Source organism: Gallibacterium genomosp. 1 (assembly GCF_001678575.1).
GTDB lineage: Bacteria > Pseudomonadota > Gammaproteobacteria > Enterobacterales > Pasteurellaceae > Gallibacterium.
Map to the genome: position 1 here is coordinate 1 of NZ_JTJP01000051.1, position 57,671 is coordinate 57,671.

Annotated in this window: 41 protein-coding genes and 5 pseudogenes (1 of these 46 running past the window's edge); 25 read left to right on the forward strand and 21 right to left on the reverse strand. The window is 40.4% G+C overall.

Annotation, left to right across the window (positions count from 1 at the left end; genetic code table 11):
- Positions 1 to 378: 378 nt before the first annotated feature.
- The gene (locus QV04_RS09255; protein WP_065231281.1) at positions 379 to 1,383 is read left to right on the forward strand and encodes a virulence RhuM family protein; all 1,005 of its coding nucleotides are present in this window, start codon (positions 379 to 381) and stop codon (positions 1,381 to 1,383) included.
- A gap of 229 nt (positions 1,384 to 1,612) precedes the next feature.
- Here the strand turns inward: QV04_RS09255 and QV04_RS11830 are convergent.
- From QV04_RS11830 to QV04_RS09270, 3 genes and pseudogenes are all read right to left on the reverse strand, one after another.
- Positions 1,613 to 2,148 (reverse strand): annotated as a pseudogene (locus QV04_RS11830) (carboxylesterase family protein); the annotation flags it as partial.
- 149 nt (positions 2,149 to 2,297) lie between these two features.
- A pseudogene (locus tag QV04_RS09265) lies at positions 2,298 to 3,359 on the reverse strand (carboxylesterase family protein); the annotation flags it as partial.
- Positions 3,360 to 3,442: 83 nt separating this feature from the next.
- Complete coding sequence (locus QV04_RS09270) at positions 3,443 to 4,540, reverse strand: alpha/beta hydrolase (RefSeq protein ID WP_065233408.1); 1,098 nt, start codon at positions 4,538 to 4,540, stop codon at positions 3,443 to 3,445.
- Positions 4,541 to 4,840: 300 nt separating this feature from the next.
- On the opposite strand from QV04_RS09270, the gene QV04_RS09275 reads away from it, so the two are divergent.
- The 6 genes from QV04_RS09275 (at position 4,841) to QV04_RS09295 (ending at position 13,701) form a co-directional block, all read left to right on the forward strand.
- Complete coding sequence (locus QV04_RS09275; protein WP_065233409.1) at positions 4,841 to 7,684, forward strand: DEAD/DEAH box helicase family protein; 2,844 nt, start codon at positions 4,841 to 4,843, stop codon at positions 7,682 to 7,684.
- Between the two features lie 180 nt (positions 7,685 to 7,864).
- Positions 7,865 to 8,317, forward strand: a complete 453-nt coding sequence (locus tag QV04_RS11835) for a Fic/DOC family N-terminal domain-containing protein (RefSeq protein WP_231924869.1) — start codon at positions 7,865 to 7,867, stop codon at positions 8,315 to 8,317.
- A 49-nt stretch (positions 8,318 to 8,366) separates the two neighbouring features.
- Positions 8,367 to 8,993, forward strand: coding sequence for a Fic family protein (locus QV04_RS11840; protein ID WP_328585938.1), 627 nt, complete (start codon positions 8,367 to 8,369; stop codon positions 8,991 to 8,993).
- Positions 8,994 to 9,008: 15 nt separating this feature from the next.
- A complete protein-coding gene (locus QV04_RS09285; RefSeq protein ID WP_052121772.1) occupies positions 9,009 to 10,376 on the forward strand; it encodes a restriction endonuclease subunit S in 1,368 nt (455 codons plus the stop codon).
- Between the two features lie 317 nt (positions 10,377 to 10,693).
- Positions 10,694 to 12,151, forward strand: a complete 1,458-nt coding sequence (locus QV04_RS09290; RefSeq protein WP_039133665.1) for an ATP-binding protein — start codon at positions 10,694 to 10,696, stop codon at positions 12,149 to 12,151.
- Positions 12,152 to 12,210: 59 nt separating this feature from the next.
- Complete coding sequence (locus QV04_RS09295; RefSeq protein ID WP_039133668.1) at positions 12,211 to 13,701, forward strand: HsdM family class I SAM-dependent methyltransferase; 1,491 nt, start codon at positions 12,211 to 12,213, stop codon at positions 13,699 to 13,701.
- Positions 13,702 to 13,900: 199 nt separating this feature from the next.
- Here QV04_RS09295 and QV04_RS09300 read toward each other — a convergent pair whose 3' ends face one another.
- The 4 genes and pseudogenes from QV04_RS09300 to QV04_RS09315 form a co-directional block, all read right to left on the reverse strand.
- The gene (locus QV04_RS09300) at positions 13,901 to 15,625 is read right to left on the reverse strand and encodes an ATP-binding protein (protein WP_065233410.1); all 1,725 of its coding nucleotides are present in this window, start codon (positions 15,623 to 15,625) and stop codon (positions 13,901 to 13,903) included.
- Positions 15,622 to 16,857: an SIR2 family protein gene (locus QV04_RS09305; RefSeq protein WP_065233411.1), complete on the reverse strand. Its 1,236-nt coding sequence runs from the start codon at positions 16,855 to 16,857 to the stop codon at positions 15,622 to 15,624. The genes QV04_RS09300 and QV04_RS09305 overlap by 4 nt, the downstream gene beginning before the upstream one ends.
- 298 nt (positions 16,858 to 17,155) lie before the next feature.
- The gene (locus QV04_RS09310) at positions 17,156 to 17,551 is read right to left on the reverse strand and encodes an agmatine deiminase family protein (protein ID WP_039133676.1); all 396 of its coding nucleotides are present in this window, start codon (positions 17,549 to 17,551) and stop codon (positions 17,156 to 17,158) included.
- A 281-nt stretch (positions 17,552 to 17,832) separates the two neighbouring features.
- Positions 17,833 to 18,675 (reverse strand): annotated as a pseudogene (locus QV04_RS09315) (aldo/keto reductase).
- Between the two features lie 115 nt (positions 18,676 to 18,790).
- Here QV04_RS09315 and QV04_RS09320 point away from each other — a divergent pair.
- The gene (locus QV04_RS09320) at positions 18,791 to 19,678 is read left to right on the forward strand and encodes a LysR family transcriptional regulator (RefSeq protein WP_065233412.1); all 888 of its coding nucleotides are present in this window, start codon (positions 18,791 to 18,793) and stop codon (positions 19,676 to 19,678) included.
- 95 nt (positions 19,679 to 19,773) lie between these two features.
- On the opposite strand, the gene ssb is transcribed toward QV04_RS09320, so the two are convergent.
- A complete protein-coding gene (gene ssb / locus QV04_RS09325) occupies positions 19,774 to 20,286 on the reverse strand; it encodes a single-stranded DNA-binding protein (protein ID WP_039133681.1) in 513 nt (170 codons plus the stop codon).
- A gap of 141 nt (positions 20,287 to 20,427) precedes the next feature.
- On the opposite strand from ssb, the gene uvrA reads away from it, so the two are divergent.
- Both uvrA and QV04_RS09335 read left to right on the forward strand, forming a co-directional pair.
- Positions 20,428 to 23,262: an excinuclease ABC subunit UvrA gene (uvrA, locus tag QV04_RS09330; protein WP_065233413.1), complete on the forward strand. Its 2,835-nt coding sequence runs from the start codon at positions 20,428 to 20,430 to the stop codon at positions 23,260 to 23,262.
- 180 nt (positions 23,263 to 23,442) lie between these two features.
- Positions 23,443 to 24,021, forward strand: a complete 579-nt coding sequence (locus QV04_RS09335) for a hypothetical protein (protein WP_052119453.1) — start codon at positions 23,443 to 23,445, stop codon at positions 24,019 to 24,021.
- Between the two features lie 165 nt (positions 24,022 to 24,186).
- Here QV04_RS09335 and zapB read toward each other — a convergent pair whose 3' ends face one another.
- A complete protein-coding gene (zapB, locus tag QV04_RS09340) occupies positions 24,187 to 24,426 on the reverse strand; it encodes a cell division protein ZapB (protein ID WP_039172829.1) in 240 nt (79 codons plus the stop codon).
- 167 nt (positions 24,427 to 24,593) lie between these two features.
- Here zapB and glpX point away from each other — a divergent pair, with 167 nt between their 5' ends.
- Positions 24,594 to 25,610 (forward strand): class II fructose-bisphosphatase, encoded by a 1,017-nt coding sequence (gene glpX, locus QV04_RS09345; protein WP_065231279.1) that lies wholly within the window; start codon positions 24,594 to 24,596, stop codon positions 25,608 to 25,610.
- Between the two features lie 165 nt (positions 25,611 to 25,775).
- Here the strand turns inward: glpX and rpoC are convergent, their stop codons facing one another.
- The 10 genes from rpoC to QV04_RS09395 form a co-directional block, all read right to left on the reverse strand.
- On the reverse strand, positions 25,776 to 30,002 hold the full coding sequence (rpoC, locus tag QV04_RS09350) for a DNA-directed RNA polymerase subunit beta' (RefSeq protein ID WP_065231278.1): 4,227 nt from the start codon (positions 30,000 to 30,002) through the stop codon (positions 25,776 to 25,778).
- Between the two features lie 73 nt (positions 30,003 to 30,075).
- Positions 30,076 to 34,113: a DNA-directed RNA polymerase subunit beta gene (rpoB, locus tag QV04_RS09355; protein WP_039172822.1), complete on the reverse strand. Its 4,038-nt coding sequence runs from the start codon at positions 34,111 to 34,113 to the stop codon at positions 30,076 to 30,078.
- A 248-nt stretch (positions 34,114 to 34,361) separates the two neighbouring features.
- Positions 34,362 to 34,733 carry a 50S ribosomal protein L7/L12 gene (rplL, locus tag QV04_RS09360; RefSeq protein ID WP_065231277.1) on the reverse strand — a complete coding sequence of 124 codons (372 nt, stop codon included), beginning with the start codon at positions 34,731 to 34,733 and terminating at the stop codon, positions 34,362 to 34,364.
- 52 nt (positions 34,734 to 34,785) lie between these two features.
- The gene (gene rplJ / locus QV04_RS09365) at positions 34,786 to 35,283 is read right to left on the reverse strand and encodes a 50S ribosomal protein L10 (RefSeq protein ID WP_013746164.1); all 498 of its coding nucleotides are present in this window, start codon (positions 35,281 to 35,283) and stop codon (positions 34,786 to 34,788) included.
- A gap of 258 nt (positions 35,284 to 35,541) precedes the next feature.
- A complete protein-coding gene (rplA, locus tag QV04_RS09370) occupies positions 35,542 to 36,231 on the reverse strand; it encodes a 50S ribosomal protein L1 (RefSeq protein ID WP_013746163.1) in 690 nt (229 codons plus the stop codon).
- Positions 36,232 to 36,234: 3 nt separating this feature from the next.
- Positions 36,235 to 36,663 carry a 50S ribosomal protein L11 gene (rplK, locus tag QV04_RS09375; protein WP_039133696.1) on the reverse strand — a complete coding sequence of 143 codons (429 nt, stop codon included), beginning with the start codon at positions 36,661 to 36,663 and terminating at the stop codon, positions 36,235 to 36,237.
- Positions 36,664 to 36,770: 107 nt separating this feature from the next.
- The gene (gene nusG, locus QV04_RS09380) at positions 36,771 to 37,322 is read right to left on the reverse strand and encodes a transcription termination/antitermination protein NusG (protein WP_039133699.1); all 552 of its coding nucleotides are present in this window, start codon (positions 37,320 to 37,322) and stop codon (positions 36,771 to 36,773) included.
- Between the two features lie 2 nt (positions 37,323 to 37,324).
- Positions 37,325 to 37,741 carry a preprotein translocase subunit SecE gene (secE, locus tag QV04_RS09385; protein ID WP_039133702.1) on the reverse strand — a complete coding sequence of 139 codons (417 nt, stop codon included), beginning with the start codon at positions 37,739 to 37,741 and terminating at the stop codon, positions 37,325 to 37,327.
- A 143-nt stretch (positions 37,742 to 37,884) separates the two neighbouring features.
- Positions 37,885 to 38,352, reverse strand: a complete 468-nt coding sequence (locus QV04_RS09390; RefSeq protein WP_039133705.1) for a threonine/serine exporter family protein — start codon at positions 38,350 to 38,352, stop codon at positions 37,885 to 37,887.
- A gap of 1 nt (position 38,353) precedes the next feature.
- Positions 38,354 to 39,130, reverse strand: a complete 777-nt coding sequence (locus tag QV04_RS09395) for a threonine/serine ThrE exporter family protein (RefSeq protein WP_039133707.1) — start codon at positions 39,128 to 39,130, stop codon at positions 38,354 to 38,356.
- A gap of 199 nt (positions 39,131 to 39,329) precedes the next feature.
- Here QV04_RS09395 and QV04_RS09400 point away from each other — a divergent pair, with 199 nt between their 5' ends.
- From QV04_RS09400 to proA, 3 genes are all read left to right on the forward strand, one after another.
- The gene (locus tag QV04_RS09400; RefSeq protein WP_065231276.1) at positions 39,330 to 40,526 is read left to right on the forward strand and encodes a sugar transporter; all 1,197 of its coding nucleotides are present in this window, start codon (positions 39,330 to 39,332) and stop codon (positions 40,524 to 40,526) included.
- Positions 40,527 to 40,631: 105 nt separating this feature from the next.
- Positions 40,632 to 41,726 (forward strand): glutamate 5-kinase, encoded by a 1,095-nt coding sequence (gene proB / locus QV04_RS09405; protein ID WP_065231275.1) that lies wholly within the window; start codon positions 40,632 to 40,634, stop codon positions 41,724 to 41,726.
- Between the two features lie 9 nt (positions 41,727 to 41,735).
- A complete protein-coding gene (gene proA, locus QV04_RS09410) occupies positions 41,736 to 42,995 on the forward strand; it encodes a glutamate-5-semialdehyde dehydrogenase (RefSeq protein WP_065231274.1) in 1,260 nt (419 codons plus the stop codon).
- Positions 42,996 to 43,142: 147 nt separating this feature from the next.
- Here the strand turns inward: proA and rho are convergent, their stop codons facing one another.
- Complete coding sequence (gene rho / locus QV04_RS09415) at positions 43,143 to 44,405, reverse strand: transcription termination factor Rho (RefSeq protein ID WP_013746151.1); 1,263 nt, start codon at positions 44,403 to 44,405, stop codon at positions 43,143 to 43,145.
- 165 nt (positions 44,406 to 44,570) lie between these two features.
- On the opposite strand from rho, the pseudogene rhlB reads away from it, so the two are divergent.
- The 11 genes and pseudogenes from rhlB to QV04_RS09470 form a co-directional block, all read left to right on the forward strand.
- A pseudogene (gene rhlB / locus QV04_RS09420) lies at positions 44,571 to 45,740 on the forward strand (ATP-dependent RNA helicase RhlB); the annotation flags it as partial.
- A gap of 90 nt (positions 45,741 to 45,830) precedes the next feature.
- Positions 45,831 to 46,133: a ribosome silencing factor gene (rsfS, locus tag QV04_RS09425; protein WP_018346346.1), complete on the forward strand. Its 303-nt coding sequence runs from the start codon at positions 45,831 to 45,833 to the stop codon at positions 46,131 to 46,133.
- 2 nt (positions 46,134 to 46,135) lie between these two features.
- Positions 46,136 to 46,606, forward strand: a complete 471-nt coding sequence (gene rlmH / locus QV04_RS09430) for a 23S rRNA (pseudouridine(1915)-N(3))-methyltransferase RlmH (protein ID WP_013746148.1) — start codon at positions 46,136 to 46,138, stop codon at positions 46,604 to 46,606.
- Between the two features lie 5 nt (positions 46,607 to 46,611).
- Positions 46,612 to 48,522, forward strand: a complete 1,911-nt coding sequence (gene mrdA / locus QV04_RS09435) for a penicillin-binding protein 2 (RefSeq protein WP_039172813.1) — start codon at positions 46,612 to 46,614, stop codon at positions 48,520 to 48,522.
- Complete coding sequence (gene rodA, locus QV04_RS09440; protein ID WP_065231272.1) at positions 48,519 to 49,631, forward strand: rod shape-determining protein RodA; 1,113 nt, start codon at positions 48,519 to 48,521, stop codon at positions 49,629 to 49,631. Before mrdA ends, rodA begins: the two co-directional genes overlap by 4 nt.
- Before the next feature lie 43 nt (positions 49,632 to 49,674).
- The gene (locus tag QV04_RS09445; protein WP_039133729.1) at positions 49,675 to 50,511 is read left to right on the forward strand and encodes a septal ring lytic transglycosylase RlpA family protein; all 837 of its coding nucleotides are present in this window, start codon (positions 49,675 to 49,677) and stop codon (positions 50,509 to 50,511) included.
- 22 nt (positions 50,512 to 50,533) lie between these two features.
- Positions 50,534 to 51,718 (forward strand): serine hydrolase, encoded by a 1,185-nt coding sequence (locus QV04_RS09450; protein WP_065231271.1) that lies wholly within the window; start codon positions 50,534 to 50,536, stop codon positions 51,716 to 51,718.
- Positions 51,719 to 51,934: 216 nt separating this feature from the next.
- Positions 51,935 to 52,210: a DUF493 family protein YbeD gene (gene ybeD, locus QV04_RS09455; RefSeq protein ID WP_026211015.1), complete on the forward strand. Its 276-nt coding sequence runs from the start codon at positions 51,935 to 51,937 to the stop codon at positions 52,208 to 52,210.
- 13 nt (positions 52,211 to 52,223) lie between these two features.
- Positions 52,224 to 52,934 (forward strand): lipoyl(octanoyl) transferase LipB, encoded by a 711-nt coding sequence (lipB, locus tag QV04_RS09460; RefSeq protein WP_065231270.1) that lies wholly within the window; start codon positions 52,224 to 52,226, stop codon positions 52,932 to 52,934.
- A 9-nt stretch (positions 52,935 to 52,943) separates the two neighbouring features.
- Complete coding sequence (lipA, locus tag QV04_RS09465; protein WP_065231269.1) at positions 52,944 to 53,906, forward strand: lipoyl synthase; 963 nt, start codon at positions 52,944 to 52,946, stop codon at positions 53,904 to 53,906.
- A gap of 144 nt (positions 53,907 to 54,050) precedes the next feature.
- Positions 54,051 to 55,589, forward strand: a complete 1,539-nt coding sequence (locus QV04_RS09470) for a YifB family Mg chelatase-like AAA ATPase (protein WP_065231268.1) — start codon at positions 54,051 to 54,053, stop codon at positions 55,587 to 55,589.
- Between the two features lie 185 nt (positions 55,590 to 55,774).
- Here QV04_RS09470 and QV04_RS11675 read toward each other — a convergent pair.
- Positions 55,775 to 57,671: pseudogene (locus QV04_RS11675) on the reverse strand (hypothetical protein) (its annotated part continues 562 nt past the right edge of the window); the annotation flags it as partial.

The window sequence follows — 57,671 nt, forward strand, 5'->3', positions numbered from 1 at the left end:
ACCACTACAGTGGTGGTGGATTGCTTACGCCTAACGAATGGGTGAAGCACGGAATAAATGGTTTCTTCGCATTGTTTTTTTTAAATACGCTTCGTCTATTCGAGCCTATTACGGGTGGGCGTGTCGGGTTATCCTTTCCGTGAGGGCGACAGCAATCGGTTGTGGGTGATGATTTCACCAGCGTTTAGGGAATGAAAGCAAGTTCACGCCAGCGGTTAAAATAGACCTCGCTTGTTAAGAGAACGCAAAACACACCACGATCAAAGTGCGGTCGGATTTTCACAATTTTTTGCGATCTGCATCGAAAAAATGCCCATTTCCCCTTGCCAGCCTTGCAAATGGCATTAGACTAAACAGAATTTCAGTTAAGGAGTTTGTATGAGCAAATCGGAAATTGTTTCTTCAGTGGCGGAATATCTCACCTTTATGACCGCTACAGGCGAGAGCCAAGTTAATGCCATTTATGCAGACGAAAATGTTTGGTTGAGCCAAAAAACGATGGCACAGCTTTATGATGTTGATGTAAGAACAATCAGCTATCATCTCAAAAAAATCTTTAATGACAATGAGTTATCGGAAAATTCAGTTATCCAAAATTTTTGGATAACTGCCGATGACGGTAAAAATTACCAAACCAAACACTATAATCTCTCAGCGATTATTGCCGTCGGCTATAAAGTCAATTCCGAGCGAGCGGTGCAGTTTCGCAAATGGGCGACTGAGATTATTCAAACCTACACCATCAAAGGTTTTGCGATGGACGATGAGCGGTTGAAAAATGACGGCACCTGTTTAGGCAAAAAGTATTTTGAAGAACAACTTGCCCGTATCCGAGAAATTCGCCTGTCAGAACGCAAGTTTTACCAAAAAATCACCGATATTTATGCGACTTCCATTGATTACGACCGCACCTCCACAGCGACTAAACGCTTTTTTGCCACCGTGCAAAACAAGTTGCATTGGGCAATTCACGGTCATACTGCCGCAGAATTGATTGTAGAGCGAGCAAACGCCAGCAAGCCGAATATGGGCTTGACCACTTGGAAAGATGCACCACAGGGCAAAATTTATCCTTTTGATGTGGTGGTGGCGAAAAATTATTTATCCGACAATGAATTAGCTCAACTGCAACGGCTGGTGTCCGCTTATTTAGATATGGCGGAAGATATGGCATTACGCCAAATTCCGATGACAATGCAAGATTGGGAAACAAGGCTCAATCGCTTTTTAGACGCCACCGACCGAGCCGTGTTGCAAGACGCCGGCAAAGTTACCGCCGAAATCGCCAGCGCCCACGCTTTAAGCGAGTTTGAAAAATATCGTGTTATTCAAGACCAGCATTTTGAAAGCGATTTTGACCGTTTGTTGAAAGGAGGAGAGTGAAAGAGCGGTGGGATTTTTGGGGGATTTTGCGATTGCAGCAATTCAGAAACCCCTACTGCTTTCTTTTTATTCCCCCACTCAAAACAAGCCTTAAATTGGCTAAACTGCTCAAAAATGAGTAACTTTAAGGACTTTTATAAAAGTGAAATCAATTTAGTGATAAAAACACGCCCCAATCTCACCGCACTTTACGCTATTCCCTTTTTCCCAAACAGCAATAACCATTCGGTTAATACTTCATATTCGGGGCGAGTAGGTGCATTAGGGCTTTGTCGTGATGTTGTTTGACTTCGGGTTGGTTGTCGAAAATCATCACGTTGCCGTTTTCGCGGGTGTAGGGCTGCCATTGGGGTAAGCCTGCGGCGTTGGGGTTGCCTGTTTTGGCGAAGTTTGTCCACGCACGGCTCATTTTGGCGGCTAGGGCGTGGGCGGCTGCTCCGCCGCCTGTGGCTTGTTTTATTCGATCTATGTTATTGAAAAAAAGGAAATTTCAGCGGTGTGGTAGCTCATTGGCACGCTGTTAAACACGGGTGTGTCCCAAGTGAAGAGGTATTGATACACAGGCGCACCGCCTTGGTCGGCTTTGAGGCTGGCGGTTTTTAGGGCTGGGGCGCGTAAGAAGCTGTCCACATACAGCGCGTCGGCGAGGCGGCGTTGTGGGTAGGCTTGTTTGAAGGCGGCGATCACGGCGGCGGTTTTGTCGCCATATTTGGCATTCAGCCGTTGTTGCACTTCTGCTTCGCTCCAAGTAAAGCGATTGCTTTTTTCGCTTTCCGCAAGGTTCAGTTGCTAGGGGAAGCTTTACTCAATTATAGTCGTTTAAGTTCAAAATAAGACAAGGCAACGAGCCGCAGACAGTACAAATAGTACGGCAAGGCGAAGTAACGCAGTATTATTTTGAAATCAAACGACTATAAATTTGAGCCGATGAGGAGTGGAATATCTTTGGCGATGTCGGGGTATCTTTCACCCACAGGTTGCGTTGGGATATAGTCGCTGTCCATTGTTGGCGACCAAGAAAGCCCATAGCCGTTGCCACGAATGGCTGGGATTTTGCGTTGCTCGGCGATTTTTTTCATCGCTTGGCTGGCAGCTTGGTTGATTTGTTCTGGGCTAAATTGTTGCAGTTTGCTCAGATCGTTTTGGTTTACGCCCAAAATAGCGAGGGTTTCCGCTGCCACTTGCTGACCGATTTGCGGATCGGTGAGGGTCATACCCATTCGTTCCACCGCTCCGCTTTCCACAATGGCTTTTGGGAACAAGCCTTTCGCCGCAGGGGTTGCCATTAGGGAGAGGACTTTCGCCCCGCCGCCGCTTTCGCCAAAAATGGTGATGTTGTCAGGATCTCCGCCGAACTGGGCGATGTTTTGTTTCACCCATTGCAAGGCGGCGACTAAATCTTGAATGCCGAGATTGGCAGAGTGTTTATAGGCTTCGCCGTAAGCGGAGAGATCCAAATGCCCCATTGCGTTGAGGCGGTGATTGACTGAAACCACAACCACATCGCCTGTGCGTGCGAGGTTTTCGCCGTCATAGCTATCTAAATCGTTGGACGCACCCGATTGAAAACCGCCGCCGTGAATCCACACCATCACCGCTCGTTTATTGCCGTCTGAAAGCGAGGGTGTCCAAATATTGAGGTTTTGGCATTGCTCGCTTTCGTGCATTTCGGGGCCGGTGAAGAAGAACGAACGTCCGCCCATCGGCACTTGTGGGCAGACATCGCCATAGGTGAGGGCGAGTTTTGTGCCTTGCCAAGTAACGGCGTGCGGCGGCATAAAGCGTTCAGCACGGGCGTAAGGCACGCCTTTGTAAGTGTAAATGCCGTCTTGCACATAGCCTTGCAACTCGCCCGCTTGGGTCTGCACCACCGCAATGCCAGCCCCTGCTTGCACAGGATCGGCAGCGTAGCTAAATGACGCAGTGCTGAATAACACCGCTGAAAGTAAAGTAAGGGGGAAGCCTGTTGGTTTCATTTAAATACTCCTTAAATTGTTAAAAATTTCTTTTTGTTATGATGGGTAAAAAAGTGCGGTCGTTTTTCACCGCACTTTTCACCTTAGCGATCTAAGCCTTTCGTTTTCAGCCATTGTGCGGCGAGGTCGGCGAGTTGTTGGTTGTTTTTTTCGCCCATTAGGAAATGGGAGTTGCCTTTAATGCCGATGCTTGGCAAGTGTACCAGCGTGGCATCGCCGCCGTGGCGGTTGATGGTATCGACAAATTGTTGTGCCATTGCCATTTCTGTGCCCCATTTGTCTTCGCCCACGTTGTTTGAGCCGAGTTTGATGTAATCGCCGTAATACAGCACGATGGGGATTTGGGTGAGTTTTAAAAAGTCGCGCATTGGTACGCCCATTGCGGTGGCGGATAAGTGTTCAAAGCGGGCTTGGGTGTGCTTGGGCATTTCCGTTTCGGGGAAGATAAACGGCGTGCCGCCTGGTTCATAGGCGATAATGGCTTTGACTTTGTCGCTGCGAATGGCGGCACGCCAGCCGATTGTGCCGCCCATTGAGTGGGTTACCAACACTGCGCCATCGGTTTGATTGACGAGTTTGGCGAGAACATCGGCGTTTAAATCATTATCTAAAGGCCCTGAGCCGACCGACCAGCTTTGTTGGAAAGCCTGATAGTTGGCTTCGCCCTCTGGAAACTGGGCATTTGGCACGGGCTTGCCTTGTGCGTCAAAATGTCCAATGCGGGAGAGGATATAAAAGGTTTTGTCGCCATACATCGGGTTGCTCGCCCAAGGGGTGGCAGGGTCGAGGGCTTGGGTGGAGAGGTTGGCTTCGCCACTGCGTGGTTGATCCAGCAAATACACCGAATAGCCTTTGCGTAAAAACAAAGTGTTGAAGCCCTCTCGACCGTCTACCGTGCTTTCCCAAGTGCGTTTGGATTGTGCACCGCCGTGCTGGAAAATCAGCGGATATTTTTTCGCATTCACGGGAATTTGATAGTTCACATAGGCAAAATCGCCATAGGCGCGCTGCCCGTTGGGAGAGAGAAAATCCCGTTGGCTAAACTGCCCCTCGTGGGTAACATAACGCCCACCCACCGTAAAACTGCCTTGCTTTTCAATGCTGATCGGGCTGGCAACGGCATGGGTAGCGAATGTCAACACGGCGGAAAGAATGAGTGTGTGTTTAAATGTCGATTTCATTATTTTTTCCTGATAAATCAATAGGCTTGAGGCGGTTAGTATAAGGTTTTTGCACAGCGATGATTAGTGGGGTTTTATTGGATAAGGTTGTGAATAAAATTCAATAATTTGGGGAGAATGGCATAAAAAAGTGAGGTGGTTTTTCATCCTTTTTTAATCATCAAATTCACAAAGGCTTTATTATGATTATTTGGCGTGAGGGATTAAAGAATTGCATCGCATCACGGGATTAAATATAATTCAAAGGTTCATCTAATGGTTTTTTATAAATAAATTCAAAAGATTATCTGGGAAAGACGGATGGCAGAACAAGCAAAGCACAACCAACACCCCGAACAGCAAGCCCGTGATTTGATTGACCAAAAATTACAACAAGCAGGCTGGGCGGTGCAATCGGTACAACAATTCAACCCCAATAGCAGCTTAGGCGTGGCGGTGCGTGAGTACCCAACCGATACGGGGCCGGTGGATTATTTGCTGTTTGTAGATAGAGAGCCTGTTGCCATTATTGAAGCCAAAGAAGAACAGTTTGGGCATAAACTCAACACGGTGGAAGAACAAACCGCACGCTATGCCCATAGCCAGCTCAAACACATTCCCCAAGCGGAAATTGCGTTTTTATACGAAAGCACGGGCGTGATTACCCGTTTTACCAACCGCAATGACCCTCAACCGCGAGCCAGAGAAGTTTTTCACTTTCACTGCCCCGAAACCTTGCAAAAATGGGCAAGTGAGGGCAAAAACACCCTGCGTGCCAAGCTCAAAGCCATACCGCCGCTCAACCCCGAGCATTTGCCCGCTGCTGAATTGGGCTTGCGTGATTGTCAGCTCACAGCTATTGAAAATATGCAAGCCTCATTGGCAAAAGATTTACCCCGCGCCTTAATTCAAATGGCAACAGGGGCGGGCAAAACCTACACCGCCATTAGCATTATGTATCGCCTGCTCAAATACACGGGCAAACGGCGGATTTTGTTTTTGGTGGACACCGTTAATCTAGGCGAGCAAGCCGAGCAAGAAATGCTGGTATTCACACCGCCTGACGACAACCGCAAATTCACCGAACTCTATCACACCCAAGTAATCAAATCGCCGCACATTCCAAAAGGCGTGGAAATTTGTATTTGCACCATTCAGCGAATGTATTCCTTGCTCAAAGGCGAAGAACTCAACATTCCCGAAGACAGCACCGATCTGGAAGAATGGGAACACCGTTTAAAAGAACCCTTGCCCGTAGCCTATCAAGCCGATTTACCACCTGAATTTTTTGATTTTATCTTTATTGATGAATGCCACCGCTCCATTTATAACCTATGGCGGCAAGTGTTGGACTATTTCGATGCCTATCTCATTGGCTTAACAGCCACGCCCGATAACCGAACCTTTGGCTTTTTCAATCAAAATGTGGTGAGTGAATACAGCCATGAGCAAGCCGTTGCCGATGGTGTCAACGTGGGTAATGAAGTGTATTTGATTAATACCAAAATCAGCACCGAAGGCGGCAAATTCAAAGCAGAAGAATTGGTGGAACACCGTGAACGCACCACACGCCGCAAACGCTGGCAACAGCAAGACAGCGATGAGGCTTATAGTGCCAAACAGCTGGATCGGGATATTGTTAACCCTAGCCAAATCCGCACCATTATCCGCACCTTTCGCGACCATTTACCGGTGATGTTCCCCAACCGTCAAGAAGTGCCAAAAACCCTGATTTTCGCCAAAAACGACAGCCACGCGGATGACATCATCAAAATGGTGCGAGAAGAATTTGGGCAAGGGAACGAGTTTTGCAAAAAAATCACTTATCGCGCCAAAGAGGATACCTTAGACGAACAAGGCAACATCATTGAAAAAGGCGAAGAGCCAAAAACGATTTTGTCCAATTTTCGCTACAGCCCCAACCCACGCATTGCCGTTACCGTCGATATGATCGCCACTGGTACAGACGTTCGCCCCTTGGAATGCCTGCTATTTATGCGAGATGTGAAAAGCCGCAATTATTTTGAGCAAATGAAAGGACGAGGCACACGCACGCTGGATAAAGAAGGCTTACAAAAAGTCAGCCCTTCCGCTCCTTCAGCCAAAACCCATTATGTGATTGTTGATGCCATTGGTGTCACCAAATCGCTGAAAACCGCCAGCCAACCATTCGACACCAAACGCACGGTGAGTTTTGCTGATTTAGGAAGAGCGGTAGTTTTTGGCGGTGCATTTGACAGCGATAGCATTAGCTCACTGGCCGCACGCCTTGCTCGAATCAATAAACAACTTGACGAAGAACAACAGCAACAGATCAGCAAAATCACAAACGGCGTGCCATTATCGCAACTGGTGAAAGACCTCTTTCACGCCATTAATGCCGATGAAATTCATCAGGCAGCCTGTGAACAAGAAGGCATTTCTGCTGACGGCACGCCGTCTGAAAAAACCATTTTGCATATCCAAAAACAACGGGTAAAAACCGCCACCCAACCGCTTTCAATGGAACTCATCACCGCCTTAGATGAAATCCGCAAGCAAAACGAACAAAAAATAGACCACGAACTCGATGAAATCACCCACGTTGGCTGGGCGGAAAACGACCAAGCCCTCACCCAGCATTTTGCCGACTGGATTGCCGAACACAAAGACGAAATCACCGCATTGCAAATTTTTTACAGCCAGCCTTATCAACGCCAAGCCTTAAGCCTCGCGATGATCAAAGAGCTGGCAAACACCATTAAACAAGCCAAGCCCCGCCTTGCCGTTAGCCACATTTGGCAAGCCTATGCCCGCTTGGACAAAGTGAACGACCAGCCTGAAAACGAACTCACCGCCTTAGTGAGCCTGATTCGCCGTGTGGTAGGCATTGATGAAATCATTACGCCATTTGCCAAAACCGTACGCAAAAACTTCCAAAAATGGACATTTGAACACAACCGCCGAGCTGGTAAACCACTCACTGAAGAACAAATGCAATGGCTGACGATGATACGAGATCACCTCATCACCTCCTTTGCCATCGCAGAAAACGACTTTGAACTCACCCCTTTTAACCAACACGGCGGCTTAGGGCAAGTCTATGATGTATTAAGCGAAATCGCTGCCAACGACCAAGATTTTTACGCCCTGCTCAATGAGATTAACCAACAATGGATCGCTTAATTATTTTGTAAATCAAAAAGTACTCAAAATGAGTAACAAGCAGTTTTGTTATTCATCCGTGATGAATAAGGTTTTTTGTTAATCAAAATTATCAAAATATGGTTGGCAAACTTGCTTGTTACGCATAAATGAGTGATAATAGACTTTATTAATCATTTTCACCTATTTTTGAGTAACAAAATGCTCAACACCTTGGATTTTTCAAAAGCAGTGGATTATCACTATGATCGATTTCCACCCCAGACCTTGGACTATAACCGCCTAATGGCAAGCCTGCTCAGTGCTACCGATGCACTGGCTCGCTACGACCAAATGCTCAAAAATCTGCACAACAGTGAGATTTTGCTTGCCCCCTTGCGTAATCAAGAAGCCATTATTTCATCGCGAATGGAAGGAACGATCAGTACACTGGATGAGATTTTGCAGTATGAGGCGGATTTTGCCGAAAATGAAATGCCCAGCGAAGTGCGTTCTGACATCATCGAAACCGTGCTGTATCAACGCGCCTTAAAAAATGCCCAACGTGCGATGAAAGAGGGCTACCCTTTAAGTAAATCGCTCATCAAAACCTTGCACCAACAATTGCTTTCTTCGGGGCGGGGGGGGGGCAACCAAATCCCCAGGGCAGTTTAAAAATGAACAAAACTACCTTGCCGACCGCAACCAGAGAACCATTTTATTTATCCCCATAAGCCCCGAAAAATTGGAGCAAGGCTTAGATAATCTGTTTGAATACATCAATCACAATCCAACGCCGATTTTGCCCAAAACCGCCATTACCCATTTGGAATTTGAGGCCTTGCACCCCTTTCAAGACGGCAACGGACGCATTGGGCGAATGCTGATTACATTAATGTTATGGCAGGCAGGGGCAATTAGCGAACCGCATTTTTATATCAGCGGTTATTTTGAAGAACATAAAGAAAACTATTTAGCCTTAATGCGACAAGTGTCTGAAAATGGCGACTGGATAGCGTGGTGTGAGTTTTTTTTGCAGGCGATTGCCAATCAAGCCCATCACAATTTAACCATTGCTCAAAGTATCAGCGATTTATACGAAAAGATGAAACCCATTTTTAGCGAAACACTATCCTCAAAATGGGCGATGACGGTGCTGGATTTTGTCTTTACTTATCCTGTATTTCGTGGCAACCAATTAAGCGAAAAAACCGAGATTTCCCCAGCTTCTGCTAATCGCTTTGTCCGCACCTTGCACGATAAGGGACTTTTGATGCTAAAAGAAGAAAGTGCAGGCAGAAAATCGGCTCTGTATTCTTTTGAACCGATGATGAATTTGGTACGAGTTTAATTTTAGGGTAAGACGATGACAAATAAAACAATACCAGTGCCGAAAGGGTGGGAAATAAATTTATTAAAGTGTTTGTGTAGTATCAAAACTGGCGATAAAGATGTTAATCAAGGTAATGAAAATGGAATATACCCTTTTTTTACCTGTGCTCAAGAAATCTCAAACTCCGACACTTTTAGCTTTGAAGGAGAAGCGATTTTAATCGCAGGCAATGGTAACTTTAATGTTAAATTTTATAGTGGTAAATTTGAAGCATATCAACGTACTTATGTGTTACAGTCATTTAAAAATGTTAATGGCAAATATCTCTTTTATTTTATAAAAAATAAACTTAATGATATTACAAAAGGCAATCGTGGTAGTACGATTAAATACATTCGTTTAGGTGATATTGCTGATTACCCTATTATTTATCCAACTAATAAAGCCACCCAACAAGCCATCGTCAATAAAATCGAAAGCCTATTTGCCGAAATTGACGCAGGCATAGGGCATCTGAAAATCGCAGAGCAACAGCTCAAACAATACCGCCAAGCCTTGCTGAAAAACGCCTTTAACGGCGAACTCACCAAACAATGGCGAACTGAACACGCCGAAAGCTTGCCCACCGCAACGGAATTACTCGAACACATTCAGACGGCACGCGAACAGCACCACGCCCAACAGCTTGTCGATTGGCAAAGTGCGGTGAAAAATTGGGAAGAAAACGGCAAACAGGGCAAAAAACCGAGTAAGCCGAAAACCTTGAGAAAAATTACTGCTGATATAGCCGATGATGAATTAACAATACCTAAAGAAAATTGGGTTATAGGATTATTCGGTGATTTGGTTGAAATTAAAAGTAATCTTGTTCAACCTGAACAATATTTAGATTTTCCGCATATAGCACCCGATAATATAGAGAAAGAAACTGGGAAATTATTGCCTTTTAAGACTATTCGAGATGATGGTGTGATAAGTCCTAAACACTATTTTTATGCTGGACAAATCATTTATTCAAAAATTCGCCCTAATCTATCCAAACTAACATTAGTGGATTTTGATGGTTTATGTAGTGCTGATATGTACCCATTAGAAAGTGATGTATTTGACCATCATTTTTTAAAACATATGATGCTATCAAGATATTTTGTAAAAAGAGCATCTACGGCTGGTTCTCGTTCAGTATTGCCTAAAATTAATCAATCTGAACTAAGTATGATTCCGTTGCCACTTTGCTCACTTGCCGAACAAGCCCAAATCGTTGCCATTTTAGAAAGCAAACTCACCGCCTGCGACCAGCTTGCCAACGAGATTACAGCCCAACTCAAACAAGCCGAATTGCTCAAACAAGCAGTGCTAAAAGCCGCATTTTCAGGCAAACTACTGGAGCCATCGGAATGAAGCAACAAAAAAGCTGGAAAAGTTTCCAAGAGTAACTGGAAAGGTTACAAAAGAAAGTCCCCAACCTTGTGGATCCAACCACTTAGGTTGGCAAAGTAGGGGGAGTTATTGAGGCGGATTGTAAGCAGATTGAACTGTTAGGTCAAGCCAAATCATCTATTTAAAAAGAAGCGATTTGTTTAACCGTTGCTTAACCGAGAGCTGTTTTTTTAACCAAAAATAAAGCGTGATTTAAATAAAATCAATAAGTTACAAAATAAATTTTGTTTAACCGTTGTTTAACCAGCAGGTCATTTTTTATACCAAAGAGAATGTAAATGAACCATAAAGATATACACCAATTACAATATTTAACTGATGAATTGGTTAAATTACCTAAAGAAAATGAATGGGTTGAGTTTAAAATCAATAACGATGATCCCAAAATGATAGGCCCAGCTATTTCTGCCCTCGCTAATAGTGCTGCGTTGTTAGGCAAACTCTCTGCTTATATGATTTGGGGTGTGGAAGATGTCAACCATAAAATCGTAGGCTCAACATTTCAACCATCAACAGCCAAACATAATCAACAAGAATTAGAAAGCTGGTTATTACAAAAACTTGAACCAAAAATTGATTTTCATTTTTGGGAGTTTGAATATCAAGGTTTTGCTTTAGTCATTCTTGAAATTCAAGCGGCTATCCACAAACCAGTAAGATTTGATGGTACAGAATACATTCGTATTGGATCTTATACTAAAAAACTGCGTGATTTTTCAGAAAAAGAGCGAGAATTATGGCGTATTTTGGATCGTGTTCCCTTTGAAAGACAAATAGCTCTAAAATCTGTAAGTAGTGAAAGAGTGCTTCAATTACTTGAATTTACTAAATATTTTGATATGACCAAGCAACCGTTACCTGATACTTTATCGGGTATTTTGGCTAAATTGCAAGACGATCAATTGATTATTGAAAATGCTGGAATGTGGGACATTACCAATTTGGGGGCGATTTTATTTGCCAAACGTCTTTCTGATTTTGACCACTTAGCTAAAAAAGCGGTACGAATTATTCGCTATCAGGGCAATAATAAATTTACCACAGAAAAAGAAATCAACAGTTTATCAGGCTATGCGGTTGGTTTTGAGCAGATTATGCAAAGTATAAAATCACTGCTCCCCTCTTATGAGGAAATTGGATTAACTTTTCGTAGAGAGATAAATGCTTACCCTGAGATTGCATTACGTGAATTGGTGGCTAATGCTCTTATTCATCAAGATTTCAATATTTCTGGCACATCACCAATGATTGAAATTTTCTCACATCGTTTGGAAATTACGAATACAGGCTCACCACTCATAGAAGTTGATCGCTTTATGGATAAGCCACCTTGTAGCCGTAATGAGCATTTAGCTGCACTGATGCGAAGATTAGATATTTGTGAGGAGCGAGGCACAGGAATTGATAAAGTTATTTTACAAATTGAACTTAATCAAATGCCAGCCCCTTATTTTGAAGACTTAGATCACTATACAAAAGTGGTATTATTCACTTATCGCCCTTTTTCAGATATTACAAAGGAAGAACGTTTAAGGGCTTGTTATTGGCATTGTGTATTTAAATATATCAATCGTGAACAAATGAGTAATACAAGTTTGAGAGAGCGTTTTGGTAATGCGGTGAGTAGTGCGATGATTAGCAAAATTATTAAAGAAGCTCAAGAAAAAGGATTAATTAAAGTTTTTGACGAAGAGGCAGGCTTTAAAGCTAAGAAATATATTCCAATATGGGGCTAATTAATCAATTTGTTTAACCGTTGTTTAACTAAATTATTTTTAAAATTTAAGAGATTGTTATGACCACAACACAAACCTCAAACGCCATTGTTCAAAAAGTGTGGAGCTTTTGCCACATGCTCCGTGATGATGGCGTAAGCTATGGCGATTATTTAGAACAGATTACCTATCTGATTTTCTTAAAAATGGCATTTGAATACAGCCAACCGCCTTATAAACGCGATGTAGGCATTCCCACTGAATACAATTGGCAAAGCCTCACCGACCGCACAGGAGCAGAACTGGAAAGCCATTATCTTGCTCTATTGCGTAATTTAGGTCAGAAAAAAGGCTTGCTGGGGCAAATTTTTACCAAAGCACAAAACAAAATCCAAGATCCTGCTAAATTATCCCGCTTGGTGGCGATGATTGATGAAACCAAATGGACACGCTTGGGCGTGGACGTGAAAGGCGATATTTACGAGGGCATTTTAGAAAAAAACGCCGAAGACACCAAATCAGGTGCAGGGCAATATTTTACCCCTCGATCTTTGATTGAAGCCATAGTGCAATGCGTTCGCCCACAAGCGGATACCCTGATTGCCGACCCTGCTTGTGGCACAGGCGGTTTTTTACTGGCGGCATACGGCTATTTAGAAAAACACGCCAATTTAAATGCCGAGCAAAAAGTGCGGTTAAAAAATGGCACATTTTTTGGTAACGAAATCGTTGCCAATACACGCCGTTTATGTTTAATGAATCTATTTTTACACGGCATTGGGGAAATGAATGGCGAAAGTCCGATTAGTTCCGATGATTCTTTGGTTGCCCCTAGCAAACATAAAGTTGATTTGGTGTTAGCCAATCCCCCTTTTGGCAAAAAAAGCAGTATGACCATCACCAACGCTGAGGGCGAAGCCGAAAGCGAAGATTTTGTTTATAACCGCCAAGACTTTTGGGCGACCACCTCAAATAAACAAGTGAATTTCTTACAGCATATTTACACGATGTTGAAAAACAACGGGCGAGCGGCGGTGGTTGTGCCTGATAATGTGTTGTTTGAGGGCGGGGCAGGCGAAACCGTGCGGAAAAAATTATTGCAGATGACCGACTTGCACACCATTTTACGCTTGCCAACGGGCATTTTTTACGCCAACGGCGTGAAAGCCAATGTATTATTTTTTGATAACCGCCCTGCACAAAATGGCGATGTTACCCAAGAAATCTGGGTGTATGACTACCGCACCAATGTGCATCACACCTTAAAGAAAAAGCCAATGCAATTAGCGGACTTACAAGACTTTATCGACTGCTATTGCCCTGAAGACCGCTCAAAGCGTGCGGAAACCTACCACGCGGAAAATAATCCGAATGGACGTTGGCGTAAATTCAGCATTGATGAAATCACAAGCAGAGAAAAAACCAGCTTGGATATTTTTTGGCTGAAAGATCACTCGCTCACCGATTTAGACAACTTGCCTGAACCCGATATTCTCGCCGATGAAATCATTGAAAATATCGAAGCAGCATTGGTGAATTTTCGTAGTGTTTCGGGGCAGTTGTCGGGGTGAAAGAAGGGTTAAACAGGCGGTATTTTGGTTATAAAGACAGGGAAACAATATTATCAAGGGTGAATGTTGTTAAGATATTGATTTTTAACAAGAAAATGATAATAGGATTGTGCGTCAGCATATCGGCAAGGAACGACCTTATAAGAAAATCCGTCTGAAATTAAATTCCAGACGGATTGTTATTATTGGATAGAAGTTGTTATTCTTTCTTTTTCCAAGTTTTAGAAAAAGAAGCGCTTCTAGATTCAGGTTTAAATGCAGGCATTTTAATTTTAACTTTCATCGGAAAAGGGAAATCTACACCCAGCAATAAGCATTCGCCTTGTCCCAACACAGGTAAAAAAGAGGCTGAACGATAGTCGATAGATCCGACAGCTTTTTTCACTATTTCCTGATCTTTATCATTAGTTAGGCGATGCACAATAAGCGTGCCAATTTGACTTAGCACATCTTCGGGAATATCTCGTGGACGTTGAGTAGCAATCGTAACATTTAAACCATATTTTCGTCCTTCTTTTGCGATATCACCAAATGCCGTTAAATTCATTTTGCTGATTTCATCGCCAATAGATTTATTCAGGAATTGATGAGCTTCATCAATGAATACAATCAAAGGATTTTCATAAGAAATTTTACCTTCTCTAGCACAGGAAAGTAATTTTCGTCCTATTGCATTTACCAATAATTCTCGGGCATTCGCTTCAAATGGAACAGCAGATAGATCTAAACGAACAATTTTATTTTCTGATGAACATAAACTATCAATAATACTTGGGATAGTTTTTAAAGTATCATCACAATCTAGCATCCATTTTAGATGAAGATTATTTTGCATTGCTTTAATTCTTGATATTAAACTTAAGCAATACCCAATGTCATTATCGGCTCGTTTTCCCCATCTTGTAGGATCTGGAGTATTGATTGTCCCTGCTGTTGGATATACACACTCTGCAATAATCTGCTCCGCTAAATTAGAGAACTTCCATGAAATATTTGTTATATTGCTATTAATATTTTTTACAGCAGTTTCAAATGGCTGTTTTAATTTTTCTGATTTTTCTAGATTATATGTTTGAGTAATAGATAATCCATGATTTGGGATTTTCCAATAACTTGTAACAACTTTTAGACTCCGAATGGCTTCCTCTAATTTGGGAGCTTGGCTTTGCGCTGATGGTCTAAGTAAAGCTCTTATATCTGAATCAGTAAACATCCAATGTGGGTAGGTTACTTTATTTTCATCTGTTGCTTTAGTATGCTCACCAACATAATAATGTTCACAGGGCGAATTTGCATACTCCCCTGTTGCATCTAACAGTAATACTTTACCTCCGTTTTGGTAAATATTATTGATGAGATTTGCCATAGTATAACTTTTGCCACCGCCTGTTGAGCCTAAAATAGCACAATGTCGAGAAAATAATTTTTCAGGGGTAAGGTTAATCGTAACAGATGAATCACCAGCTATTTCCGCAATAGGAAGTTTAATATCATCACTAACATTATTGATTTTTCCTTCTGCTAATAATGAAATTAGCTTTGGATGAGCTGAATAAATTTGAGCACCTAGTTTAGGATATTGTCTTATCCCTTTACGGTTAAAGCCTGTTTCAGTATCTATACTAACCAGTAATTGAACTAATCCAATAGGATTATTATTTGCATAACTATCATCTAAACTATCAACGCTTAATCTTTCTCCATTTTCTAACCAGACTTTTATAACTCTACCTAAAATACAATCTTGCCCACAATCAATAAACACATATTCATTTACTTCACCAACTGGAATGCGATTGCCCAATAACCATACTTGTTCGCCTGTGCCAGCTTTGGTTAAGTTGATTTTCGCTTCTGTTGCGGATATTTCTATAAGGCTACCAATTCTGCGTGTAATATCACAAGGTGAGAACCAATCATTCATGATTTATTCCCCATTGCGAGCTCTTGAAAGATTTTAAAAATATCTTCTTCTGGTGTTGATTTATTTCTATCTGGTAACTGATTTACAAAAGTAGAAAAATCACTATCAACTAAAGAAATTCTTGAATCTCCAGCTTTTACGGCATTCATAAGTAGCGAGCGAATTTCTTTATTGAAAGATCCTTTTTCATCAAATAAAGATCGGGTTCCCACCATTAATAATAATTCAGGATTTGTTCTTAATGCCATAGTTATGGCATTATTAATATGCTTATCATTAAATCCAAAACCTAAGCATAAAATAGCAGTGTTAGGTTGCTGTATCGCATTTAAAAAACTAGCTACCATGTCTAAATAAGGTGATTCATAAGATGTTTGGTATTTATTGCTACTTGGATAAATAATAACAGGCTCACCTTGCTGTTTTTCATTTCTTTTTTTCTGAATGCCTTGCTCGGTTTTTATCCAATCAACTGAACCATGAATTTTATAGAGATGAAATACATTCGGTAAATAGCTCGTTGATTTATCGCTAGATTGTGTTCTGTGTACAATGTCATAAGTAAACCAAGACGGATTAAATCGGTATGGCATAGAATATTCAAAACCATCAATTACCGTCATACCAATATTAGAAGTAGCGGTTTCGAATGCAAGATCATAATTTGTTGTGAATACTTTCAATCTTTTTTGCTTAGCCTGCCTTTTACCTAGTACACGAAGTAATTTTTCATGGTCTTTCCAACTCGAAAGGTCTGTGATTTTTTCGGTGAAATCAGTAACTTCTAGGATTTTTTCTTTAGCATCTTTAATAAATTTAGCTAATTGTTTTAATCTTCTATTAGATAGATTTTCTAATGTTAAGAAAGTATCACATCGGGATAAGAATAATTCAATATCTTCAGCAGTTTTTTCTTCACCTTTTTCATTTTGCCATTTTTCTGCAAAATTATCGTACTCAGTATATGATCTAATATCATCAAATACGTTTTCATTTATTTCTCGGCAATGATTCCATAAATCAGACATACTGGGGGCAATTTTCTCATCATTCTTATTAAAAGTAAGAGATGTGCCTGAGCCTGCTAATACAATAATATTTTCTGCATCTAAAATTTGATTTAAACGGTTTTGTAGTAACGCAAGATACTCTTTTTGATTATCATCTGATAGTGTATTTATAGAAGTAGGTTTCCCTTCTGGGATATCTGAAGATAAAAATTGAATATCCATATGATTTCCTTCGGTAGAAATTTATAGTCTTAATTATAAATTTTGTGGAAAAGTAAGTCATTAGTTATCTAGATTGTAGAGAGAATTTATTTATATCTAAAGATCCTCCTTTAATATCCTAATTTTTTATTTTCCGATGCTAAATCAAGTAATAGGGCAGCTGGTCAAATGGGGAGTAGATTAATACCTAATACTACACCATCTTTGCTATCAACCATTTGCACTATTCACCATTTCAGTAAAAGCCATTATTGAGATATTTAATGACACCTCAACGCCAGAATCAAGCCGCCAAAGGTTAAGATGAGGCTGGCGAAATAGAGCCGAAGGTGGTCTGGTAATGGCAGGCTTGTTGCATTCTCTCGGGATGAGTAAGTAAGCGGTAAAGCACGCTGAGCATCATCACCAGCCAGGTTTTCACTAATGGCGAGTGGGTGTATTGGGCGATAAAAGCGGCGATTTTTTGGTCTTTGCCGATGGGGTGATCTACAATGCCGTGTTCGCGTTTGGCAGGGGCTTTTCGCCAGCCTTCTGCACCTGTGTCAGCCTGTCCCCAACCGTTGAAATTGAAATCCACCGCAGCACGTTTGCCGTTTTCATCACGCACAAACAGCGGAGCGGTGTCACGTACCCATAAATCATTGAGCGGTGCGGCGATTCGCATTAAATCTGCCCGAGCCGCACGGCGTGCCATTCCGTATGCACCTGTCGTCCCCTACGCACCAGCTGTTGCACCATATGCCATCCAAGTGGCTTGATGGGTTGCACTTTCAAACGGCATTACGCTAATTCACGGCGATGACGCATCATTAAATCGGCAATGGGTTTAGTAATTAGCCATTGTTTGCTTTAGCTATCCCATTGTTTATTCAGGCTGCCTGAAAAGTGCGGTGCATTTTTCAAGCTGTTTTTTATAGTAGTTATGAGAATGCCGTGCGATATTCCATATTCCACACGGCGTTTTTCAATCTGGTTTTAGCCTCTTGCTTGTGCCAGCCATTGCACCATTTTTGGATCGCGGTGATCGAAGATGATTTCATCACGATTCAGCGTGGCGATGGCGGCGAGATCTTGTGCGTCAAGGGTGAAATCCAAAATGTCGCGGTTTTCACGCATTCTTTCCACTTTCACCGATTTTGGAATAATGGCGATGCCACGTTGGTTGAGCCAGCGTAACACCACTTGGGCGACCGATTTGCCGTGTTTGGCGGCGATTTCGCTTAACACGGGGTTATGGAAAATGTCGAATTTGCCTTCAGCCAGTGGCGCCCACGCCTGTTGCAAAATGCCGTGTTCTTGGTGGAACGCCACTTCCGCTTCACGTTGGTAGAACGGGTGGGTTTCGATTTGGTTCACGGCTGGCACGGTGTCGTGGCAGGTGATGAGGTCTGCGAGGCGATCCATATGGAAATTGCTTACGCCAATGGCGCGGGTTTTGCCTGCTTTTAATGCCGTTTCCATTGCGCGCTATTCTTCGTGCACATCGCCGAAAGGCTGGTGCATTAAGTAGAGATCCACATAATCTAAGCCCAAACGGCGCAAGGATTCATCAAGGGCTTTTTGTGTGCCGTTGAAGGCATCTTGGCGTTGAATCCAAAGTTTGGTGGTGATGAAAATCTCTTCGCGAGGGATACCGCTGGCTTTAATCGCACGCCCTACACCCGCTTCGTTGCCGTAAATGGCAGCGGTGTCGAGCAGGCGATAGCCTTGTTCGAGGGCGGATAAGACGGCTTTTTCGGTTTCTTCATCGCTCACTTGATACACACCAAAGCCGATCATTGGCATTTCAATACCGTTGTTTAATGTTGCTGTTTTCATTTTTTACTCCTATGTGCTTTGAATGATGACATTATAGAGAGAAAATATTGTTTTGATTAGTGGGTTATTTTTTGATAGCCTGTTGAATATTTTTCAACAATCAAAGAGAGCCAAGATGATTGAAAATATGAATGAATTACGCAATTTTATTATTGTTGCACAAACTGCCAGTTTTACTAAAGCGGCTGCATATTTAGGCGTATCGACCTCAGCGTTAAGCCATTCTATGCGGAAATTGGAAGAACAGCTGAAAATAAAATTGTTTCATCGAACAACTCGCAGTGTTGCCACTACCGAAGCAGGTGAACAACTTTTTAAACAACTTTTTCCATTATTTGAGAGTATTGAAGATAATGTTAATGCATTAAGTCATTTTCGTAACACGCTAAATGGAACATTACGCATTAATGGGGCTGATCACGTTTTTCTCTATGTTATTTGGGATAAGTTATTAAGATTTATGGAAAAATATCCCGAAGTAAAATTAGAGCTAATCAGCGATATGAAATTTACTGATATCGTGGCTGGGCGTTTTGATGCGGGGATTCGTTTAGGCAAAGAAGTAGATAAAGATATGATCGCCATCAGAATTTCAGATGATATGCAAATGGCATTAATTGCAACGCCACAATATTTAGAACAATACGGAATTCCAAAAACAATTGATGATTTAACTTCACATCAATGTTTGTGTGTACGAATGCCAACTTCTGAAGGTATTTTTCCTTGGGAATTTTGTATGCCAAAAGGTAAAGAAGTGGTTAAATTTATGCCATCGGGTCGATTCGTGGTGAATAATAATTTTCTTGCGAAAAAAGCCTGCTTATCTCATTTGGGGTTGGCATTAATGCCGAAAGACAGAGTACTAAAAGAGCTTAAATCTGGTGAGATAGTCGAGGTGTTACAAAATTATGCGATGCGTTACGAAGGTTATTATCTTTATTACCCTAATCGGAGACAGGATTCTCCGTTGTTTAAGGCTTTGGTGGAATGTATAAAATAAAGCAATATATCCAAACAAATATTAAAAAGAGAAACCTCTTTTTTATAAAGGTTTCTCCTAATGTTTTATAATTTATTTTGATAATATAAGAATGCTTAGAATGGCATATCATCATCAAAATCAGCAGTATCCGGATTTACTGCCGCTTGAGGTGCTTTCGCTACTGTCGGTTGTGCAAATTGGTTAGGTTGTGCCGGCTGATTATAAGACGGTTGTGCAAACTGATTTTGTGGTTGAGCCATTGGTGCTGACATATCAGCCCCCATACGATCACTGCGACTATCCAACATCTGTAATGTATCTGCCTGAATTTCAGTAGTATAACGATCCTGACCGTTTTGATCCTGCCATTTTCGAGTACGTAATTTCCCTTCTACATAAACTTTTGATCCTTTACGCAAATATTGTCCGGCAATCTCTGCTAAACGGCGGAATAAAACAATACGATGCCATTCAGTAATTTCACGCCATTCTCCACTCTGTTTATCCTGCCAACGTTCACTAGTTGCTACGCTGATATTGGCAACTGCATCACCATTTGCAAAGGTTCTTAATTCAGGATCATTTCCCAAATTTCCCACAATAATTACTTTATTAACGCCTGCCATAATTTTTCCTCTTAAATTAAATTAAAACTTCGCTATCTTACCGTAAATCCCCTATGAAAAAAATAAAATAATACTGGATATTTGCACAGTTTTTTCGATTTTGCGATAATCATCGACGTTTTTATTTTTTTATCAGCTATTATGAACAATATCGAAATTCGGGGTGCAAGAACCCATAATTTAAAAAATATTAATTTAACTATTCCTCGTAACAAATTGGTCGTTATCACTGGTTTATCCGGTTCGGGAAAGTCTTCGTTGGCATTTGATACGCTTTATGCCGAAGGGCAGCGTCGTTATGTGGAATCACTTTCCGCTTATGCTCGACAATTCCTTTCTTTGATGGAAAAACCGGATGTGGATCATATTGAAGGTTTATCTCCGGCAATCTCAATTGAACAGAAATCCACTTCACATAACCCTCGATCTACTGTCGGCACTATTACCGAAGTTTATGATTATTTAAGACTGTTATTCGCTCGAGTCGGAGAACCTCACTGTCCAACGCATAACATTCCATTGGCAGCTCAAACTATCAGTCAAATGGTGGATAAAATTCTTTCCTTGCCAGAAGGCAGCAGAATGATGCTACTTGCACCGGTGGTGAAAGCTCGCAAAGGTGAACACACTAAACTGCTAGATAGCATTTCTGCGCAAGGCTATATTCGTGCAAGAATTGACGGTGAAATCTGCGATCTTTCCGATCCTCCACAACTGGAACTGCAAAAGAAACATACTATCGAAGTGATTGTCGACCGTTTCAAAATCCGCCCTGAATTATCAACACGTTTAGCTGAATCACTAGAAACTGCCTTAGAACTTTCTGGTGGTATTGTTGTTGTTGCTAATATGGATAACAGTGATGCGGAAGAGTTGGTTTTCTCTGCCAATTTTGCTTGCCCACATTGTGGGTATTCTTTACCAGAATTAGAACCACGAATGTTTTCATTTAATAATCCGGCAGGCGCTTGCCCTAGTTGTGATGGATTAGGCATTCAACAATATTTTGATGAACATCGTGTAGTCCAAAATCCAAGTTTATCACTTGCCAGTGGAGCAATTCGCGGTTGGGATCGTCGCAACTTCTACTACTATCAAATGTTAACGTCGTTAGCACGTCATTATCATTTTGATATTGAAACACCTTTTGAAGAATTACCGAAAAAAATTCAGCATTTAGTACTTCACGGTTCCGGTCACGAAAAAATTGAATTTCAATATATCAATGATCGTGGAGACACAATTGTGCGTCATCACCCATTTGAAGGCGTATTAAACAATATGGCTCGCCGTTACAAAGAAACTGAGTCAATGTCAGTACGTGAAGAATTGGCAAAATATATCAGTACTCGCCCTTGTAAATCGTGCCACGGCTCTCGTCTAAAAGAAGAGGCTCGCCACGTCTTTATCGGCGAAACCTCGTTGCCACAAATTTCTGAAATGAGTATCGGTGAAGCATTACATCATTTTGAACAATTACAGTTTGAAGGGCAAAAAGCAAAAATCGCTGAAAAAATTTTAAAAGAGATTAAAGAAAGGCTGCATTTTTTAGTCAATGTTGGTTTGGAATATCTATCTTTATCCCGTTCTGCTGAAACACTTTCTGGCGGTGAGGCTCAGCGTATCCGTTTGGCTAGCCAAATCGGGGCAGGCTTGGTCGGAGTAATGTATGTATTGGATGAGCCTTCTATCGGACTACATCAACGCGATAATGAGCGGCTGTTAAATACACTGATTCATTTGAGAAATTTAGGCAATACTGTGATTGTGGTTGAACACGATGAAGATGCAATCCGTACTGCTGACTATATCATCGATATTGGCCCTGGAGCTGGTGTACACGGTGGTGAAGTGATAGCACAAGGCACCGCTCAGCAGATTATGAAAAATCCAAATTCTCTTACCGGTCGTTTTCTTTCCGGTAAAGAAAAGATTGAAATTCCAGCAGAGAGAACGGCTATAGATTCACAAAAAATATTACGACTAATTGGGGCAAGCGGTAACAATTTAAAAAATGTAGATTTAGAAATTCCTGTCGGATTATTTACCTGTATCACTGGTGTATCCGGTTCAGGGAAATCCACCTTAATTAACGACACTTTATTTCCAATAGCACAAAATGCGCTTAATCGTGCTGAAAACCAGCAACACGCTCCCTTTAAAGCAATTGAAGGATTAGAATTTTTTGATAAAGTAATCAATATTGATCAAAGCCCAATCGGACGCACACCACGTTCTAATCCTGCAACCTATACTGGAGTTTTCACGCCTATTCGTGAACTTTTCGCCGGTGTGCCAGAAGCTCGGGCTAGAGGATATAATCCGGGACGTTTTAGTTTCAATGTGCGCGGCGGTCGTTGCGAAGCTTGTCAGGGCGATGGGGTAATTAAAGTCGAAATGCACTTTCTACCAGATATTTATGTGCCGTGTGATCAATGTAAAGGAAAGCGTTATAATCGAGAAACATTGGAGATCCATTATAAAGGTAAAACTATTCATCAAGTTTTGGAAATGACGGTTGAAGAAGCTCGAGAATTTTTTGATGCTGTGCCAATGATCGCTCGTAAATTACAAACATTAATTGATGTTGGCTTGTCTTATATTCGCCTTGGTCAAGCTTCAACAACCCTGTCAGGTGGCGAAGCACAACGGGTTAAATTGGCATCAGAACTATCTAAACGTGATACTGGAAAAACACTCTATATTCTTGATGAGCCTACAACCGGACTGCATTTTGCCGATATTAAACAATTATTGGAAGTACTTCATCGTTTACGCGATCAAGGCAATACTATTGTTGTAATTGAACATAATCTGGATGTGATCAAAACTGCCGATTGGATCGTTGATTTAGGGCCAGAAGGTGGCAATGGAGGTGGCGAGATCATTGCAAAAGGCACACCGGAACAGGTCGCGGAAATGACACATTCTCACACAGCAAGGTTTTTAAAACCTATTTTAGATAAACAAAAATAGATCTTGTAATTTATTAAAACCTATCCATTTTCAAATCAAAAAGAGTTGCTAATAGTGTTAATAGATCATCTTTAGCAACTCTTTATTTTCTACCATCACTTATAAAAATGTCTTAATTGTACAATATATTTATATAAAAAGTACTTAATCAATAATTTCAGAATAAAGGATATTATCTGAATGAGTTTAATATTAGCTAAGAAATATTCCAAACAACAGATTAATTTATTAAAAGTAATAGAAGATGGTAGATATATAGAAATGGCTATTATTGGAGAAGAATATTCTGTAATAGATGATATCACCAAGAAAACACCTGAAGATATCATATTATTCAGGCAAGGCAATAATCTGATTATCAGTAGTAAAAATGAAAATATAGATGTAGTTATTCACCAATTTTGGCATAAAGCAGTACCTAGCAAACCTTGCTTTGCTATCTTTGATCTGCCAGCAGAGGAAGAAAATCAACCCAATAAATTGATTGTCACGGAAGTAAATGAACAGTTAATTGATCTTATTAGAGATTGTACCGGTAAAAATATAGTAATAAATTTAGCTAATAATCAGCGTATTATGCTTAAAGAACACAAAATATCAGCATCTGATTTAAGTAATACCTCTCTTAGAAACAATTGCACTGAAGAGGATTTTAGAACTAAAGAGACTATAGATGCATTGCGAAAAAAAATCGAATTAATTCAAGATAATCAACGTAATCAAATTGCTCATCTACAAAATAAATTGGTTGGAAAATAATAGAACTTAAGACGATTTAATGTTTTCATCTACAATTAATGGAATACAAAGTAAAATTCAATATAGTTATTCAAAAACTTAAAAGTTTCATTCCCCTACATACTAAAAACCCCACAAGCCAAATCAGATTGTGGGGCGACGAAAATGAATAATTAGCAGAATAAATTAAACATTTTCAATTTGACCAATTAATGAGCGTAAACGTTCTTGCCAACGTTGTTGCTCTTCTTTTAATTGCTGATTTTCAGCATTAAGTTGATCTTTTTCAGATTGAAGAGTTTGATTCGCTTGTTCGACATTTGCCTTTTGCTCTTTCAATTCTTCAATTTCCATTTGCAGTAGTTGAATAGTTTCAACTGCTTGTTTAATTTTGGATTCAAGTTGATCTAAAATTTCTAAAGACATAATTATTATTCCTCATTTGTTATCCAATACATCAGAATGGATAACATTCTATCCTAGATAGCACCGCATTTCATCTAAATTAAAAAAACTTCAATAAATTATTTAAGCAAACGTTTGCTAGGTGCTAGAATTAGGCAATTTTTTAGTTAACTCAATAAGGAAAGTATATGAAAAGAGCATTGGCTATCGAATTTTCTCGTGTTACAGAAGCAGCTGCACTTGCAGGCTTTGCCTGGTTAGGGCGTGGTGATAAAAATGCAGCTGATGCAGCCGCAGTAAAAGCAATGCGCACAATGTTGAATCAAATTGAGATGAACGGCGAGATCGTAATTGGTGAAGGTGAAATTGATGAAGCCCCTATGCTCTATATCGGTGAAAAATTAGGCAAAGGAGGTAATGAAGAAGATATTGCGATTGCAGTCGATCCTATTGAGGGAACTCGTATGGTAGCAATGGGACAAGCAAATGCTATTTCTGTGTTGGCTGCCGGTGGTAAAGAGACTTTTTTACGCGCTCCAGATATGTATATGGAAAAATTGGTAGTTGGTCCTGAAGTGAAAGGAATGATTGATCTAAATCTTCCATTAGAACAAAATCTACGACGTGTTGCGTCTAAAATGGGGAAACTACTTTCTCAACTTACCGTTGTAACGCTTGATAAACCTCGCCATCAAACCGTAATTTATAAAATGCAACAACTTGGCGTGAAAGTATTAGCTATTCCTGATGGTGATGTTGCCGCTGCACTCTTATGCTGTTTGCCGGATACTGGTGTAGATATGATGTATTGTATCGGCGGAGCGCCGGAAGGGGTGGTGGCTGCTGCCGGCATCCGCGCATTAGGGGGTGATATTCAAGCACGTCTATTAACAAGGGAAGTAGTGAAAGGTGACAGCGAAGAAAATCGAGCTTTTGCAGAAAGTGAACGTCGTCGTTGTCAAGAAATGGGCGTAGAAGTAAATAAAGTTCTCACATTGGATCAACTCGTTCGTGACGATAATTTAGTTTTCTCCGCTACCGGTATTACACACGGCGATTTGTTAAAAGGTGTTCATCGTAAAGGTGATGTTGCTACCACTGAAACCTTGCTGATTCGTGGACATTCACGTACGATCCGCCGCATTCAATCGTTCCATTATTTAGATCGCAAAGATCCTGAAATTTATCGTTTGATCAATGCATAACCTGGATAAGATGTAAAATTTATTGCCCCATTAGATTATTCTGATGGGGTTTGTTTATTTTACAATCAATAAATTCTCTCTTATCTTACTGCTTAGCAAAATAAAAAAATACCGAACAGATTACTCTATTCGGTATTTTTGCATCAGTATTAGAAGAATACTAAATTAATCCTCTACCATATTTAACATTTCTGCCAAGTTCGCTGTCGCTTCTTCCGCAGTAATGGTTGGTTCTTCCGTTACCAATTCATTGCTGTTATTAGCCGCCGCAGCACGTTTTTTCGCTTTGCTTTGGTGGTAGGCAAAACCTGTTCCCGCAGGAATTAAGCGTCCAACAATCACGTTTTCTTTTAAGCCGCGTAACTCATCACGTTTACCGGCAACTGCTGCTTCAGTAAGAACACGTGTTGTTTCTTGGAACGATGCCGCAGAGATAAAGGATTCTGTTGCCAATGACGCTTTAGTGATACCAAGCAATTCACGTTGGAATTCTACTAACGGTTTACCTTCTTCCGCACGTTTACGGTTCACCACTTTCACACGAGCTACTTCAACCTGTTCTCCTTCAAGGAATTCAGAGTCGTATGGGTTTGTGATGATACATTTACGCAACATTTGGCGTACGATAACTTCGATATGTTTATCGTTAATTTTTACCCCTTGTAAGCGGTAAACGTCTTGAACTTCATTAACGATATATTCAGTAACCGCACGCACACCGCGTAAACGTAAAATATCGTGTGGTGATTCCGGACCATCAGAAATAATATCCCCACGTTGAACCATCTCACCTTCAAACACGTTAAGTTGACGCCATTTAGGGATCATCTCTTCGTGTGCTTCGCCTTCGTTCGGTGTGATAACCAAACGGCGTTTACCTTTGGTTTCTTTACCGAATGAAACTACCCCGGAAATTTCTGCAAGGATTGCCGGTTCTTTCGGTTTACGCGCTTCAAACAAGTCTGCAACACGTGGAAGACCACCGGTAATATCTTTAGTACCTGATGATTCTTGTGGAATACGTGCTAAAGAGTCCCCGATATTCACTTCGGCATTGTCATCTAATGTTACAATGGCTTTACCCGGTAGGAAGTATTGCGCTGCAACATCTGTACCCGGAATTAAGACATCATTACCTTGAGCATCGACTAATTTCAATGCCGGGCGAAGATCTTTACCAGCTGTCGCACGTTCACCGACATCTTGAACAACAATAGAAGACAAACCGGTCAATTCATCAGTTTGACGAGTTACAGTTAGACCATCAATGATATCAACAAACTTCACGAAACCTTGTGCTTCTGAAACAACTGGCATAGTATGCGGATCCCAGTTAGCTACAGTTTCACCAGCAGTTACTTCATCACCATTCGCTTTACTTAAAACTGAGCCGTATGGCAATTTATAATGCTCTTTAGTACGTCCGAAAGTATCAACCACGGTTAATTCAGTATTACGTGAAGTAATCACCAATTTACCTTCGTGATTCGTAACGAATTTCGCATTGGTTAAACGGATAGTACCGGTATTTTTAACTTGAATACTTGATTCTTTTGCTGCTGCAGACGCTGCACCACCAATATGGAAAGTACGCATTGTCAACTGTGTACCTGGCTCACCGATAGATTGTGCCGCAATAACACCGATTGCTTCACCTTGGTTAATTAAGTGACCACGCGCAAGATCGCGTCCATAACATTTCGCACAAACACCAAAATCAGTATCACAAGTTACAACAGAACGCACTTTAATGCTATCCACAGAGTATTTATCAATCACTTCACACCATTTTTCATCTAATAGTGTATTACGAGGGATTAATACTTCTTCTGTACCCGGTTGCAACACATCTTCTGCTGTTACACGTCCCAATACTAACTCTTTCAAGCTGACTTTTTCATCACCACCTTCAATTAATGGGGTCATCACGATACCTTCGTGAGTACCACAATCATCTTCAACAACGACTAAATCTTGTGCCACATCAACCAAACGACGAGTCAAATAACCTGAGTTTGCTGTTTTTAATGCAGTATCTGCCAAACCTTTACGCGCACCGTGAGTTGAAATAAAGTACTGCAATACGTTCAAACCTTCACGGAAGTTTGCTGTAATCGGGGTTTCAATGATCGAACCATCCGGACGAGCCATCAAACCACGCATACCGGCAAGCTGACGAATCTGCGCCGCAGAACCACGCGCACCGGAATCAGCCATCATAAAGATGCTGTTAAATGATGCTTGTTTTTCTAATTCACCTTGACGGTTAACCACTTCTTCTGTTGAAAGGTTTTCCATCATCGCTTTGGCAACACGTTCGTTAGCTGCCGCCCAAATATCGATCACTTTGTTGTAACGTTCACCGGCAGTTACCAAACCTGAGTTAAATTGTTCTTGAATTTCAGCAACTTCTTCTTCGGCAGAAGAGATAATTTCATATTTCTTCTCCGGAATAACCATATCGTCAATACCAACTGATGAACCTGAGCGTGCCGCATAAGCAAAACCAGTATACATAATTTGGTCGGCAAAGATCACACTGTCTTTCATTCCCAAACGGCGATAACTTTCGTTGATCAATTTAGAAATTTGTTTCTTACCTAATGTTTGATTAAATAAGCTAAATGGCATACCTTTCGGAGCAATCATCCATAAAATAGCTCGACCGACTGTGGTATCTGTCAATGTGGTTTTTGCTTCAAATTCACCGTTTTCATTCTTTTCATATTCAGTTATACGAACTTTTACACGAGAATGAAGTTCAGCACGCCCAGTACGATACGCTTTTTCAGCTTCGCGTGGATCTTGCAACAACATTCCTTCGCCTTTACCGTTCACTTTTTCGCGGGTCATATAATAAAGCCCCAATACTACGTCTTGTGACGGAACGATAATCGGATCACCGTTTGCTGGCGATAAAATGTTATTGGTAGACATCATTAACGCACGCGCTTCTAACTGCGCTTCCAACGTTAATGGTACGTGCACCGCCATTTGGTCACCATCGAAGTCCGCATTGAACGCCGCACATACTAATGGATGTAATTGAATCGCTTTACCTTCAATCAAAATCGGCTCAAATGCCTGAATACCTAAACGGTGCAAAGTCGGAGCACGGTTAAGAAGGATTGGATGTTCGCGAATAACTTCCGCCAAAATATCCCAAACAATCGCATCTTCACGTTCAACCATTTTCTTAGCTGCTTTAATGGTTGATGCCAAACCACGACTTTCTAATTTTGAATAAATAAATGGACGGAATAATTCCAATGCCATTTTTTTCGGTAAACCACATTGATGCAAGTGCAAGTATGGCCCTACTGTAATTACAGAACGACCGGAATAGTCAACACGTTTACCCAATAAGTTCTGACGGAAACGACCTTGTTTACCTTTGATCATATCCGCTAATGATTTTAATGGACGTTTATTTGAACCTGTAATTGCTCGACCACGACGACCATTGTCCAACAACGCATCAACAGATTCTTGCAACATACGCTTTTCATTACGCACGATAATATCCGGCGCAATAAGATCTAATAAACGTTTTAAACGATTGTTACGGTTGATCACGCGACGATATAAATCGTTCAAATCAGATGTCGCAAAACGACCACCGTCAAGCGGAACTAATGGACGTAAATCCGGTGGCAATACCGGCAATACAGTCAACACCATCCATTCCGGTTTGTTACCGGATTGAATAAATGCTTCCAATAATTTCAAGCGTTTAGTAATTTTTTTACGTTTAGTTTCTGAATTGGTTTCTTGTAACTCTTCGCGCAATGTTTCACATTGATGTTCAAGATCCATATCACGAAGTAAGGCTTGAATAGCTTCCGCACCCATCTTCGCTTCAAATTCATCGCCCCAACGCTCTTCCGCTTCTAAGAATTGTTCTTCTGTAAGCAACTGACCTTTTTCTAAATCGGTCATTCCAGCTTCAATAACAATATATGATTCAAAATAAAGCACACGTTCAATATCACGCAACGGCATATCCAATAATAAACCGATACGGGATGGCAAAGATTTCAAGAACCAAATATGTGCAACAGGTGAAGCTAATTCAATATGCCCCATACGTTCACGACGAACTTTAGCTTGAGTAACTTCAACACCACATTTTTCACAAATCACACCACGATGTTTTAAACGTTTATATTTTCCGCATAAACATTCGTAGTCTTTGACCGGCCCGAAAATACGCGCACAGAATAGACCGTCACGTTCCGGTTTAAAAGTACGGTAATTGATTGTTTCCGGTTTTTTTACTTCTCCATATGACCACGAACGAATCATATCAGGCGAAGCCAAACCGATTTTGATCACATCAAAATCTTCTCTTGATTTAGATTGTGTTTTTAAAAACTTAACTAAGTCTTTCACAGATTTGCTCCCATCGGAGTTAAACTTAATTCAAGTGCGGCTTATACCGCACTTGGGCTAATTTTGAACTTGATTATTCAGTTTGTTCGTCGTCCAAATCAATATTAATTGCCAAAGAACGAATTTCTTTAAGCAATACGTTAAATGATTCAGGCATACTCGGATCCATTTGGTGAGTACCATCAACAATATTTTTATACATCTTGGTACGACCGTTCACGTCATCCGATTTAACTGTTAACATCTCTTGTAAGGTGTATGCAGCACCATATGCTTCCAATGCCCAAACTTCCATTTCCCCAAAACGTTGACCACCGAATTGTGCCTTACCTCCAAGAGGTTGTTGCGTAACAAGACTATAAGAACCGGTTGAACGAGCGTGCATCTTATCGTCAACTAAGTGATTCAATTTGAGCATATACATATAACCTACTGTTACTGGACGTTCAAATTTCTCACCAGTACGACCATCATAAAGCGTAATTTGTCCAGAGGTCGGTAATCCAGCTAATTCCAACAAGCCTTTAATTTCTTTCTCTTCTGCACCATCAAACACCGGTGTTGCAAGAGGTAAGCCTTTACGCAAGTTTTGTGCCAAACGCATCACTTCTTCATCGGTAAAGGTACTGAGATCTACTTTTTGACAAGCATCACCTAAGTCATACGCTTTTTGGATATATTCACGTAATTTGGCAACTTCCTGTTTTTCTTTGATCATACGGTTAATTTGATCACCAATACCTTTCGCTGCAAATCCTAAGTGAGTTTCCAAGATCTGACCGATATTCATACGAGATGGTACCCCTAATGGGTTTAACACGATATCCACTGGTTGTCCATTCTCATCATATGGCATATCTTCGATTGGATTAATCTTAGAAATAACCCCTTTATTACCGTGACGACCTGCCATTTTATCACCCGGCTGAATTTGACGTTTCACTGCAAGGTATACTTTAACAACTTTCAATACACCCGGTGCAAGATCATCACCTTGAATAATCTTATTACGTTTAACCTCTAATTTATGATCAAATTCTTTGCGTAACTCATCCAACTGTTCGGAAAGCTGTTCTAACTGAGCTTGTTTCTCTTCATCCGCAAGAGATTGCTCAAGCCATTTCATACGATTCATCTGTTCAAGCTTATCCGCACTAAATCCGTTCGCTAACAACAAATTACGGACACGGGTAAATAAACCAGCTTCAAGAATATCCAATTCCGCAGTTAAATCTTTCTTCGCTTGTTTTAACTGCATCTCTTCAATTTCTAACGCACGTTTATCTTTTTCTACGCCATCGCGTGTAAACACTTGAACATCAATAACCGTACCTGTTGTACTGTTCGGTACACGTAATGAAGAATCTTTTACATCAGATGCTTTTTCACCGAAGATAGCACGTAATAATTTTTCTTCAGGAGTAAGTTGTGTTTCACCTTTTGGTGTAACTTTACCCACTAGAATATCTCCGCCTTTTACTTCCGCACCGATATAAACGATCCCGGATTCATCTAGCTTACTTAATGCAGCCTCCCCGACATTCGGAATATCCGCAGTGATTTCTTCCGCACCTAATTTAGTATCACGAGCAATACAAGAGAGTTCCTGAATATGAATAGTAGTAAAACGATCTTCCTGAACCACACGTTCGGAAACTAACATTGAGTCTTCGAAGTTATAACCGTTCCAAGGCATAAACGCCACGCGCATATTCTGACCTAATGCCAATTCACCCAAGTCAGTTGACGGACCGTCTGCCAACACTTCGCCACGTCCGATAGGTTCACCTAAAGAGACACAAGGCACTTGGTTAATACAGGTATTTTGGTTTGAACGGGTATATTTAGTTAAATTATAAATATCAATACCTGCTTCACCCGGAATGGTTTCATCTTCATTCACTTTAACCACGATACGAGAAGCATCAATGTATTGAATATAACCACCACGTTTAGCAACCACTGTTACCCCTGAATCCACAGCAACCGCTTTTTCAATACCAGTACCAACTAACGGTTTATCCGATCTTAACGTAGGCACTGCTTGACGTTGCATGTTCGCTCCCATCAAAGCACGGTTCGCATCATCGTGTTCTAAGAATGGAATTAACGCAGCCGCAACGGATACGATCTGTTGAGTTGAAATATCCATATACTGGATTTCTTCCGGACGATATAAACCTGATTCACCATGCTCGCCACGTGCAGTAACGAAAGTATCAGTAAAGCGGAAATTTTCATCTAAATTAGAGTTTGCCTGCGCAATAACATAATTACCTTCTTCAATTGCAGACAAATATTCAATTTCTTCAGTTACCTGACCATTAACCACTTTACGATACGGAGTTTCTAAGAAACCGTAATCATTGGTTCGCGCATAAACAGATAATGAGTTAATCAACCCGATATTCGGCCCTTCAGGAGTTTCAATTGGACATACACGACCATAGTGAGTTGCGTGAACATCACGCACTTCAAAGCCTGCACGCTCACGGGTTAAACCACCCGGCCCTAATGCAGAAATACGACGCTTATGCGTTACTTCTGAAAGTGGGTTATTTTGATCCATAAACTGAGAAAGTTGTGATGAACCGAAAAATTCTTTAACTGCAGCTGAAATTGGTTTTGCATTGATTAGATCCTGTGGTGTCACAGAATCAAGATCACCCAATGAAAGGCGCTCTTTAACCGCACGTTCAACACGAACTAAGCCAATACGGAATTGGTTTTCCGCCATTTCTCCCACTGAGCGAATACGACGATTTCCTAAATGATCAATATCATCCACTTCACCTCGACCATTACGAATGTCGATTAATTTCTTCATTACTAGGATAATATCTTCTTTACTTAGAATACCTGTACCTTCACCTTCAGGAATATCTAAAGAACGATTAAATTTCATACGTCCGACAGCAGAAAGATCGTAACGATCTGGTGAGAAGAATAGATTATCAAATAATCCTTCTGCTGCTTCTTTTGTTGGTGGCTCACCCGGACGCATCATACGATAAATTTCAACTAAAGCACTAAGACGATCATAAGATGGATCCACTCTTAATGTTTCTGAAATATATGGACCGTAATCAAGATCATTTGTGAATAGTGTTTCAATTGTGTTATAACCAGCTTGGCTTAAATTCGCCAATAATTCTAAACTTAATTCTGTATTTGCTGGACAGATAATATCGCCTGTTGTTAAATCCACATAATCTTTGGCAGCAACTTTACCAACAATGTATTCTGCTGGTACAACGACCTGAGTAACACCATCTTTTTCTAATTGACGAATATGGCGTGCTGTAATACGACGACCACGTTCAACATAAATTTTACCATTAGCTTCGATGTCAAATGTTGCAGTTTCACCACGCAATCTATCTGGAACTAAGGTCATTAATAATTGATTATCTTTGATTTCAAATACAATTTTTTCGAAGAATAAATTTAAAATTTCTTCGGTTGTATAACCTAATGCACGCAAGATAATTGTTGCCGGTAATTTACGGCGACGGTCAATACGCGCAAACAGATTATCTTTTGGATCAAATTCAAAATCTAACCACGAACCACGATAAGGAATAATTCGTGCGTTATATAAAATTTTTCCTGAAGAATGTGTTTTACCTTTGTCGCTATCAAAGAATACTCCCGGACTACGGTGTAACTGAGAAACAATAACACGCTCTGTTCCATTGATCACAAATGTACCATTATCGGTCATCAATGGAATTTCACCCATATACACATCTTGTTCTTTTATATCTTTTACTGTACCGGGTGCGGCATCTTTATCATAGCTGACAAGGCGTAGTTTCACACGTAATGGCGCTGCATAAGTTGTGCCTCGAATTTGGCATTCTCTAACATCAAATACAGGCTCACCTAACTTATAATCTACATATTGCAACTCAGTATTGCCATTATTGCTTACAATTGGAAATACTGAACGGAATGCAGCCTCTAAACCTTGCTGACCTTCAGGATCTTTCTGGATAAACTTCTCGAAAGAATCTATTTGGATAGTTAATAAATAAGGGATATTTAGAACTTGCGGACGTTTGCCGAAGTCTTTACGAATACGTTTTTTCTCGGTATAGGAGTAAACCATAGGTTCCTCTGCTTGCTGTTCAGACCCACAATCCACACACTCTCGCTGTATTATACAAGGTGGCAGTGTAAAATTGATACCGTTAGGATTGTTTTATATAAAAACAATAACTTAAATTCCGTCATAACTGACTTCATTTTTACTAAAACTACGAGAGTTAAACGGTAATTTCTCATAGTTTCTGAAAGGCACAAAATGGCTGATGATAAAATCACCAGCCATTTTTGCTAAAAATCAAATAATATCAATTATTTAATTTCAACTTTTGCACCAGCATCTTCTAATTCTTTCTTAAGTGCTTCTGCTTCTGCTTTAGCAATGCCTTCTTTCAAGGTTGCTGGTGCAGATTCAACTAAATCTTTAGCTTCTTTTAATCCTAAGCCAGTTGCGCTACGAACTGCTTTGATTACTGCAACTTTATTTGCGCCAGCTTCTGCTAATACAACATCAAATTCAGTTTTTTCTTCTGCTGCCGCTGCGTCACCGCCTGCTGCTACTGCTACTGCTGCTGCCGCTGCAGAAACACCGAATTTTTCTTCCATTGCAGAAATAAGTTCTACAATTTCCATTACTGATTTTTCAGCAATTGCTTCAATGATTTGTTCGTTAGTTAATGACATAACAATCGTTTCCTAAAATAAGTAAAAGTTTTAAACCAATAAACTGCTAATATTAAGCAGCTTCTTTTTGATCGCGAATCGCCGCAATAGTACGTACAAGTTTTCCAGCCGCAGCTTCTTTCATTGTACCCATCAAACGTGCAATTGCTTCTTCGTATGTTGGTAGAGTTGCTAGACGATCGATAGCTTTTGCTTCGATGAACTCACCTTCAAAGGCTGCGCCTTTAATTTCGAACTTATCGTTTGCTTTAGCAAATTCTTTGAACAAACGTGCTGCAGCACCTGGATGTTCGTTAGAGAATGCGATAAGAGTCGGACCTTTAAACGTATCTTTCATGCATTCAAATGCGCTACCTTCTACGGCACGACGTAATAAAGTATTACGTACAACACGCATATACACGCCAGCTTCACGAGCTGATTTACGTAATTCAGTCATTTTGTCTACTGTTACACCACGAGAATCGGCAACAACAGCAGATAACGCACCCTTGGCAACTTCGCTTACTTCAGCAACAACTGCTTGTTTATCTTGAAGATTTAATGCCATTGGCTTTTAGCTCCTGAAATACATCAATCTAGTTTCCTAGACATAAAAAACCCTATCTGACAACTTAACAGAAAGGGACGAATTTCGGTGCCAGAAGCAGAAAAATTCTTATCTGTACACCATCTACGTAGGATAATTAAGAAATTTCTTTCCCCTACGGTCTTGGATGAGGCTTGAATAGGTCAAGCACCAACCAGAATCTTACTAAAAAGTTAAGGTCGTAGATTATAGAGATAACCTACGACAAAGTAAAGCAAATTATAAACTGCTTTGATCGATTTCAACACCAGCACCCATAGTAGTTGAAAGGCTCACTTTTTTGATGTAAACACCTTTCGCTGTGCTTGGTTTTGCTTTATTTAATGCAGCCAACAACGCTTGCAAGTTTTCTTTGATTTGATCAACTTCAAAGTTTACTTTACCGATAGTTGTGTGGATGATACCGTTTTTATCATTACGGTAACGAACCTGACCTGATTTTGCATTCTTAACAGCTTCTGCAACATTAGGGGTTACAGTACCCACTTTAGGGTTTGGCATTAAACCACGTGGACCAAGGATCTGACCTAATTGACCAACAACACGCATTGCATCCGGAGAAGCAATAACCACATCGAAGTTCATTTCGCCTTTTTTCACTTGATCTGCTAAATCTTCCATACCTACTAAATCAGCGCCAGCTTCTTTAGCTGCTTCAGCATTTGCACCCTGTGTAAATACCGCAACACGTACAGAACGACCTGTTCCGTGTGGCAATACAGTTGCACCACGAACGTTTTGATCTGACTTACGCGCATCAATACCTAAATTTACAGCTACATCAACACTTTCAACAAATTTAGCTGTTGCCAATTGTTTTAATAAAGCAACCGCTTCGTTAATTTCGTACGCTTTAGTTGAATCTACTGCTGCTTTGATCGCTTTCATACGTTTGGTTAGTTTAGCCATTGATTAGTCCTCCACTACCAAACCCATTGAACGTGCAGTACCTTCAATAGATTTCATCTTAGTTTCAATTGTTGCACCAGTCATATCAGCCGCTTTAAGTTCTGCAATTTCACGGACTTGTTGACGAGTTACTTTACCCACTTTATCTTTGTTCGGTTTACCTGAACCAGATTTAATACCAGCTGCTTTTTTCAATAATACTGCTGCCGGAGGAGTTTTAGTGATAAAAGTAAAAGAACGGTCTGCATAAACAGTAATAACAACAGGAATCGGTAAACCTTTTTCTAAGCTCTCAGTACGTGCGTTGAATGCTTTACAGAATTCCATAATATTCACACCTTGTTGACCTAATGCTGGACCAACTGGTGGTGAAGGGTTAGCCATACCTGCTGCAACTTGCAACTTAACGTAGGCTTGAACTTTCTTTGCCATTTTAATTTCCTCGTTATGGGTGATAACGCTTTTCAGCTCCCCGTTGTTTCAAAAGCTCGCTATTCTAAATAAAGAAATAGCGTTTTTCAAGTAAATCAGTTAAAAAATTAGCTCAATTTTTCAACTTGACTAAAATCCAATTCGACAGGTGTTGCTCGACCGAAAATAGAAACGGACACTTTCAAGCGGCTCTTTTCATAGTCCACTTCTTCTACTGTTCCATTAAAGTCGGCAAATGGTCCTTCTTTAACACGCACCTCTTCTCCAGGCTGGAACATTGTTTTTGGTCTTGGTTTATCGCTGCTCTGCTCTAAACGATTTAGGATCATTTCTGCTTCACGGTTGGAAATTGGTGCTGGATTATCCGGTGTTCCTCCAATAAATCCCATTACTCTAGGGACACTACGTACTAAATGCCAAGTATCATCATTCATTACCATTTGAACCAATACATAGCCCGGGAAAAATTTTCTTTCACTCTTTCTGCGTTTTCCACCCACATTTTCAACAACTTCTTCAGTTGGAACTAACACTTCACCGAACAGCTCTTCCATATTGTGCAACTTAATATATTCACGCAATACAGTTGCAACACGTGATTCAAAACCTGAAAACGCCTGCAACACATACCAACGTTTTTGTGTTGTATTTTCACTCATAATTAGAACCTCAAGTTGGTGATAAAGTTAATCAAAGAAACAATGATCGAATCTAATCCCCACAAAATTAAAGAAACGACTACTGTTACTCCCATTACGATTAACGTAGTTTGTGTTGCTTCTTGGCGAGTAGGCCAAATAATTTTTCTTAACTCAATGCGAGATTCTTTTAAAAATGTTCTTGCAATAGTTCCCTGATTAGTGATTGCCGCAACAAATAATGCCAACAACAATAGCACAACCATTGCTGGAACACGCACAACAGAAGAGAATTGATCACCAAAATAGATATTACCGACCGCTGCAATAAGAACTAATATCACACAGCCAATCCATAATGTGCTATTAAGCCCTTTGCTTTTCACTCCATCCTCTACCGAGGATGCAGATGCTTTCTTTTTCTCGATTTCTACACTCATTCTAAACCCACTAAAACCTAATAACTAACTTATAGGGAGATTTTTTAAGCTCGCAATTCTAGCATTTTATTGCCAGTTTTCATACAAAAATTATTTGTTGTTTTAATTTTTGCTCAATCACACCATAAAAGCGCATTCTATCTTTAAACCACAGGTTTTCTGCGGTAGAAGAGTTGTCCTGGCAGTGCCAAACCAAATACCAACGCTGCAAGAATAAAACCGGTTTTAATGAAATATTCCAATGCCTGTGCCAATAACGCTTCGCTATAGCTGTAATGGTGAATTTGTACAATCGCAATCATTGCTTTATAAGCATAAACACCGGGAATCATCGGAATAATAGCAGCAACAGTAAACACTTTCGGATGAGCCAAAAAACGTTGTGAAAGATAAACTCCAATAAAACCGATCAATGCTGCCGCAAAAAATGTGCTGAAAACTACTGGAACATCACAATAATTCACCAAAACAGTTCTAAAACAATGCCCCAATGCACCTAGAGTAGCACAATATTTCAAAGCCTTAGGAGGTACATTAAAAATTAAAGCAAAACCGACCGCCGGTATCGCAGCAAAAAAAAGATCATCTAGCAATGTTAATAAAATATCCATTTTACCCCCAAGCATTAATATGCAGAAACGCTAATGCAAACACGATACCAATACAAGCTCCGAATGTCAGTACTGTCGCAACTGCCCAACGACTGATTCCCATACTGACATATCCTTTTAATACATCTGAAAGTGAATTAATTAATGGAAAACCGGGAACCAATAATAATACACTCGATGCTAAAGCAATTTCAGGAGCATTTCCTAGATGATGAAGTAATGCTTGACCGGAAATACAGGAAGCCACAAAGGCGGTTACCGAAAAGTTAATCAGTGGATTATAGTGCCGTTTACCAATCTCCTGTCTAACAAACATTGCCACTGCTGAAGCCCAAAAAGTAATAAAGGAGATCATTACATCACCACCTGCCAATCGGGCAAAACTAGCACAGGACAATCCCACCATTAACACGACAAACCAGCGATTATATTTCAACGGTTTCACTTGTTCTAATTTCTTATGCACTTGATATATACCATAAATTTTATGTTCAGCCGCAATTATTATGCGCTGAACCTGTGTCACTACCGCCATATTAATTCCGCTATCATAATTTCTTCTAGTAGTGGTAATACAATGATCCTGATAACGTGTAGTGACAACAATTGCATTCGGTGTTAAAGCACATTCAACGCTATCCATTCCCAAAGCCATTCCTAATCTAGTCGCAGCCTGATCGACTAAAATACTTTCTGCGCCATACTGCAACATTAACAATGCCGCTTTAGCGCAAAGTCGCGTTATCTCTTGCTGATCTTCTTGTGATAATTTAGCCATACTTTTTACCCTATAAATTTTGAGTCGCTATTATAAAAGAAACTTTCCTTAACAACACTTAACCCAGATCAAACCTTTTTAAAGCTACACTTTTCCACGCTGAATAAATGAAAAATCAGTATACGAAGTTTTCATTAAGTACTACTATTAGCCCGACGCTAAGAAATACAATAAATAAAAAATAGGAACAGTTAATTAGATGTTAGCCAAAAATGTTGTTCGCCGTATTGAATATACTCGTGTCATAGTTATGGCATTTGCCGCTTTTGTATTCAATACCACAGAATATATTCCTGTCGCGCTCTTGAGTGATATTGCCGACAGTTTTCATATGCCGGTTTCTGAAGTTGGCTTGATGATTACGGTATATGCTTGGATTGTGGCATTGATGTCATTGCCTTGTATGTTGATGACTTCAGCATTGGAGCGCCGCAGTTTGCTCGTCAAACTCTTTATTGTTTTTGTTGCCTGCCATATTTTATCCGCCTGCGCTTGGAACTATTGGATTTTATTGCTTTCCCGAGCCGGCATCGCCTTAACCCATTCAATATTCTGGTCAATCACAGCTTCCTTAGTAATGCGCGTTGCTCCGCGCGACAAACGCACTCAGGCATTAGGTTTGTTGGAAATGGGTACCGCCTTGGCAATGGTTCTTGGCTTGCCGCTAGGCAGAGTGATAGGACAATGGTTAAGCTGGCGCACTACCTTCGCCATTATAGCCATCGCTGCGATAATCATTATGATCACTATTGCTAAATTACTTCCTCACCTGCCAAGTAAAAACGCGGGTTCAATCGAAAGTTTGCCAATATTAGCTCGCCGTCCAATGTTAATGGGTATTTATCTACTCACTGCCATTGTGATTGCCGCCCACTTCACGGCTTACAGCTACATTGAACCGTTTATGATACAAATCAGTCATATCTCTGACAATGTAGCAACAGCAGCATTATTAATTTTTGGGTTATCTGGCTTAGTCGCCAGTCTATTGTTTAACCTTTTTTATCATCTTAACCCAAATAAATTTCTACTCAGTTCGATGCTGATATTACTGCTGTCTCTCGCACTATTAAACCAAATCGGAACACATTCAACAGCGATATTTTTATTAGTATTTATATGGGGGATCGGCATCTCAGCTCTCGGTTTAGGTATGCAAATGCGTGTTCTACAACTGTCTCCCGATGCAACTGATGTAGCAACATCTATTTTTTCCGGTATCTATAATGTTGGTATTGGTGCAGGTGCGTTGATAGGCAATCAGGTAATGCACTATTTAGGGCTGAGTTATATTGGTTCAATCGGTGCGCTCCTAGCCATTATTGCAGTACTCTGGTTTATCTTTATACAGCTCAAATTTGCACATACGTTAGTAAAAATACCGCATAAAAATTAGCGTGTCCGAAAACGTGCCTCCTATATCTTAAACACGTTGACTTTTATTCGCTTTTTAAAGTATTTAATGCTAACTTAATCGCTTTCAAATCAATCACTCGTTATTATGAAAACTATTGTCTTAAAATTCGGTACCAGCGTACTAACACAAGGTTCATCAAAATTAAATCGACCTCATATGCTTGAAATCGTACGTCAATGTGCCACTCTCCACCAACAGGGTTATCGTCTTATTATTGTCACTTCTGGTGCAGTTGCTGCTGGTCGTTATTATCTGAACAATCCGCAATTACCGGCAACAATTGCCTCTAAACAGTTATTAGCAGCTGTAGGTCAAAGCCAACTCATCCAAACTTGGGAGCAGCTATTCCAAATTTATGATATTAAAATCGGGCAAGTTCTATTAACTCGTGCTGACTTTGAAGATCGAGAACGTTTTCTTAATGCACGCGACACACTAATGGCAATGTTAGAAAATCAGATTATCCCTGTAATCAATGAAAATGATGCCGTGGCAACAGCAGAAATTAAAGTCGGTGATAATGACAATCTCTCAGCATTAACTGCAATTTTATCACACGCTGATCAGCTCTATTTATTAACCGACCAACAAGGTTTATTCAATTGCGACCCACGCAATAACCCAAATGCAAAACTGATTCCTGTTGTAGAGAAAATTACTGAAGATACCAAAGCAATTGCTGGAGGTAGCGTATCCGGCTTAGGTACGGGTGGAATGTCTACTAAAATTACCGCTGCCGATATTGCTACTCGTTCCGGTATCGAAACCATTATCGCACCTGGCGGACGTAAGAATGTGATTATTGATTTAGCCAATAATTTAGAAATCGGCACAAAATTTACAGTAGCGTCACATGGTATCGAAAGCCGTAAACAGTGGTTATTTGCCGCACCGATTACCGGTTATATAACGGTCGATAATGGTGCAGAGCAGGCATTGACGATACAACATAAATCATTACTACCGGCTGGGATTCGTATTGTTGAAGGTACTTTTTCTCGCGGAGAAGTGGTACTGTTACAAAACCAGCAGGGTAAAGCTTTAGCCAGAGCAATGGTGCGCTATAACAGCGATGCACTGCAACGTATTAAAGGGCAACAATCAAGCAAAATTAACGATATTCTAGGTTATGAATATGGATCGGTAGTAGTGCATTGTGACGATCTCGTTTTATTATAAGGAATGGAAATGATAGATTTACAACAAATAGGGCAACAAGCCAAACAGGCTTCTTATCAGCTTGCGGCTCTCTCTCATCAACAAAAAAACAGTGCATTGGCAAAAATTGCCGAACAATTAAAAGATCGTCAGAGTGATATTCTTGCCGCCAATGCTAAAGATATTGAAAATGCGCGCCAACAAGGGCTTAGCGAAGCATTAATCGATCGACTACTCCTTACAGAAAGTCGCTTGGACAATATTATTCATGAAGTAAAACATATTATTTCGCTTGCCGACCCGGTTGGAAATATTATTGACGGTGCTGAGTTGGATAGTGGTATTCACATTCAGCGTAAACGTGTGCCGATAGGCGTTATCGGTGTAATTTATGAGGCCAGACCAAATGTTACCGTAGATGTTGCCTGCTTATGCTTAAAAACTGGAAATGCTGTTATTTTGCGTGGCGGTAAAGAAACTGCTCACAGCAATAAGATTTTAGTTGAGATCATTCAACAGGCATTGATTCAAGCTCAACTACCAACAACTACAGTACAAGTAATTACTAATCCGGATCGAAACTTAATCACACAATTATTAAAACTTGATCGTTATATCGATATGATTATCCCACGTGGTGGTGCCGGCTTGCACAAACTATGCAAAGAACAATCCACTATTCCTGTAATAGTTGGCGGTATTGGCGTTTGCCATCTTTTTGTTGAAGAAAGTGCTAATCTTGAAAAAGCATTAGCGGTTATTCATAACGCTAAAACACAACGCCCTAGCACCTGTAATACGTTAGAAACTTTATTGGTTCAAGAAAGTATTGCTGAAACTTTCTTACCTAAACTTGCTACTTATGCTAAAACGCCGAACATCAACTTCCACGCTGATGCTACAGCTAAAGCAATTCTGCAACAACATTGTGATCGCGTACATACTTTGCAAGAAAACTCTCTCTCTGAAGAGTGGTTATCTTACGATTTGAATGTAGTGATCGTGAAAGATATTAATCAAGCAATCGCTCATATCCGCCGCTATGGAAGTCAACACTCTGACGGCATTTTAAGTCAAAATCCACAACGATTAATGCAATTCGCCCAACAGGTTGACTCAGCTGCTGTTTATCTCAATGCAAGTACACGCTTCACTGACGGAGGCGAGTTCGGCTTAGGTGCAGAAGTTGCGGTCAGCACTCAAAAACTGCACGCTCGAGGCCCGATGGGATTGGAAGCACTCACCACCTACAAATGGATCTGCCAAGGCGATTACGCCACCAGAGCTTAACATCCTCCCGCCTTAAAGGGCGGGGATTTATAGATTATTCTGATAAATAGAAAAAATGTTACATAGTAATTTATTCATAAAAAAACCACCCTATTTATCGCTAAGTTCAAAACAAAATAAGGTAGTTTTTATCAAAATATTTTTTAACTAAGAGCGTTTCATCGCTTCAAAAAATTCTTCATTGGTTTTCGTCATCGACAATTTATCAATTAAGAATTCCATCGCTTCAATTTCACCCATAGGATGCACAATTTTGCGTAAAATCCACATTTTTTGTAACTCATCCGGCGTGGTAAGCAACTCTTCTTTACGTGTACCTGAACTATTAAAATCAATTGCTGGGAAGACGCGTTTTTCCGCAATCTTACGAGAAAGGTGAAGCTCCATATTACCGGTTCCTTTGAACTCCTCGTAAATCACTTCATCCATTTTAGAGCCGGTATCAACCAATGCAGTAGCGATAATAGTTAAGCTGCCGCCCTCTTCAACATTACGCGCAGCACCAAAGAAACGTTTAGGGCGATGCAAGGCATTTGCATCTACCCCACCGGACAACACTTTACCCGAAGCCGGTGTAACTGTGTTGTAAGCGCGCGCTAAACGTGTAATAGAATCTAACAAAATGACCACATCTTTTTTATGCTCAACCAAACGTTTTGCTTTTTCAATCACCATTTCAGCCACTTGAACGTGGCGTGCCGCCGGTTCATCGAAAGTAGAAGCTACCACTTCACCCTTCACTAAACGTTGCATTTCAGTCACTTCTTCTGGACGTTCGTCAATCAACAACACCATTAAAATACATTCCGGATAGTTATAAGTGATGCTTTGTGCAATGTTTTGCAAAAACATTGTTTTACCTGCTTTTGGTGGTGCAACGATTAACGCACGTTGACCTTTACCAATCGGTGCAGCCAAATCAAGAATACGTGCGGTTAAATCTTCGGTTGAACCGTTACCACGTTCCATTCGTAAGCGATAATTAGCGTGAAGCGGCGTTAAATTTTCAAATAGGATTTTATTGCGGGAAATTTCAGGACGGTCGTCATTGACTTGATTCACTTTTAATAAGGCAAAATAGCGTTCACCCTCTTTCGGCGGTCTGATTTTCCCCTCAATCATATCACCGGTGCGCAAATTAAAACGGCGAATCTGACTCGGCGAAACATAGATATCATCTGGTCCAGCCAAATAAGAACTATCTGCGGAACGTAAAAAACCGAAACCATCCGGCAAAATTTCTAAAACACCATCTCCGAAGATATCTTCTCCACTTTTTGAATGCTGTTTTAAAATGGCAAAAATGATGTCCTGTTTTCTTAGACGTGCTAAATTTTCTAGCCCCATTTGTTCTTCGCCTAATTTAACCAGCTCAGAAACGGGCATATTTTTTAATTCTGTTAAATTCATAATGACTGAAATGTTGTTAGATTAGATTAAAAAACGAATTGTAAAGTTGGATATGAGAAAAAATTTAATGGCGCAAAGTTACCATTAAATAAGACTAATGTCCAGTTTTAGAGTAGAATTTCTCGCTGAATTCAGCCTATTCAGCAGAGATTTTTTTAATTTATTATGGAACATCAATATTTAACTTCAACGAAATTTAGTGATTTTAATCTTCATCCGAACATTCTCTCGGCTTTGCAAAAAATGGGAATGACGTATTGCACACCGATTCAAGCGGACTCCTTGCCTTACTCATTGGCAGGTAAAGATATCGCCGGACAAGCACAAACAGGTACAGGGAAAACCGTTGCCTTTTTAACAGCACTTTTTCAAAAACTCATTCAAGAGCCGGCGTCGCATCACACATTGGCCGCCATTATTCTCGCTCCGACACGTGAACTTGCCGTCCAAATTTATCACGATGCCCAACACTTTGCGCAAACTACCGGATTAAAACTGGGTTTAGCGTACGGCGGCGATGGTTATGACAAACAGCTTCAAGCTTTGCAACAAGGCGTGAATATTCTTATCGGCACCACAGGTCGTGTGATTGACTATATGAAACAGCGCATTATTTCGCTCGATCACGTTCAAGTTGTGGTGCTTGATGAAGCGGATAGAATGTTTGATCTCGGCTTTATTCGCGATATTCGCTATATTTTGCGCCATTGTCCGCCTCCGAGTAAACGTCTAACAATGTTATTCTCTGCCACGCTCTCCTTTAAAGTACGCGAATTGGCTTTCGAAGATATGAATGATCCGCATTACATTGAAATTGAATCCGCCTATAAAACCGCAGATACGGTCAAAGAAGAGCTGTTTTATCCCTCTAATCAGGACAAAATGAAATTACTGTTGACCCTTTTGGAAGAGGAATGGCCAGAACGTTGCATCATTTTTGCTAATACCAAGCATCAATGTGAAAAAATTTGGCAATATTTAGTTGCTGATCAATTAAGGGCGGGCTTACTCACCGGTGATGTGCCACAGAAAAAACGCTTCGCTTTATTGGAACAATTTGCGAATGGGCAATTGGATATTCTGGTTGCGACCGATGTTGCGGCAAGAGGATTACACATTCCGCAAGTAACGCACGTTTTCAATTATGATTTACCCGATGACTATGAAGATTATGTACACCGTATCGGTCGAACTGGACGTGCCGGAGAAAACGGAATTTCAATCAGTTTTGCTTGTGAAGATTATGCGGTTAATCTGCCGGCGATTGAACAATATATCGGACATTCCATTCCGGTCAGTCATTACGATCCTTCTGCACTGTTGCCGCTGCCGAAACGGAGATTTCCACGCAAAGCAAGATCGTGATACAATTCGCGCCTTAAAATTTTAATTAGGACTATTTTTTAACCAAAAAAGGGGTTTTACGTGTTAGAAACTATTGTCGAACAATTAGACAATCTGAAAGCAAAAGATATTTTAGTGCTTGATGTAAAAGGAAAATCTCCGATTACCGATGATCTTGTGATCTGTACCGGCAATTCAAGTCGCCACGTTGCCTCTCTGGCTGAAAATTTGATCGCTTATTGCAAACAGCATCAGATTGAAAGTTTCGGTGCAGAGGGCTTTAACACCAGCGACTGGATTGTGGTCGATTTTGGGCAAGTGATGGTACATATTATGCAAGAAGAGGCGCGCACGCTTTACCAATTAGAAAAACTGTGGGCATAACAATGAAATTACAGTTAATTGCCGTCGGTACCAAAATGCCAGCTTGGGTCACTGAAGGATTCACCGAATATCAACGCCGTTTCCCGAAAGATTTACCTTTGGAGTTGATCGAAATTCCTGCCGGTAAACGTGGCAAAAACGCAGATATTAAACGTATCTTAGAGAAAGAGGGAGAAGCAATGTTGGCTGCTTGCGGGAAAAACAGCCTGATTGTCACACTCGATATTCCAGGTAAACCTTGGACAACACCACAACTGGCGCAACAACTCGAAAGCTGGAAACAGGACGGTCGTGATGTCTGTTTATTAATCGGTGGACCTGAAGGTTTATCTCCTGAGTGCAAACAGGCTGCTGAACGCAGTTGGTCACTTTCTGCACTCACTATGCCGCACCCTTTAGTACGCATTGTAGTTGCAGAAAGTTTATATCGCGCTTGGAGTTTAACTGCCAATCACCCCTATCATCGAGAATAATCCAGATGAAATTAATGAAATTTTTGCAAGAAAAAGAGACTATTCGTGACAATCAAGCAGAAAGCAATCTGTTTGCTCGTCGTGCATTAATTTCATTTATCGGTGTACTCATTCTCACCGGAGTACTTTTAACGAATTTATACAATTTACAGGTTGTTAATTACGACACCTACCAAACACGTTCCAACGGTAACCGTATTAAACTGCTACCTATTGCCCCAACTCGTGGCATTATTTATGATAGAAATAACAAAATCTTAGCGGAAAACCTCACGTTTTTCGGTTTATACATCATACCGGAAAAAGTGGATAATTTAGAACAAACATTCAATCAATTACGGCAAATTGTTGGCTTGACTGATGACGATATTGATGCTTTTAAAAAAGAACGTCGCCGTTCACAACGTTATACACCGATTTTATTAAAAGCTGATTTAAGCGAAGATCAAATTGCACGTTTTTCCGTTAATCAATATGCATTTCCAAGTTTAGAAGTAAAGCCTTATTTTAAAAGACATTATCTATATGGCGAGCCACTCACACATATTCTCGGTTATGTTGCACGAATTAATGACCGTGATGTTGAACGCTTGAAACAAGAAGAAAAAGAAGCCAATTATTCTGGCACACACGACATCGGCAAACTCGGTATTGAACGTTATTATGAAGATGAACTACACGGTCAAGTCGGTTTTGAAGAGGTGGAAGTGAACAGCCAAGGCAAAGTTATTCGTAAATTACGTGAACAACCTGCTGTTGCTGGTAAAAATATTCGTTTAACCTTAGATGTTGATTTACAACGTTATATTTTTAATCTTCTCGGCAATCAAAAAGCAGCGGTCGTGGTAATGAACCCAAAAGACAGCAGCATTTTAGCGATGGTTTCAACACCAAGCTATGACAATAATCTATTCGTGGACGGTATTTCCTATCAAAATTATCAAAGATTATTGAATGATCCAGAGCGTCCATTATACAGTCGTGCATTACAAGGTGCTTATCCACCAGCATCAACAGTAAAACCTTTTATTGCGGTTGCCGCATTAACCGAAGGTGTTATTACACCCAATACCACTTTCTATGATCCCGGTTACTTTATGATCCCAAACACTAATAAGCGTTTCCGTGATTGGCTAAAAACAGGTCACGGTGCTACTAATGTTATCAAAGGCATTACCGAATCATCAGATACCTTTTTCTATAATGTTGCCTACCAAATGGGAATTGATCGTCTGTCGGATTGGATGATGAAATTCGGCTTCGGTCAACTCACTGGAATCGATATTTTAGAAGAAACGAACGGTGTTATGCCAACCAGAGCTTGGAAACAAAAACGCTATAAAAAGCCTTGGTTCCAAGGGGATACCATTCCAGTTGGTATTGGGCAAGGTTATTGGACAGCAACACCGTTACAGTTAGCAAAAGCATTATCTATTCTGATTAATAACGGCAAAGTTAATACTCCGCATTTAATGCAAGAAATTATCGGCAATCAGGTCGAATATTATCAAGATAAACATCAATATCCTGATATTACCGAACCAAATGATATTTATTGGAATATTGCAAAACAGGGAATGTACGGCGTAGTCAACAGCCCAAATGGCACAGCTCGTAAAGCTTTTGCCGGTACCCCTTACAAAGTGGCTGGTAAATCGGGAACAGCGCAAGTATTCAGTCTAAAAGAGAATGAAACTTATAACTCAAAAAACTTGTCTAAACACCTGCACGATCACGCTTGGTTTAATGCTTATGCACCATTTAATGATCCAGAGGTAATTGTAACCATTATTATGGAAAACGCTGGCGGAGGCTCAGGAAATGCCGCACCTATCGTCAGACAAATTTTTGATTATTATTTTGCGCATCAACCACAAACATCCCCAGTTAATCCAAGCGGAGTATCGACACAATGACAGAAAAGCATACAATAACTACTTTGTGGCAGAGATTGCACATTGATTTAAAGCTGCTTTTAGGCTTAATAATCGTGGTAATTTATGGTTTAATTGTGCTTTACAGTGCTTCAGGTGGCAGTGAAAAAATGTTCGATAATCGAATAATGCAGGTAGCAATGGGGTTTACCGTGCTATTTGTTTTTGCACAACTGCCGCCCCGCTTCTATCAAAAATTAGCACCGTACTTATATTTAATCGGTATTATCTTGCTGATTTTGGTAGATTTAATCGGTACAACCAGTAAAGGCGCACAACGTTGGTTGGATTTAGGGCTATTTCGCTTCCAGCCATCAGAACTGATAAAATTGTCGGTGCCGTTAATGGTGGCGACTTTTTTAGGTAAACGGCAATTACCGCCCAGCTTCGGCAATACTATCATTGCCTTAGCCTTAATTATTGCGCCTACTTTATTGGTAGCAATACAACCCGATTTGGGAACCTCTATTCTTGTTGCGGCATCTGGCATTTTTGTGGTGTTTCTTGCTGGAATGAGCTGGAAGTTAATAGCGACAGCTGTTATTGGCGTTGCTGGTTTTATTCCCGTGTTATGGTTTTACTTAATGCACGATTACCAAAAAACACGGGTATTAACCCTGCTTGATCCTGAAAAAGATCCTTTAGGTGCAGGGTATCACATTATTCAATCAAAAATCGCTATCGGTTCAGGAGGTTTGTTCGGTAAAGGTTGGATGATGGGAACACAATCTCAGTTAGAATTTCTACCTGAGCCTCATACTGACTTTATTTTTGCAGTATTAAGTGAAGAGTACGGATTAATTGGGATTATCGTTTTATTAATCATTTACTTATTTATTATCGGGAGAGGATTAATCATTGGTGCGAAAGCACAAGACGCCTTCGGTCGAATTTTGACCGGCGCTTTAACATTGATATTCTTTGTTTATGTCTTTGTTAATATTGGTATGGTGAGTGGTATTTTGCCTGTTGTTGGTGTTCCATTACCGCTAGTCAGCTATGGTGGAACATCGTTTGTGACATTAATGGCTAGTTTCGGCTTAATTATGTCAATTCATACACATCGACGAATGCTTTCTCATGGAAGCTAATTTCCATTTGAGCAATCAAAGAAAGTTAGGGAACATATTTAATATGAAACTAAAGAAACATTTTGCTATGTTGGCTATTTTGCTTTTTCTTTTTCAAAGTTCTTTTGCAATAGCCAAAACAGGAACACATAACGAAACAAAAAAAATTTATGGTATTGCAGGGCCGAAACTGCAATATCATCCTAAAAAAACAAAAAGTAAAACTTACACCGTCAAAGGAGTACGTTATCGCACAGTTTCCACAAAAGAGGCTAAAACTTATGCCAAACAAGGAAAAGCTAGCTTTTATCATCCTAAATTTGTGGGGCAAAAAACCTCCAGCGGTGAAGTCTATAATGAAAAGCTGTTTACTGCAGCACATAAAACATTACCTTTAAACAGTTACGTGCTGGTAACAAACTTACGCAATCACAAAAAAGTGGTTGTCAGAATTAACGATCGAGGTCCATTCCATTCAAATAGGATTATTGATCTATCAAAAGCAGCAGCCAAAGAACTGGGAATGACCAGTCACGGCGTTGCTAATGTAAAACTTGATATGGTGATTATTGACCGTAACGGTAATCTCTCTGGTAAAGGTGGAAAAACACTCATTGCCTCTCGCCTTAATACACAGAAAGAGAACAACGTTATTGTTAATAACCAAAGGGTAAGCAAACAATTTAGATTGACTGCCAATAACATTGTAAGCAAAGAGAAAGCGGAACAGCTAATTTCTGCATTAGCTATTGATGATATAAAAACAGAAATTACCCAAGAAGGGGATAAATATAACATTCATATTGGGCCTGTTCTCGACCCCAATAAAGTAAACAGCATCAAACTCGCTTTTTCTCGTTTACAGACGGAGGATAGTCAACTCTATACTTATCGCTACTAATTAACGTTGTAAGGATGAAAAAATGTCGTTGTATTCTAAAAAACTGAAAAAACTCGCCTTTGCCGGTTTACTCGGTTTTTCCAGTATCTCTGTTGCTTTTGCGGAAGGTCTTTATGATATTGCTCCACCGCAAATTAACGCACAAACCTATATCTTGATGGATTACAATAGCGGTGCCGTGTTGGCGGCACTCAACCCAGATCAGAAACATTATCCGGCATCATTAACCAAAATGATGACAAGTTATGTTATCGGTCAAGCCTTGAAAGAGGGAAGAATCCATAATACCGATATGGTAACGATTGACGAAGAATCTTGGGGGAAAAATTTCCCAGGATCATCAAAAATGTTTTTGAATGTCAATCAACAAGTTTCCGTTTCCGACTTAAATCGGGGCATTATTATTGCTTCAGGAAATGATGCTTGCGTAGCAATGGCAAAATACCTTGCAGGCTCTCAAGCAAATTTCATCAATATGATGAATCAATATGTCGATCAATTCGGCTTAAAGAATACACACTTTGAAACAGTACACGGTCTTGATCACGAAAATCAATACTCCACCTCACGAGATATGGCACTTATCGGCGCACGAATTATTCGTGATTTACCGGAAGAGTATCATATTTATGCCGAAAAAGAGTTCACTTTCAATAATATCAAACAACCTAACCGTAATGGCTTATTATGGGATAAAAACCTAACTGTTGACGGCTTAAAAACCGGACACACCAATGAAGCGGGTTATAACTTAGTTGCCTCCGCAGTTAACAATAATATGCGTTTGATCTCGGTGGTAATGGGGGTAAGTTCCTTTAAAGGTCGCGAAATTGAAAGCAAGAAACTACTACAATGGGGCTTTGCGAATTTTGAGAATGTCAAACCGCTCGCTGCCAATCAAGTTGTTTCCGAACAGCCGGTTTATTACGGTAAAGAAAGCAAAATCAAACTCGGCACACTTTCCGATGTTTATTTAGTTATTCCGAAAGGCAAAAGTCAAGCCATTAAAGCACGCTACCAACTCAATCAAAAATTCCTTGAAGCACCTTTAAAACAGGGACAAGTTGTCGGTTCTATCGTTTATCAACTTGATGGTAAAGATATTCAAAAAGCCGATCTTCAAGTAATGAACAATGTTGAAGAAGCCGGTTTCTTTGGCAAAGCGTGGGACTGGCTGGTGCTTACAGTAAAAAGTATGTTTAGTTAGATAAGTCTTCCTTAACACTTTTTTAACACCACGACTTGAAATTTTGCTAACCCACCTTATTTAGGGTGGGTTAAATGCCATTATCTGTTGGATGTTTTAATTTGCAGAATAACGCTCAGAGCGTTGTACAGCTATTTTTAAAAATGACCTTTTGCTGTCGTGAACAGCAAGGTTAATCGGCATCCAAAGATAAAATCACAGTTAAGAGAGGAAATTATGCAACAACAAGAACAACCAAAACTTAAAGATTTACTCGAATTCCCGTGTGATTTCCCATATAAAGTTGTTGGGCTTGCACATCCGGAACTTACCGATCGTGTCCTTGCCGTCGTACAACAGCACGCACCGGGCGATTACAGTCCGTCTGTAAAGCCAAGCCGTAATGGTAAATATCACTCGGTTTCGATCACCATCAACGCACAAAATATTGAACAGGTGGAACGTTTATATAAAGAATTGGCTGAAATTGAATTGGTCAAAATGGTACTATAACCAAGGTTGCATTATGGGAAGTACAATAGAACAGATTGAACAAAAAGTGATTATTCGTCAGCTTGGCGTACAACCTTACGATACGATTTGGCACCGTATGCAACAATTCACTGATCAGCGTACTGCCGATACGATTGATGAAATTTGGTTAGTGCAACATCCTCCGGTGTTTACCCAAGGTCAGGCAGGTAAACCGGAACACATTCTAACCAAAACCGACATTCCTATCGTTCAATCCGACCGTGGCGGGCAAGTTACCTACCACGGACCGGGGCAACAAGTGATGTACATTCTGGTTGATATTAAACGCCGCAAAGCGATTGATAAATTATCCGGTAAAGAATCGCCACTTTCGGTAAGAGATTTAGTTACCGATCTGGAACAATGCGTAGTGAACACGCTGGCTGATTACGGCATTGAAGGCTATCCAAAACCGGATGCACCGGGTGTTTATATCAACGGCAAAAAAATCTGTTCTCTCGGCTTACGTATCCGCAAAGGTTGCTCATTCCACGGATTAGCCTTTAATATTCATATGGATCTTTCGCCGTTTCATAACATTAATCCTTGCGGCTATGCCGGCTTGGAAATGTGTCAACTACAAGATTTTGTTAAAGAACCTATTACCTGTGCCGACGTTGCACCTAAATTAATCGAACATTTCACCCGTTTAATCGGCTATCAACAATTCACTTTTGTCGATGGTCTGGACAACACACAATAAGGAAAAAATATGGGCACTCCGTTTAAAATGGAACGTGGCGTTAAATATCGTGATGCCGCTAAGACTTCAATTATTCCGGTAAAAAATATTGATCCGAACCAAGAGCTATTACCCAAGCCGGAATGGATGAAAATTAAACTGCCGGCGAATACTGAAAAAATCTTAAATATCAAAAAGGCAATGCGTAAGAACGGCTTGAACTCTGTATGTGAAGAAGCCTCTTGCCCAAACCTTGCTGAATGCTTCCATCACGGAACCGCAACTTTTATGATTTTAGGTGCTATCTGTACACGCCGTTGCCCATTCTGTGATGTAGCACACGGCAAACCATTGCCACCTGATCCGGAAGAACCTAAAAAATTAGCACAAACTATTCACGATATGGGATTACGCTATGTAGTGATCACTTCTGTGGATCGTGATGATCTTCGTGACGGTGGGGCAGGTCATTTTGCCGAATGTGTAAAAGAAATTCGAGCATTAAATCCAAATATTAAAATTGAAATTTTAGTACCTGATTTTCGTGGTCGTATTGAGGTTGCACTGGAAAAATTAGCGCAAAATCCACCTGATGTTTTCAATCACAACCTAGAAAATATTCCTCGCTTATATAAAGAAGTTCGTCCGGGTGCAGATTACCAATGGTCTTTACGCTTACTGCGCGAATTTAAACAAATGTTCCCGAACATTCCAACTAAATCAGGCTTAATGGTTGGCTTAGGTGAAACCAACGAAGAAATTTTACAAGTAATGCAGGATCTTCGTGATAATGGCGTAACAATGTTAACGTTAGGTCAATATTTACAACCAAGTCGCCACCACTTACCAGTAGCACGTTATGTGCCACCAAGTGAATTTGACCAATTCAGAAGCAGGGCAAAAGAGATGGGATTTGAACACGCAGCTTGTGGCCCTTTCGTTCGTTCCTCCTACCACGCCGACTTACAAGCAAAAGGCGTAGAAGTTAAATAATTTCATTAATGATGGGTAGAAAATAGCGCCCATCATTATCACAAAATTTTCTTTTTTCGATCATCATCACAAAACTACTCACAACATTTTTCTATATCTGCATTTTTTCTCTATGCTTGTCCTTATTTTGCATTGAGGAATTTTATGTCATTAGCAGTTGTTTACAGCCGTGCCTCTATCGGCGTACAAGCACCATTAATCACAATTGAAGTCCATATGAGTAACGGCGCACCGGGATTAACCTTGGTCGGCTTACCGGAAACCACCGTAAAAGAGGCAAGAGATCGTGTCCGCAGTGCCTTAATCAATGCTAATTTTGTCTATCCGACACAACGCATTACTATTAATCTGGCACCGGCGGATCTGCCGAAAGAGGGCGGGCGCTTTGATCTTCCCATCGCCTTAGGCATTTTGGCGGCTTCCGGGCAAATTGATGCTAAGCGGTTACAATCTTTCGAATTTGTCGGTGAACTGGCACTTACTGGAAATTTACGTGGCGTACAAGGCGTTATTCCGGCTATTTTGGCGGCGAATAACGCAAAACGTGAATTAATTATCGCCAAACAAAATGCTCAAGAAGCAACCTTAGTTGCCAACACACAAACCTATTTTGCCGACTCGCTATTAGATGTTGTCAGTTTTTTGAATCAGCAACAAAAATTGCCGATAGCACAACAATTACCGCCAGTTTCCCATTCTAAAAACCCCCATTTACTGGATATGACAGATATTATCGGACAACAACACGCTAAACGGGCATTGCTCATTGCCGCTGCCGGACAGCATAATCTCCTCTTTTTAGGGCCACCCGGTACAGGCAAAACTATGTTGGCAAGTCGATTAACAACACTATTGCCAGAGATGACAGAACAAGAAGCGATAGAAACGGCTGCCATTAATAGCTTAGTACAACGTTGTGTGGATTATCAGCATTGGAAACAACGCCCATTCCGCTCACCACATCACAGTGCCTCAATGGCGGCGTTAGTTGGTGGTGGCACTATTCCTAAACCGGGAGAAATTTCTCTTGCTCATAATGGTGTACTTTTTTTAGATGAATTACCGGAATTTGATCGAAAAGTGCTTGATGCCTTGCGAGAGCCATTAGAGAGTGGCGAAATTATTATCTCTCGTACGGCAGCTAAAGTTACCTTTCCAGCAAAATTTCAACTGATCGCTGCAATGAACCCTAGCCCAACAGGGCATTATCAAGGCACACATAACCGCACCTCGCCACAACAGATTATGCGCTACCTTAATCGATTATCCGGACCTTTTCTTGACCGATTTGATCTCTCAATTGAAGTGCCATTACTCCCACAAGGTACTTTGCAACAATTACCTAAAGACGAAAACAACAGTGAAAAATTAAAACATATCGTGATACAGGCGAGGAAAAAACAACTCTCTCGTTGCGGAAAAATTAATGCCCATTTATCTGGCAAAGAGATCGAACAATATTGCAAATTAATACAAGATGATGCCATTTTTCTTGAAAATGCATTAAATAAACTTGGGCTTTCTGTTAGAGCCTATCATCGCATTTTACGAGTTTCTCGCACTATCGCCGATCTGGCAGGTGAAGAGCAAATCCAACGCATTCATCTAGCTGAAGCACTAGGTTATCGTGCTATGGATCGATTATTACAGCGTTTAACCGCTAATATCAATAACACCATTTAACCTCCAATTATTCTCAAATTTCACAAACACAACAGGAAGCTTTCCTCACTTGTCGCCATCTTAAATTTAAAGGTACTACCTTCTACCTAACAAAATCTTAAAAAAAACCCACCAAGCTCAGCTTGATGGGTTCATTATCAGTTTATTTATACAAAAGTATATTCAAACTTAAATGTGATTAAACATTAAGTAATATTAATGCCATTTTCAATATAAAGCGTATATCCTCCATCAAATTTATAAACTGTATAGCTATAAGCTTCATCTTGCCCATTACTATCTCTATCTTCATGCAGTGTCTGGCTTGATTTAGAAGAATATTTCGCATTAACATCTACAGTATTTGAACCTGTAGATTGGTTTTTAATATATAGCGATTTATTATTGTCTTCAGTTAAGCTCTTTTCATCAATACGAATAGTATTTCTTCCTGAAGTACCTTTAAAGACAATTTCTTCAATCGACCATAAATTAGTCCATCCACTTCTATATCCTACGATAAACTGGTTATTATTTCCTATAATATTTAAGGTATCCTTACCCGCTCCCCCTGCTACTGCATTTTGATTATCGCCTCTAAAGTACTGCACAGTGAAAGTATCATTACCTTCTCCACCAATAAGGTGAGTATTCGTACTATTAATTTGATTGGTCACAGTAATCACATCATCACCATTACCAGCATCAATACGATTTGAATCGTAGGTAATGCCCCTTATCGTAATGCTATCATTACCATCACCCATTCGGATAAGTGATTCTCTGAGTTCACCTGAGATGGTTACACTATCTTGACCAGCGCCTAAATTGATAACCTCAGTTTCTATTCCTTTTCCAGTGAAGCTACCTCCAATCGTTACCGTATCATTTCCACTTTGGGCAAAACCTTGATCATTGTTGCTCATACCGATCCAAGTTTGTTCAGCATTACCTCTAATCGTTATGCTGTTATCACCGGAACCAATATTAAAGGTACTATTATTAACATTACTATTAATCGTAATTGTATCTGTACCAGTACCACCGGAATAACCAACACTACTGCTTGATCCTAATGAAAGAGTATTAGTTCCATCTCCCATCCAGAAACGAGACTCTGATGTTGCGCCAAGAGTAACAGCGTCACTATCAGCACCACCAATATAATTCAATCTCAATACTGAACCAGAAATTGATAATGTATTTTCACCAGCGCCTAAGTCAATACGTGTGCCAATGTTTCTTGCATTATCCATATTCGTTTCATTTGGATTCAAACCTTTTGCACCTAATACAGATTCACTGCCTGCTCCGGCACGATCAATAGCAGAAACCAATTTATCACTTACTTTTTGTTTAAATGCTGTTTCATAAAAACCTTTGTACATATCATTTTTTGCACCTTCTTCCATGTTTTTAATAAAAGCACCATCTAACCAATAATAAGGCTCTGAATTAAACTCAGCATTACCATTAACAACAACCGTATCAGCTCCATCCCCCATCATCATTGAGGAACGTCCACCAATTCCATTGCCAAAAGTCACTTCACTTGAACCATTGGACACCATTAGGAATTTAGTTGTATCTCGCTGATAAAGACCGCCTTTCACTTGAACCGTATTATGTCCGCCACCTAAATCAATAATATTCGAAGATTTATAACCAGTATAGATGGATGCTGATTCACCACCTATATATCCACCTACGGTAAGCTTATCATTACCGCCACCAAAGCGAATATAGTTCCCCGAACCGTCTTCAGCTCCAGCAATAATATTATGAGAAATACTCACTTCATTATTGCCTTCGCCCATATCGATTTTCGCATTGGTGTAATACAATGAACCATTATCATAAAGATTCTGCCAAACACCTTGGTCTCCGGAATGGCTCGTTACTAACAATTTATCATTGCCGTCACCCATATCAATTTGGTTAGAACCATCATAGTACGGCACACCAACGCCTTTACGTCCATTCATATAACCTAACTCAATGACATCGTCACCATCGTTAGTTTTAATTTTCACGTGTCCGCCCACACCTTTGGCTTTAATATAATCATTGCCACCACCAAGCGTATCAAGAGCAAAACGAACT

Bases quoted from the DNA above. Each gene is read 5' to 3' on its own strand.
- QV04_RS09255 (WP_065231281.1), top strand. From the start codon at position 379: ATGAGCAAATCGGAAATTGTTTCTTCAGTGGCGGAATATCTCACCTTT.
- QV04_RS09270 (WP_065233408.1), bottom strand. From the start codon at position 4,540: ATGAAATCGACATTTAAACACACACTCATTCTTTCCGCCGTGTTGACA.
- QV04_RS09275 (WP_065233409.1), top strand. From the start codon at position 4,841: ATGGCAGAACAAGCAAAGCACAACCAACACCCCGAACAGCAAGCCCGT.
- QV04_RS11835 (WP_231924869.1), top strand. From the start codon at position 7,865: ATGCTCAACACCTTGGATTTTTCAAAAGCAGTGGATTATCACTATGAT.
- QV04_RS09285 (WP_052121772.1), top strand. From the start codon at position 9,009: ATGACAAATAAAACAATACCAGTGCCGAAAGGGTGGGAAATAAATTTA.
- QV04_RS09290 (WP_039133665.1), top strand. From the start codon at position 10,694: ATGAACCATAAAGATATACACCAATTACAATATTTAACTGATGAATTG.
- QV04_RS09295 (WP_039133668.1), top strand. From the start codon at position 12,211: ATGACCACAACACAAACCTCAAACGCCATTGTTCAAAAAGTGTGGAGC.
- QV04_RS09300 (WP_065233410.1), bottom strand. From the start codon at position 15,625: ATGAATGATTGGTTCTCACCTTGTGATATTACACGCAGAATTGGTAGC.
- QV04_RS09305 (WP_065233411.1), bottom strand. From the start codon at position 16,857: ATGGATATTCAATTTTTATCTTCAGATATCCCAGAAGGGAAACCTACT.
- QV04_RS09310 (WP_039133676.1), bottom strand. From the start codon at position 17,551: ATGGCACGCCGTGCGGCTCGGGCAGATTTAATGCGAATCGCCGCACCG.
- QV04_RS09320 (WP_065233412.1), top strand. From the start codon at position 18,791: ATGATTGAAAATATGAATGAATTACGCAATTTTATTATTGTTGCACAA.
- ssb (WP_039133681.1), bottom strand. From the start codon at position 20,286: ATGGCAGGCGTTAATAAAGTAATTATTGTGGGAAATTTGGGAAATGAT.
- uvrA (WP_065233413.1), top strand. From the start codon at position 20,428: ATGAACAATATCGAAATTCGGGGTGCAAGAACCCATAATTTAAAAAAT.
- QV04_RS09335 (WP_052119453.1), top strand. From the start codon at position 23,443: ATGAGTTTAATATTAGCTAAGAAATATTCCAAACAACAGATTAATTTA.
- zapB (WP_039172829.1), bottom strand. From the start codon at position 24,426: ATGTCTTTAGAAATTTTAGATCAACTTGAATCCAAAATTAAACAAGCA.
- glpX (WP_065231279.1), top strand. From the start codon at position 24,594: ATGAAAAGAGCATTGGCTATCGAATTTTCTCGTGTTACAGAAGCAGCT.
- rpoB (WP_039172822.1), bottom strand. From the start codon at position 34,113: ATGGTTTACTCCTATACCGAGAAAAAACGTATTCGTAAAGACTTCGGC.
- rplL (WP_065231277.1), bottom strand. From the start codon at position 34,733: ATGTCATTAACTAACGAACAAATCATTGAAGCAATTGCTGAAAAATCA.
- rplJ (WP_013746164.1), bottom strand. From the start codon at position 35,283: ATGGCATTAAATCTTCAAGATAAACAAGCAGTTGTTGCTGAAGTAAGC.
- rplA (WP_013746163.1), bottom strand. From the start codon at position 36,231: ATGGCTAAACTAACCAAACGTATGAAAGCGATCAAAGCAGCAGTAGAT.
- rplK (WP_039133696.1), bottom strand. From the start codon at position 36,663: ATGGCAAAGAAAGTTCAAGCCTACGTTAAGTTGCAAGTTGCAGCAGGT.
- nusG (WP_039133699.1), bottom strand. From the start codon at position 37,322: ATGAGTGAAAATACAACACAAAAACGTTGGTATGTGTTGCAGGCGTTT.
- secE (WP_039133702.1), bottom strand. From the start codon at position 37,741: ATGAGTGTAGAAATCGAGAAAAAGAAAGCATCTGCATCCTCGGTAGAG.
- QV04_RS09390 (WP_039133705.1), bottom strand. From the start codon at position 38,352: ATGGATATTTTATTAACATTGCTAGATGATCTTTTTTTTGCTGCGATA.
- QV04_RS09395 (WP_039133707.1), bottom strand. From the start codon at position 39,130: ATGGCTAAATTATCACAAGAAGATCAGCAAGAGATAACGCGACTTTGC.
- QV04_RS09400 (WP_065231276.1), top strand. From the start codon at position 39,330: ATGTTAGCCAAAAATGTTGTTCGCCGTATTGAATATACTCGTGTCATA.
- proB (WP_065231275.1), top strand. From the start codon at position 40,632: ATGAAAACTATTGTCTTAAAATTCGGTACCAGCGTACTAACACAAGGT.
- proA (WP_065231274.1), top strand. From the start codon at position 41,736: ATGATAGATTTACAACAAATAGGGCAACAAGCCAAACAGGCTTCTTAT.
- rho (WP_013746151.1), bottom strand. From the start codon at position 44,405: ATGAATTTAACAGAATTAAAAAATATGCCCGTTTCTGAGCTGGTTAAA.
- rlmH (WP_013746148.1), top strand. From the start codon at position 46,136: ATGAAATTACAGTTAATTGCCGTCGGTACCAAAATGCCAGCTTGGGTC.
- mrdA (WP_039172813.1), top strand. From the start codon at position 46,612: ATGAAATTAATGAAATTTTTGCAAGAAAAAGAGACTATTCGTGACAAT.
- rodA (WP_065231272.1), top strand. From the start codon at position 48,519: ATGACAGAAAAGCATACAATAACTACTTTGTGGCAGAGATTGCACATT.
- QV04_RS09445 (WP_039133729.1), top strand. From the start codon at position 49,675: ATGAAACTAAAGAAACATTTTGCTATGTTGGCTATTTTGCTTTTTCTT.
- QV04_RS09450 (WP_065231271.1), top strand. From the start codon at position 50,534: ATGTCGTTGTATTCTAAAAAACTGAAAAAACTCGCCTTTGCCGGTTTA.
- ybeD (WP_026211015.1), top strand. From the start codon at position 51,935: ATGCAACAACAAGAACAACCAAAACTTAAAGATTTACTCGAATTCCCG.
- lipB (WP_065231270.1), top strand. From the start codon at position 52,224: ATGGGAAGTACAATAGAACAGATTGAACAAAAAGTGATTATTCGTCAG.
- lipA (WP_065231269.1), top strand. From the start codon at position 52,944: ATGGGCACTCCGTTTAAAATGGAACGTGGCGTTAAATATCGTGATGCC.
- QV04_RS09470 (WP_065231268.1), top strand. From the start codon at position 54,051: ATGTCATTAGCAGTTGTTTACAGCCGTGCCTCTATCGGCGTACAAGCA.